This is a genomic window from Pseudoruegeria sp. SK021 (assembly GCF_002119405.1).
In the GTDB taxonomy this organism is placed as follows: domain Bacteria; phylum Pseudomonadota; class Alphaproteobacteria; order Rhodobacterales; family Rhodobacteraceae; genus Meridianimarinicoccus.
The window spans coordinates 1-55,928 of the sequence record NZ_MTBG01000023.1; the positions used below are offsets into that span (position 1 = coordinate 1).

The window sequence follows — 55,928 nt, forward strand, 5'->3', positions numbered from 1 at the left end:
ATGTTTCAGGATAGGGGGCGCTGTGGTCCAAAGGCATATCCTGTCCCAGATAAAGGCGCCCGGTCATATATTGCGCCACCAAGAAACGCACCAGAACCCCGATCAGCGCTGAGACCGGGACCGCGACCAACATCCCGACAAAGCCGAACAGCGCGCCAAAAATCGACAGCGCCAGCAACAGCCAGACCGGATGCAGGCCGACGCTTTTCCCAACCAGATTGGGGGTCAGCACGTTGCCTTCGATCACTTGGCCCAGAAAGAAGATGCCCGCGATGACGCCGATCATCAGCGGATCGCCCCAAAACTGAAACAGCGCCAGTCCGATGGCCAGAACGCCACCGACCAACGCACCGACATAGGGAATGAACGAAACCGCTCCGGCCAGAAAGCCAACGAACAGGCCGAAATTCAGCCCCGCCAGCATCAGCGCCACCGCATAAAACGTGCCTTGAATAAAACACACCATGCCTTGTCCCCGGATGAACCCGGCTAGGGTCTGATCCATTTCCTTTGCCAGCCGCCGGATGGTCACGGCATGATCGCGCGGCAGCAGGTCGTCGACCCGGGCCACCATGCGATCCCAATCGACCAACATGTAAAACGACACCACAGGGACGATGATCAAGAGGACCATAATGTTAACGATGGTCAGCGCCGAGGACATCACCCCTTGGAATACATCGCCGCCCTTGGTCTTCAACGCCTCGCCCAGCCCGGCCAGCGATTGGCTGACCACAGAATCCTCATAGGACCAGCTGGGGAACCGACCATTGACGTAGGTTTTGACGTTCTCAGCCAATTGTGGGGCCGAGTTGAACAGATCCACCGCCTGATTGATCAACGTGGGCAGGATCAACAGTGCCGAAAGCGCTGCCACGACGACGAAAAACACCGAAATGATCGCGGTCGCCACAATGCGCGACAGCCCCCTCCGTTCCAGCCAATCTGCGATCGGATCCAGCAAATAGGCGACGGCGCAGCCCAGAATGAAGGGCAAAAGCACATTGCCCAAAGCCCAGAGCGTGACCAGAACAACGACGGCCGCGATGCTCCAGTATTTCAATTGCTGTTGAGCGGGATGAGCCATGAGGGAATCCGGATTGTTGCTTGCAACATGTCCTATATTTACCAACACAATTCAACCGCTGGCGACGGTGCAGCCGCAGGGATTGATGTTCCGGTGCGGGGAGGTTGCGAAACGCGCCCGCGCGGCGTCACCCCGTCGATCTGTGCCGAAAGTCGACGGCTTCAGAGGGGGGCAGTTTGCCTGCTGTGGTGGCCCTCAAGCGCGCAGGGCCGAACGCCGCGGCGCGTGAACAGCAAAAACCCCCGCCCTGTTTCGGGGCGGGGGTGTGATCGGTCTGATGAAAGTCCGACGGTCGTCCGGCGCGTTAAACGAAGTCGAAATCACTGATCCCAAGATCGGTCGCGGTCACGCCAACAAGGGTGATCTGGTGCGCCGCATTGCCGACTTCATGAAGAACCGTATTGGCGCCGTCTTGGGTAATTCTGAGGTCCGACAGCGCGTTAATGGTGGAGTGGCCGGTGAAGTCCAGCCGGTCCGTGCCATCGGCATAATCCTTGACCACGTCCTTGCCGAACGCGTTCGACCACGCAAAGCTGTCCGCTCCAGCCCCGCCAAGATAGAAGTCGTCTCCGGCCTGACCTTCGAGGAAATCATTGCCGGTCGACCCGATCAGCGCGTCGTTTCCAGCGCCGCCGAACATCACGTCATTGCCCGTGCCGCCGTAGAAGATGTCGCCAGAGGCGCCGCCGGTCAGCGTGTCGTTGCCGGTTCCTCCGGCGATGGTGATTGCGGTGGCCATGCCGGTGGCGTCGATGACATCCGCGCCGTGAAGGCCATTGATCCGCTCCAATCCCAGCCAACTGCCGATGGAGATCGTCAAGCCGGTGGTGACGGTGATGACGGCCTTGTCTTGGCCGGCCCCCGCATTGCGGACCTCGTCGCCGGATTCGCCGATCAGGAAGACGTCATCCCCTGCGCCGCCGAAGAACAGATCGTTGCCTGAATTGCCGAGCAACGTGTCGTTTCCAGCGCCACCAATCAGCGTGTCGTTGCCTTCGCCACCGATCAAGACGTCGTTGCCGAGACCACCGGTCAACTTGTCGTTGCCGCCATCACCGAACAACAGCAGATCGCTGGTCTGGCTCGACCCATCGACCACGTCATTTCCGGTATAGCCGTTGACGCGCTCGACGCCGCTCCAGCCGGTCATGTTCAGGTTGACCCCAGAGGCGTCGTTGAACTGGGCCTTGTCATAGCCAACCGTGCCGGTATCGGTCACAATATCAGACCCAGAGACGATGAACTCGTCCGCATTTTCGCCGCCGTCCATCAGGTTGGCGCCGAACGAGCCAATTAGCAGGTCGTTGCCGTCGCCGCCGAGCAGGGTGTCATTGCCCGATCCGCCGACCAACAAGTCATCTGCATAGCTGCCGTCGAGGTAATCGTCGCCCGCGTTCCCGTACAACACATCGAAGCCACCATTGCCATAGAGGCTATCGTTGCCGTTGCCGCCGTTGATCGTGTCGTCGCCGGGGCCGCCGCTCATCTTGTCGTGGCCTGAGGGATCGTTGAACATGTCGTCGCCGACTGTGCCGGTCAAAGTGCTGTTGCCAGCCCCGCCCGTGACGGTAATGCCGGGGTTGGCAATCTCGATCGCCAGCGTTTTCAGCGAGACATTGCCTGCGGCATCTGTGGCCCGTACGGTGATCGTGCGCTCGCCCTTGCCGCTATAGGCCGTTGCCAACGTGGCCTGCTGAAGGTTGCCCGTACCCGTTCCGGCCGCGACATAGCCGCCGCCATCGCCCCAGTTGATCGCGAGTGACGCGCCTGCTTCTGCGGTGAAGGCGATGGTCGGGGTGGTGTCCAAGGTCGCGTTGTCGGTGTTCGAAATGCCGGTGTCGCTGGCGTCGGTCAGGTCAATCTGAGTCAGCGACGGCGCACGGGTGTCCAGCGTCACAGTCATGGATTGGGTCGTCGACAAGCCGCCGGCATCGGTGGCGCGCACTTGAATGGTCTTGGTCCCCGTGGTGCCATAAGCCCCGGACAACGTCAGTTGCTGAAGCAACCCGGTGGCCGTTCCCGCGTTGATGAACCCGGCGCCATTGCCCCAGTTCACGGCCAGCTTCGAGCCCGCCGTGACTGCAAATTCGATGGTCGGGGTCGTATCCGACGTCACGCTGTCCCCAGCCGTGCCAGTGTCGCTCGCGTTGGACAACGCCACGTATCTGGGTGCCAGATCGAAAACGCTGACGCCATCATCCCGGAAACCGGCGGTGAGAAGGTAGGTGTTGCCGTCCACGGTCACGGCGGTTTCGGAATAGATGTATTCCATCGCGACCGAGCTGTTGTCGTCCAGATTTGCAATATTGGTCAAACTGCCATTCGCGGCGACGGAAAACACGCTGACGCCGTTATCGGTAATGCCGCCCGCAAACAGCAACGTTTGGCCGTTCGCCGTGATCGTGCTGAGCGAACTGACCGCATCCAAATTCATCGTGCTGGTATCCGAGACGTTGAACACGTTCGTCAGGATGCCGTTGGAATTGATGGAAAACACGCTGATGCCGTCATCAAGGGTTCCGGCGGCGAACAGATAGGTTTTGCCGCCAATGACGGTCGTTGTCAGCGCACTGGCCCCGGCCAGATGCGTGGTCGCGGTGTCGAATACGTTCTGTATCGAGGTCAGGCCCGCGCCATTGACTGAAAATGCGCTGATGCCGTGGTCGTCGCCTCCGGCGCCGTAAAGATAGGTTTTGGCGCCGATCGTGGCGGTGACCAACGCTTGGACTCCGTCCAGCGCCCGTGCGCCGGTGTCGAAAACGGTCGCGACGCTGCCGAGGCTGCCGCCCGATCCGATCTTGAACATGCTGATCCCGTTATCGTCGGAGCCAGCGGTGAACAGATAGGTTGAAGATCCAATGGTTGTCGAAGTGAGGGCGCGCACATCTTCTAGCGCGAGGCCAGCCGTGTCGCTCACATTGCCGACAGTGGTCAGGCGGCCGTTATTGGCGACCGAAAATACACTGAGCCCATTGTCCGAGCTGCCTGCTGCGAACAGATAGGTTGCAGTGCCAACTTTGGTGACATGAAGGTCTTCGATCTGACTAAGATTCAGCGTCGCTGTGTCCGTAATGTTGAAGACACTCGTCAATGCACCGGATGCGCCAAGGGAAAACACGCTGATGCCGCCGTCGTAATATCCGCCGGCGAACACATAGGTGGTGGATCCGACAACCGCGGTGGTCAGACTCTCGGCACCGTCCAGCTGCAAGACATCATTGTCAGATACGGTTTGGATCAGTTCATAATTGTAAAGAAAGGTCGGCTTGGCCAAGCGCGGCGCGTAGGATGCCATGGCCGCTGGCGCGAAGGCGGGGGCCAGACCACCGGGCAGTACAAAGCTGTCTGGATTATGATCTCCGACAATGCCGTCCGTTCCGACCACCGTCCGATTGACAGCGTCTGACAGTGCGGCAATCAGGGCGATTCCCTCAGGGCCGGCAGCAACTTCGCACGCCGTCAGGGCAACCGTGGCATTCGGGGCCAGCGCCGCTCCGATCCGTGCCAGAACATCCGCCTGACCCGGAAGGCTGGCAGTGGTCAGTGCCGTCATCCCAAGAAACAGGGCGCCGGGCTGACCATGGGCGACGATGTGCACTGCCGCATAAGGCGTATCGGCGGTTTCCAGCGCGGCTGCGATCGCATCAAGCGGGCAAGTGCCGGTGGACAACTGCAAAACAGTATGGCCCGAGGCCAACCCTTGGGTGAGGGTGGCGGCTTGGGGAACATTTGCGTCCAGAACCACCAGCGCGGATGCGCCGCTGGGCTGTGTTGCGTCACGCTCAGTGTGTGATGCAGACGCGTCCGGGCTCAGAACAGAGATCGACATTGGTACCATTGGTCATGCGGCCTTTGCAGCTGGGTCGCGTCATGAGATGTAAGGGATCATCTACGCAACAGAGTTAAACGTCCAGACGCTTAGATGAGCGCCTGAGGTCTTGCAACAGGCCGTTAGATAAATGACCGTTTTGTGGCAAAATGTGATCGACCGGCACCGCGCAAGCCGCTGTATGATGCAGCCGCGCGGCCCGGACTTCGTGGGGTTCTGGCGCGGGCCGCGGTCCGATCAGGGTCCCGCACCCCTGCGCTTTAGTTCCGATGCCGCATCCGGCGACGGCTTACCAGTGGCCGGTATTTTCCATGCTGGCCCATGGTTCTTGCACCGGCAAACGATCGCCCATCTGAAGCAGTTCGATCGAGATATTGTCGGGCGAGCGTACGAACGCCATGTGGCCATCACGGGGCGGGCGATTGATGATCACACCGTTGTCTTGCAGATGCTGACACATGTCGTAGATGTTCTCGACCTCATAGGCCAAATGCCCGAAATTGCGGCCGTCCGCAGGCAGGGCATCATCCCCATCCCAGTTATGGGTCAGTTCGACAGGGCATTCGGATTGACCGGGAGGGGCCAGAAAGATCAGCGAAAAGCGGCCGGCCTCGTGATCGACACGGCGCGTTTCTTCTAATCCCAGAAGGCGATAGAATGCCATCGATGCCTCAAGGTCTTTGACGCGAACCATGGTGTGCAGGTATTTGATCTTCATGTGGGGCGCTCCATTCACTGACTCAATCGGGGCTTTGCCGATGTAAGCTGGGTCTATCATTGGGGCGGATCGGTGAGAACCGGGAAGTTACGCGGGGTGTCGGGCTTGGACGCGAAGACGGAGGTTGGCCCTTTTGCGTTTCGGAGGCTATGGAAGGCGATAACGTCTGATTCCTGAACGCGAGTCCGCCTATGCAGTCGACCCAATACCAACTGGACGAGATCGCCGGCTTGTGTGCCAATCCGGTGCCGACCCTGCGCGCCGTCGGCCCCGGCATGGAGATGCGTTTTTCCACGGCGCATGAAGTGCTGGATCACGACTTCGTCAGGGTGGTCGATTAAATGGGCAACGACTCTGTGATCGTCCAAGCGGCCCGTGTGAATGCCGGTGCAGGCACCAAGAAGGCGCGCAACGATGCGGGCTTGATCCACTATCTGATGCGGCATTGGCAATCGACGCCGTTTGAAATGTGCGAAATGACGTTGCACGTGAAATTGGCGTCGCAATATCTCGTCAACAAGCAAGGACGTGGCACCGTTCTGGGGGGCGAGGACGCCGCCCGGGGGCTTGCGCCTTTGAAATCCAACGCCGACTGCCGCGATGATCACTTTGCGGCGATGCTCGGCCAAGGCGGCCATCAAGGTCTGGCCGGGGTGACTCTGCCTGACAACAATAAGGCCCGATGGTATCGGAAAACCTCAGGTAACCAGTTGACGGCGGAGTTTTACCTAGCCTTCTCAAGAATAAAGCGACTTTTCATAGAGGAAAATTCTACCCTCTTTTTGAGACGGATTGATCCAGTCCAGCAAACAAGAACCGGCGCGCTAAACCCTGTTTGACTTAAGGGCGAAGGGTGCCAGTTATCGAAAACCGCTATGGGCCAGTACGAGTAGGCTCTAATCGCATGGCAGTTCGATCCAAGTCTCGGCTCGGTGTCAGTGTTGAAAATGAAAGACGAGAACCAAAGTGCGACAGTATCACGAAGCATTGAATGTCATTTTACAGAATGGCGAAGACTCCTCGGATCGTACCGGTACGGGTACGTTGTCTTATTTCGGATTGCAGTCTCGTTACCGCCTTGCCGACGGGTTCCCGCTGGTTACCACTAAGAAGTTGCATCTGCGGTCCATTATTCACGAGCTGCTATGGTTTCTGTCCGGCGATACAAACATAAAGTATCTGAAAGAAAACGGCGTTTCGATTTGGGATGAATGGGCTGATGAGAACGGCGACCTAGGCCCGGTTTATGGGCATCAATGGCGCTCTTTCCCTGCGCTTGAACCGACAGATCAGCATCTGAATGGAGAGCCTTTGTTCAAAGGGCGTGAGGTCGATCAGATCGCCCAGCTTATTGATATGATCAAGACATCGGCTGACAGTCGCCGATTGATCGTTTCAGCTTGGAACCCTGGCGATGTGCCGCGCATGGCTTTGCCGCCATGTCATACGATGTGGCAAGTGCGCATTCTGAACAACAAACTGCACCTGCAACTCTATCAGCGATCGGCAGATATGTTTTTAGGGGTGCCGTTCAATATTGCCTCCTATGCCCTTCTTCAGGTGATGCTGGCCCATGTGACCGGCTACGAACCCGGCGATTTTGTTCATACTTTGGGCGACGCTCACATCTATTCAAACCACATGGATCAGGTGCGGTTACAGCTATCTCGAACACCCAAGCCGTTGCCCGAAATCAAAATTAAACGCGATGTGTCATCGATTTTCGATTTTCGCTACGAGGATTTTGAGGTCGTGGGTTATGATCCGGACCCGGCAATTCGTGCCCCCGTGGCGGTTTGACCGATGATTACTTTGATAGTCGCACGCGATGCAAACGGCGCCATCGGCCGCGAGGGCACCATTCCTTGGGATGTCCCTGAAGATTTGAAGTCGTTCCAGCGAGAAACGCTGGGGGGCGCGCTGATTATGGGACGCAATACTTGGGACAGTCTTCCTGTTAAGCCATTGGCAAGACGTTTGAATATCGTGGTGTCGTCGCGTCCGGACGCAGCGGACACCGTTGTGCCTTCGGTGGAGGCAGCTGTGAAACTGGCATCGGATCAAGGCTATAACCGAATTTATGGGATTGGCGGCGCCCGGATTTATCAAGAGATGGTCGCGATCGCAGACAGGCTGTTGATCTCAGAAATTGAAATCAAAGTTGAGGGGGCTGATACGTACTTTCCCAAAATCGACCTGAACAATTGGCGTATGGTCAGTGACAGGCCGTTGCGGATCATTGATCCGAAATGTCGCGTGCGTGAATTCATGCGGTGATTATATCGTGAAAATCTGAAACTGTTATTGCCGTTCCATCCTTCGGGAAGGCGTCTTTGATATCACCTACCCGGTCCCAACAAAACGTGTAGGTGCCGAGTTAGGAGATGTCTGCCCCCTGAGGTTACGGCGACACGCGCGGAACGATATGAAAGGTGAACCATGACTGCACTGACCCTTGTTGGGCTAAAAACCTGTGACACCTGCCGCAAAGCGCGTAAAGCGCTGACCGAGGCCGGGCACGACGTCACCTTTCAGGATGTCCGCGAGACGCCGCCGACCGTTGACGATCTTGCCGGGTGGCTAGAGGCATTTGGCAGTGATCTGGTGAACCGCAAATCTACCACTTGGCGCGGGTTGTCTGAGGCCGAGCGCGCCTGTCCGCCACTGGCCCAATTGCAGGCGCATCCGGCATTAATGAAACGTCCTGTCCTTGCGGCGGACGGCGCGCTTTATCTGGGATGGGGTCCTGAGACGCAGGCGGCCCTGCTGGGGTGACCGATTAACGCTGGCGCAGAACGAAACGATCGACAGAAATCGGACCGGCGCCACGGACGATCAAAACAATCAGAACAAACACCCAGAAGGTGCGTTGGTCCATGATCAACGCACCCGACGCGCTGTCGAACCAATGCCCGATCGTCGCGGCATCGGCGTTATGGCCCCAAATGTCGGTCAGGCTTTGTACTGTGATGAAGCCGATCATGCCGATGGCGGCAAGGCGGGTGAACAGGCCTATTACGATTAGCAACGGCAAGATGAACTCGGCCCAAGTGCCGAACAGCGCGATCAGATACTGCATCGTGCTCATCTGACTGACGTCGTAACTGGCCGCCTCCATCGCCTTGGGAAACATCTGCACATAGGCACCGGACGAGGGGAACAGGAAACCGAACAGGCCTGTGCCGAGCTTGGTCATGGCCGAGCTCCAGAAGTAACCGAGCAGCACGGCGGCAAAGACAAACCGGGCAAGGCTGGGCAACAGCCAAGAGCGCGTGGCCCGCTCTAGCAGGTCAAAGGCCCAGTTGTGGAAGCGAATAAGTGCGGTCATCAGCTTGGGCCTTTGGTCAGGGATGTCAGGGCGCCGCGAGCCAGCAAAAGGCCAAGGGCTGGGGTCAGGTCGAACAACGGGTCTGCATCGGTCGCAGCGGCAAGGGCCACGCCGAATGTTGCAGCATTTTTTAAAGATTGGATGAAGGCGGATTGGGCCGGATCAAGCAGATCCAGCATCGGATCGAACTCTGGCCGCGAAATCAGCACCGTTTGGGCGCCGGGTGTCGGGACCGGCGCGCCGGGTGTCATATTGCGCTGCCAGATGGCGTGGATGGGATAGGGCGATGTCCGCAGTGTGACCGCAGGCGCAAAGGTGAACCGGGTCGCCATAAGCGCGTCCTGCGACAGGTCTTGCAGGCAAGCCGGATCAAGCGGCGGCGCATCAGCGGCGTGATAGGCGCGGCGCAAGTCCAGTTCCAGCCGGGCGACATCGGCAAGATAGGCCAGATGCTGTGCTGGTGGGAATTGGGCCAGAAATTCGGGGAACTCTGCGCCATACAGCGCGAGGACCGGGCTTTGGGGGGGGTGCTGGCGTAGAAACAGCCCGGCCATGGCCTGAAAAAAGGCGTCCCCCACCAGTTTTCGGACCACTGGAAAGCCGGTCTCAAGCGCCTCTGTCAGGCTGACCACCACGTTGTTGCGATAGACATCAAAGCGTTTGCCCGCAGGGCGGCCATCTGGACCGGTCAAGCCAGCCGGAACCGCCGCAGCGGGATCAAGCAGGGCGGCGACAAATTCGGACTGTCCGGTCATTGGGGCACGGCTGGCGCGCTTGCGCAGAGGACACGGTTGGCTTGCAGGGCCTCGGCGGCCAGAATCGGCCATTCCGGTACGTCATTGTCCCATTCGATCAGGGTTGGCCGTCGTCCCGCCCGAGAAATGGTGTGGGCGTAGAGGGCCCATACCGGGTCAACCACCGGTTTGGCATGGCTGTCGATCAGCAGCGGCGCACCGGTATCGTCTTGATCCTCGTCATGACCGCCCAAGTGAATTTCACCCACATGCGCCAATGGAAAGGCATCGATATAGCTGACCGGATCAGTATTTTGGTTTGTGGCGGACACAAAGACGTTGTTCACGTCAAGCAAAAGCCCACAGCCGGTCCGCGCCACGATCTGCGCCAGAAAATCGACCTCGGTCATTTCGGATTCGGCAAAGGCCAAATAGCTGGAGGGGTTCTCAAGCAACATCTGCCGTCCGAGGGCGTCCTGAAGCTGGGTGATATGGCTGCACACGCGGGCCAAGGTCGTCTCGGTATAGGGCAGGGGAAGCAGGTCGTTCAAGAAGTGGGGCGTATGTGTCGACCACGCCAGATGCTCGGAAAAGGATGCCGGATTAAGCCAGCCCACAAGATGCTTCAACCGCGCCAAATGCGCTGCATCGAGGGGCGCATCGCCCCCGATCGACAAACCAACCCCATGCACTGAAATTGGAAATTGCTCGGCCAGACGGCGCAGTTGTGCCTGTGGTCGTCCGCCATCCCCCATGTAATTCTCGGCGTGAATTTCCAGCCAAGCAACAGGACCGGGGGCGGCGATCAGATCCGAGAAATGGTCGGCCTTATACCCGACACCAACCAGGTCGGGCAGGGCGGGGCGGCGTGAGCTGGCATCAAACATGGCGCATTCCTGATCTGTTGCCCATCGTGAAGACCGGCCCCGTTGGGGAAACAGCGGGGCCGGGGACGGCCGCTTATGTCGACGGCAGGTCGCGGTCGAGGGCGGTCAGAGACCCGTGACGGTCATCGCCATTGGCCATGGCAGGGAGTTCCATTTCCGTGCAGCTGCCTTTGGTGACGAGGGTCCATGCGTTGCCCTGATAGTCCACTTTCGAGGTGCCGGCGCAGGTGGTTCCGGGGCCTGCCGCACAATCGTTTTTACCGGCCAGCGACACGCCGAAGCATTTCTCTTGCTCCTGAGCGGCGGCTGGGGTTCCGGCAAAGCCGGAGACGGCGGCGGCGACGGCCCCAAGGATTGCGAAGGTTTTGATATTGGTCGACATGATCATTTCCTTATGGAAGTTGAAGGTCGTGAGTGCCGCATCATGGTGGCGACATCGTTATCCTAAACCTTCCCCAAGGTCACATGATACACACGGGGGCGTGAATAACCCCACTGTCATGGAATGTTACGTCAATGCTGCATCTGCATAAAATTTTTCGTTAGGAAACAATGCGATAAAAAAAGGCCCGCAGCAATGGCGGGCCTTGATGTTGCGATAGTTAGCCGATTGTTACAGCAAATCAGGCGCGCGGGCCTCTTTGGCAAGGTCCGCGACAATGGCTTCAAGGGTCTGCGTTGCAGTTTGTTTCATACCCAATCGCCGGACAGTGACGCTGCGCTCTTCCACTTCGCGACCGCCACAGGCAAGGATGACCGGCACTTTGCCAACGGAATGCTCACGCACCTTGTAGTTGATCTTTTCGTTGCGGGTGTCGGCCTCTGCGCGGATGCCTGCGGCCTTCAGCAGGGCCACAACTTCATGGACGTAGTCGTCCGCATCCGAAACAATCGCGGCCACCACAACCTGACGCGGCGCCAGCCAGAACGGCAGCTTGCCCGCGTGGCTTTCAATCAGAATGCCGATGAACCGCTCGAACGAGCCCAGCACAGCGCGGTGCAGCATGACCGGACGGGCCTTGGCGCCATCTGCGCCGATAAAGGTCGCATCAAGCCGTTCGGGAAGGTTCGGATCGACCTGCAGGGTGCCGCATTGCCAGTCCCGGCCGATGGCGTCGGTCAGAACGAATTCCAGCTTGGGACCATAGAAGGCGCCTTCGCCTTCGCTGATCTCATAGGCGTATCCGGCCGCTTTGCAGGCGTTGCCAAGGGCGTGTTCGGTCTGATCCCAGCTTTCGTCGGTACCGATGCGCTTTTCCGGGCGAGTCGACAGCTTGATCCGCCAATCGGTAAAGCCCAGATCGGCATAGATTCCGGCCAGAAATTCGATGAACTTCTTGGTTTCGGCTTCGATTTGCGCGTCGGTGCAGAAAATATGCGCATCGTCTTGGGTAAAGCCGCGCACCCGCATGATCCCGTGAAGCGCGCCCGAAGGTTCGTAGCGGTTGCACGATCCGAACTCGGCCATGCGCAACGGCAGGTCGCGATAGGATTTCAGCCCTTGGTTGAAGACCTGCACATGGCAGGGGCAGTTCATCGGCTTCAGCGCGTTGACGGATTTTTCGCGGGCATGTTCTTCATCCACTTCGACGATGAACATATGCTCTTGATAATTGTCCCAATGGCCTGATTTTTCCCACAAAACCCGGCTGACGACCTGCGGGGTGTTCACCTCGACATAGCCATCGGCGCGCTGTTTGCGGCGCATGTAATCTTGCAATTCGGTGTAGATGGTCCAGCCGTTCGGATGCCAGAAGATCTGGCCGGGGGCCTCTTCTTGCATGTGGAACAGGTCCATTTCGCGGCCCAACTTGCGGTGGTCGCGTAAGGCGGCCTCTTCCAGCATTGTCAGATGGGCTTTCAACTGGTCCCGGTTTTGGAAGGCGACACCGTAAATCCGTTGCAACATCGGGCGGTTGCTGTCGCCGCGCCAATACGCGCCGGCCACAGACATCAGTTTGAACGCGTCGGCGGGGACTTGGCCGGTATGCTGCAAATGCGGACCACGGCAGAGGTCCTGCCAGTCGCCATGCCAATACATCCGCAGCGGTTCAGACCCGGGGATCGCCGCAATCAGTTCGACCTTATAGGGCTCATTATTGGCCTCATAATGCGCGATGGCGCGGTCGCGTTCCCAGATTTCGGTGCGCACCGGATCCCTGAGATTGATGATCTCTTTCATCTTTTTCTCAATGGCGCCAAGGTCTTCTGGGGTGAACGGTTCGGCGCGGTCGAAGTCGTAATACCAGCCATTGGCGATCACCGGGCCGATGGTGACTTTGACGTTGGGCCACAGGTCTTGCACGGCGCGGGCCATGATATGGGCCAGATCATGGCGGACCAGTTCCAGCGCCGGACCGGCATCTTGCAACGTGTTGATGGCGATGCTGGCATCGGCGTCAATCGGCCATTGCAAATCCCAGTGCGCCCCATTGACGGTCGCGGAAATTGCCTTTTTAGACAGGGATTTAGAGATGCCTTCGGCCACTTCGGCCGGCGTGATGCCTGCGGGATACGCGCGCGCATTGCCATCGGGGAAAGTGAGAGTGACGTCTGCCATTGTGATGGCCTCCTCGTCAGTTTGGCGCCTACGAAACGCCCGGTTGCGGGTATGGTTCGGCGGCCTTTTTCGACGGGAGAGGGCGGGCTGTCAAGCCACCCGCTGTGCTGTGGCCTGCGGCGGATTTCCGGTGTCGGACAATCGTCGGACTTTTATCGGACTTTCGTCGGACCGGTATCGGTCCCCGATCATGGGGCAGGGCAGAAACGCCAACAGGCAGATCAATCTGATCTGCCTGTTACAGCGCTGTCGTCTGCTGCTGTGACGCGGAACCCGCGTCCGTGCTCTTCAGCATCGCTTTAGTTGCCATAAACGGCAGTGCGGGCGATTTTTTCGGCGTCGTCACGAACGAGGTTCAGGTCACGAGCGGTGGCTTCGGACATGTTGCGCAGTTCGGCGGCGGTGCGGTGGAATGCAGCGCGTTTTTGAGCAGCGGTGCGCAGAGAGTTAAAGAAGGACATGGTCATTTCCATTTGTTGGACGTTGGCTCTGTTGCCAACACGTCCTAAATGGACCCACGGTGGGGGCGGGACAACGTCCGTTTCGGTCAACCCGCCATGCGTTTGCTGCAACGCGGCAAAAGGGGCAGCTTTATTGCCCCAATGCTTGCCCCAGTGTTTCCGTCTCGCCCAGTGTCATCACATCCACCGGGGTCCATGCGTCGTCCGGATTGTAGAGGGTGATGTCGCGGGCGACCGTCAACGTGTCCTCGCCAAGATCGGCTTGCAGGATGATGCCGTTCTCGGCCACCATGAAGGTGTGAACGCCGGTGGCGTCATAATCGGCCGGGACCGCGAGGATTGCGTGACCGGCAAGCTGATGCCCGTTGATGATGTAATCCAGCGCGCCGCCCGGGGCCAAATCGCCTTGCCCATGCAGCACCCGGAAGTAATAGCCCATCAGGGGCTCGGGTTCATAATCGGCGCTGCCATCACTGTAGCCATCAAACGAAGCACGGGCCAATTGCGCCCCCACCGGACTGTCCGGAACGGCCCAGAACAGACCGTCGCGGGTGCCCGGTTCGGTCGACAGGATGGTGCTGGCAAATTCCAGCACGCCATCGCCGTTGTGGTCGCTCAGACGATAGTTGGCCTGCACATCCACATAGGCGGTCAGCAGGTCGATCACGTCCAATTCGTTCAGGCCGATGTCCCGGTCGGTGATTTCGTCCCGGCCCGCAACAACATCGAAATGCCAACTGCCGTCCTGTTTGACCAGCGGGACCGGGAACGGCCACGCATCCGCGCCAAGCAGCAGGGTCACGCTGTCGTCATCTTCGGGCTGAAAGCGATAGCCTTCGGCATACATGATTTGCAGAACTGCGCGGTTCTCGGCATCCTCAACGGGGTTGCCGGTGGTCAGCAGATCGCGGGCTTCGGGGCCGAACACGGTCAGCAGGGCCTCAACGTCATGGGTGTCCAAGGCGGTAACGAAGGCGTCTAGCGCATCTTGCGGCCCGGCATAGGTGGCCGGATCCGCCATTGCCGCGCTGGCCGAGATTGCAAGCGCGAGGCAAGACACCGATGCGCGCGGAAGGGTGCGAAGCTTGGTCATGATTGGGATCACCTTTTCAGCCTGCCGCCGCCACCGCCACCACGATTGCCGCCGCCTTTGTTGATCTTGCCGCGCTTTGAGGCTGCTTTGGCCTTAGCGCCGGAGGAGTTTTTCTTCAGGGCACTTGCCTTGGACCCGTTGCCCTTTTTGATCGATGGGGTCTTGGCCGCGGCGGGTTTTTTCAACTGGGCCGCCTTGGCGGCTGGGGCTGAATTGGCCGCTTTGGCGCGAGCGGGCTTGTCGGCGGTTTTGGCCAGAGCCTGCGCCCGGCCACCATCGCCACCGGGGCGGGTGATTTTGGCCCCGTCCAGTTTGCCGCCGCCCGCTGTCGGGCGGGAAATGTCGGCGGCGCCAGTATTGGTGCTGAGCCGGTCGCGCAACGCATCGCTTTGGGATTCGGGCTTTTTGATGGGCAAAGTGGTGGCACCGCCGTCACCGCGCTTGTCGGCGATCTTGTCGCGCGCACCTTGTGCTTTGTCCGGGTCGGGCTTCCAGCCGCCATCGGGCCCGCGGTCGGGGCGGTCTGGGCGGTCGGGTCGATCCGGGCGCAGCGTGTTGCCGTTGCCCTGGCCAATATTGACGTCGCCATCCACGTCGATGTCGATATTCGGGTCGCGGATGATCGGACCGCCACCCCAGCCGCCACAGTTGCGGCAACCCCAGTAATTATTCCAGTCGTCGTCATCGTCGAAGATATTGTCGATCACAGCATAGGTGCCAAAGCCGATGGCGCCGGCGATCAGGGCGTCGCTGAGGCCACTGTCGCTGCTTTGGGCATAGACTTCGGACGGGGCGTATTGCGGCACATAGACCGTGTTGGGATCGGTCGGGGTGATGACGACCTCGTCTTCTTCGACCGCGACGGTCTGGGCGTCGCCGCTGATCAGGGCACCGCTGTCGATCGCCTGATTGCGCATGACCTGAACCGCGGCCAGCACGTCCTCATCCTGCGCCAGCATGGCGTTGCCCATGGTTTCGGTCCAGTCGATGTGATCGGCCATATCCCCGATCACCTGCGGAAAGGCGGTGGCCAGCACGGCGACGGACGGGTCCCAGTCTTGGGCCTCGATATCGGTCTGAAGCGTGTCGGGATCGGCGTCGGCATTGTCGGCAAGGAACCGGTCGCTTTTGACCACTTCGAGGGGCTGGGTCGCCGCCACGAGGATCTGGATCAGCAGCGTGTCGGGATAGAGGGCGACCGGAGCGACAAGGGTTTGCAGTTCGGCATCGGTCAGCAGGGCGTCGTCATCGGCGGCTGCCGCATCGGCTGTGTCGGCATCTGCGGCATCGGGCGCGGCCTCGGGGGGCGCATCTTGCGGCGCATCCGCAGCCGGTTGCTCGGCTTCGGCCGCCGGTTCGGGTGCGTCCTGCGCATAAACGCTGGCAGCGGGCAGGCCTGCCAGCAGCAGCACCATGGCTGTGGCGCATGTAAGACACCGGGTGTGCATGGTGATCCTCCGATAAATCTGTCTGCGCCCATACGTTAACCGACCGCGGCGGCTTGGCAATCCTATTTTTGGGCGGGGGCGGGCGGAGATGAGATCGGCGTGTCGGGAATTAGGGCTTGCGTCTGCGGGGGTGGCTGGCGAGGTTGCGAGAAACGACCGAGGAGAAAGCAATGCGCGACCCACAGTATCTGGACACACCGCAGGGACGCAGGCTGGCGTATCATCGCAGTGGCGGACCCGGGCCGGGGGTGGTGTTTTTGGGCGGGTTCGTTTCGGACATGCAGGGCACCAAGGCGGTACATCTGGAACAATGGGCGCAAGAGCGGGGCCTGTCGTTTTTGCGGTTCGACTATTCCGGGCATGGCCAATCGTCCGGGGCGTTCGAGGATGGCAGCATTGGCGCATGGACCGAAGATGCGCTGGCGGCGATTGCGGCGCTGACCGAGGGGCCGCAAATCTTGGTTGGCTCCAGCATGGGGGGCTGGATCGCGCTGCGCTGTGCCCGGGCTGAACCGCTGCGGATTGCCGGGCTGGTGACCATCGCGGCGGCGCCGGATTTCACCGAAGACAGCATGTGGGCGCGCTTTACCCCAGAGCAGCGCGCGCGTCTGGAACAGGACGGGCGGATCGATCTGCCCAGCGACTATGGCGCGCCCTATTGCATCACCCAAAAGCTGATCGAGGACGGACGCGCCAGCATGGTGCTGCGCGATCCGCTGACCTTGGCTTTTCCGGTGCGGCTGTTGCATGGCACCGCCGATGCCGAGGTCGACCCAGCCGTGGCGCTGCGGCTGTTGGATCACGCGGTTGGGCATGACATCCGGCTGACCATGGTTAAGGATGCCGATCACCGGTTTTCCACCCCTGACTGTCTGGCCGTGATTGAGGCGGCGATTGATGAGGTGCTGGCGCGCGGAAAGGTGCAGCTATGATCCTGTCGCTATTGAAATGGTTGATTGGCGCGGTGGTCTTGGTTTGGGCTGCGGGGGCGGTGCTGAACTGGGTCGGGCCGACCGAGCCGGTGGACCTGACGACAACGGTGCCAGAGTTGCCGCCGACCGCCGAGCTGGACCAATGGCTGAGCACGCAGGAAGAGGCGGTGCCGAACCTGCGCGACGGCGCGGAAAAGCGGATCGTCTGGGCCGGGGATGTTGGCGAGCAAACGCCGCTGTCGCTGGTCTATCTGCATGGGTTCTCGGCCAGTTCTGAAGAGATCCGGCCCGTGCCCGATGAGGTGGCCGAACAACTGGGAGCGAACCTGTATTTCGCGCGGTTGACGGGCCATGGTGCGGACGGCGCGGCCATGGCGGCAGTCTCGGTCAATGCTTGGGCCAATGATGTGGCCGAGGCGGTGGCGATCGGGCGTGAGTTGGGCGAGCGGGTCATTCTGATGGGGACCTCGACCGGGGCGACCCTGGCGGTTCTGGCCGCCTCTGACCCAGAGATGGCAGCGGATCTAGAGGCCCTGGTGCTGTTGTCACCGAACTTTCGCGCCGCTGGGCTTGGGGGGCGCGTGATCGAATGGCCCTACGCCCGGATCTGGGGGCCGATGGTGGTGGGGGCCGAGCGGGCGTTTGAGCCGCGCAACGAGGCGCACGGCACCTACTGGACCACGCAGTACCCAACCACATCCCTCGCGACGCTTGGGGCATTGCAACATTATGTGCGCGGGCTGGATCTGGCCGAGATGACGGTGCCGGCCCTGTTCTTGGTGTCGACATCGGATCAGGTGGTGGATTCGCGCGCCGCACGCCGGGCGGCTGCGGCTTGGGGGGCGCGCAGTGTGCTGACGCCGGTGGTCATGGCCCCCGAGGATGATCCCGCTGGCCATGTGCTGGCCGGCGATGCCTTAAGTCCGGGCAAGACCGCCCGGGTGGTGGCCGGAATTGTGGCTTGGATTCGGCAACTGTAACGGCGACCGTGGCAGGGACTGCGGCCCTGTCGCGAGCGGCGCCATTGGTGCGGCCCGGGCAGGGCCGTCCCGGGGTGCGACACGCTCAATGTTCACGTGAATTTGATCTTTTTTGACTGTTTTGTGCAGGTGTATCGCCGTTTTTGTTATAGGGTGATAACATTGCTGTATTGGTTTCAGCAAAATTTGTCCGAATTAAGTTAAAGCAGGTTTCAGGTTGAAAAAACGGGTCAGCTCCATTGATGTGGCGGCATTGGCGGGGGTCAGTCAGTCGGCCGTCAGCCGGGTTTTCACGCAAGGGGCATCTGTCAGTGCAGAGATGCGGGACAAGGTGCAGCGGGCGGCGCGGGAGCTTGGCTATCGTCCGAACAAGCTGGCCCGCAGTCTGATTGAAGGCCGAACCCGCATTATCGGCTTGATCCTGACCGATCTGGACAACCCATTCTATGCCGACCTTTTGGAAGAGGTGTCGGACGCGTTGCGGGCGCGCGGCTTTGGCCTGATGGTGCAGTTGCCGCGCAAGGTCGAGGAACTTGAGGCGGCGGTGGCGGAATTCCACAGCTATCGGGTGATGGGCATTCTGTCTCTGTCGGCGATGTTCTCGGGCGAGCTTGACACAGCGTGCCGCGAGTTGGGGATACCAGCGGTGATGTTGTGCACCGGCCGAGAGCAAGTGCCGATCAGTCAGGTGGTGACCGACAACCGGGGGGCAGGGGCGGAAATCGCGCAGTATCTTCTGGAGGGGGGCCATCAGCGGATTGCGCATCTGTCGGGAAAATCGCCGCGCCTGAGTACCTATGAGCGGGCCATCGGCTTCCGCGAGGGGTTGCGGGCCGGTGGTGCCGAGATTTTTGCCGAAGAATCCGGCGGCAACACCTATGAGACGATGGTGGCGGCGACGCTGAAATTGTTTGCGGGTGCGGAGAGGCCGGACGCGGTGTTTGCCTCGACCGATCAGATGGCCTTGGCGATGATGGAAACCCTGCAAAATGACCTGCATCTGCGGGTGCCCGAGGATGTGTCCATCATTGGCTTTGATGATGTGCGGGCGGCAAGTTGGGGCAACCATGCCCTGACGACGTGGCGGCAGCCGGTGCAGGCTATCGTGGCGGCGGGGATCGATCTGTTGCTGCGCCTGCGCGAGGACCCGGCGCAACCCCCGGTCAGCATTGTCATCAAGGGCAAGTTGATTGAGCGTGGCTCGGCCCGCAGACCGCAGCACCGCCAAAGCGGTGCCGCCTGATTGGTGGCCTGACCGCGCGGGGCCACGGCCCGCAGCGGTTGGCGCCGTCGCCCGCTTAGGCGGAGTGCAGCTGCGTGACGTTGCTGGTGCTGTTGGCGTCGATGAATTCAAGCACCAGTGGCCGGATATTGTTGCGCCAGCTTTTGCCAGCAAAGATGCCGTAATGCCCGGCGCCCGGTTCCAGATGGCTGGCCTTTTTGCTGTCGGGCAGGCCGGTCAGCAGATCGAGCGCGGCCAGACATTGACCCGGTGCGCTGATGTCGTCTTTTTCGCCTTCGACGATTTTGACGGCCACATTGGTGATCTTGCCGAAATCAAGCTGATGCCCATCGACCACGAAGCGGTTTTCGGCAATTTCGAGGTTTTTGAAGATTCGCTCGACGGTGGAGAGGTAGAATTCCGCCGGCATATCCATGACCGCCAGATACTCATCATAGAATCGGTTGTGATGATCGGTGTCCGATGCTTCGCCTTTGGCGACGCGGAGAATCTGGTTGAAGAAGGCTTCGCCGTGCCGGTCGGGGTTCATGGAGATGAACGAGCTGAGCTGAAGCAGGCCGGGATAGACCAATCGTCCGGCGCCCTTGTGGCAGAAGCCGACGCGCTGAATGGCGATTTCTTCGAGTTGGCCCATGGTGATGCGGCGGCCAAAATCGGTGACATCGGTGGCGGCGGCATCGGGATTAACCGGCCCACCGATCAAGGTCAGCGATGCCGGCTGCGCGGCCGGGTTTTTCTCGGCCAGCAGGGCGGTGGCGGCAAGGGTCAGCGGCACCGGCTGGCACACCGCGATTACATGGACGTTAGGACCAAGGTGTTCAATGAAGTCAGCCACATAGCGGGTGTAATCTTCGACGTCAAACTTGCCGTCCGACACCGGAATGTCGCGCGCATTGTGCCAGTCGGTGACAAAGATGTCGGCGTCTGGAAGTAGGCTGGCGACGGTGCTGCGCAGCAAGGTCGCATAATGGCCGGACATCGGCGCGACAACCAAGATTTGGCGGGGCATGGTTTCGCGGCCCTGAACATCGAATTTAACAAGGTCGCCAAAGGGTTGCTTAACGACCGGGTAGGTGGTGACGACGTGGTCGCTGCCATCTTTGCCCAGAACACTGTGGATGCCCCAGTCCGGTTTGGCGGTCATCCGGGAGAAACTGCGTTCCATCACCGTGCCCCACGCGGCCATCATGTTGAAAGCCGGGGTTGGCAGAAGGCTGGTTGCTGGGTAGGATCCAAAAGCGCGTGCAGAGGCGCCAAGCCATTGGTTGGTATTGCGAACGGTTTCCATCAAATCGTAGGTGGCCATGAAACGCATTGTACTCTCCAGATGTGCCGGTCCGCTGAACGCGGCTCGACAGCTTTGGTCCTCCATCACGACAGTAATGTGTGTACCATTAATAAATCTATTTAAGGGGGGAGGCGGGACATGACAACCGATCAAAAAACCACGGCGACTGATTTGCAACGCCTGAACGAGAACATTTCTCGGGTTGAGGCGCTGTCGCAGCGGCTGGTTGCGGCGATGGCGACGAAAAAGCAAATCGATCCCGGACTGCATGCGCCGAGCCATGAGGTCTATTTCAAAGCGGCGTCGGCTTATATGAACACCATGGTCCAGAATCCGGCCAAGGTGATGGAGCATCAGGTCAGTTACTGGGGCAAGATGCTGAAGCATTATGTGGATGCGCAGCATGTTCTGACTTCGGGGAAGCTGGCGGCACCACAGGATCCGACCCCCAAGGATCGCCGGTTTTCCAACCCGATGTGGGACACCCACCCCTATTTCAATTACGTCAAGCAGAACTATCTGCTGACCTCGCAGGCCATCGGTGAGGCGCTGGACGATCTGGACGGGCTGGAAAAGGATGATCGCAAGCGGGTGCAGTATTTCACCCAGCAGATCATCGATATGTTCGCGCCAAATAATTTTTTGGCCACCAATCCCGACGCGCTGGAGCGTGCGGTCGAAACCAATGGCCAATCGCTGGTCGACGGGCTGGAGAATCTGGTCAAGGACATCGAAGAAAACAGCGGCGAGCTGGTGGTGACCTTGGCCGACAAGTCCGCGTTCACGGTGGGCGAGAATCTGGCGATGACGCCGGGATCGGTGGTGTATCGCAACCGGATGTTCGAACTGATCCAGTACACACCCACGACCGAGACCGTGGATCAGGTGCCGCTGGTCGTCTTTCCGCCGTGGATCAACAAATTCTACGTTCTGGATATGAAAGAGCAGAACAGCTTTATCAAATGGGTGGTGGATCAGGGGATCACGCTGTTCGTGGTGTCTTGGGTCAACCCCGATACCAGCTATGCCGGGGTCGGCATGGATGAGTATTTGGACGAGGGCTATGTCGAGGCGATCACGCAGGTGAAAGCGATCACCGGGCAACCGCAGGTCAATGCAGTGGGTTATTGCATCGGCGGCACGACCCTGAGCCTTGCCGCGGCGGTTCTGGACAAGCGCGGGGACAAATCACTGAAATCGGTCACCCTGTTCACCACCCTGACCGACTTTAGCGATCAGGGCGAAATGTCGGTGTTTCTGGACAATGATTTCGTTGACGGGATTGAACGGGAAGCGGTCGAGACCGGGATGCTGAGTTCCTTTATTATGGCGCGGACATTTTCCTATCTGCGGTCGAATGATCTGATCTATGGCCCGGCGATCAAGAGCTACATGATGGGGCAGGCGCCGCCGGCCTTTGATCTGCTGTATTGGAACGGCGACAGCACCAACTTGCCGGGTAAGATGGCGGTCGAATATCTGCGCGGGCTGTGCCAGCAGAACCGCTTTGCCACCACCGGCTTTTCGATTGGCGGCGAAAGTGTCACCCTGAAGGATGTGAAGGTGCCGGTCTGCGCCATTGCATGCGAGACCGACCACATCGCGGCTTGGAAGGCCAGTTATGCCGGGCTGCGGCAGTTCGGCAGCCGGTCGAAGACCTTTTTGCTGTCGCAATCGGGGCATGTGGCGGGCATCGTCAATCCGCCATCCAAGAAGAAGTATGGTCACTATACCAAAACCGGGATGACGGTGGAGGCTGACGCATGGTTCGACGGCGCGACCCTGAATGAGGGGTCGTGGTGGCCGCGCTGGCGCGAGTGGCTGTCCAAGCGGGCGGGCAAGCAGGTTCCGGCGCGCGATCCGGGTTCTGACACCCATCCGGTGTTGGCGGCCGCGCCGGGGACCTATGTTCTGAACCAGCGCTCGACCTGATTTTGTTGGGAAAAGCCGCCTTGCCTGTCGTAGCGTCATTATTTTTGCTGCGCTGCAGCAATTCCTCTTGAAATGCTGCAGCGCAGCGGGCATATTGTGGGCAAGGCGCAAACGCGGAATCATCCGCACCCCCCCAATCAGGAGACCTCCAAATGGTTGCTACCAAAACCAACGACATGACCAAAATGATGCAAGACATGATGGGGTCGTTCCCTGTCGATACCAAAGCTATGCAAGACGCGTTCAAGACCTCGGCGTCTTTGAACGAAAAAATGTCGAAAGTGGCTCTGGAAGCTGCTGAAAAGTCGACCGAGATTTCGTCGAAATGGGCCAAAGACGTTCTGGCGAAACTGACCGCCATGACTTCTGTCAAAGCTGATCCGTCCGAGTATGGCAAAGCCATTTCTGACTTCGCGTCGGCTCAGGCTGAAATCTCGTCCGAGACCATGGCTGCTTTCGCTGAAGTTGCGAAAAAAGTGCAGATGGAAACCGTTGAACTGATGATGGCCGCTGGCAAAGACATCAGCGAAGACGCGACTGCTGCTGTTAAGAAAGCAACCGCTGACGCGACTGCTGCTGCCAAAAAAGTGACCTCGACCGTCGCTGCGAAGTAAAACGCAGTCGCAGGCAATTTTCGCCTGCATGCGCACACGGAACCGCCCCGTCCCCTGGGGTGAGATCCGATGAAGAGCGGGCGTCATGCCCGCTCTTTCTTTTTGCTACCGGCTCGCCTACTCTGCAACGCAGCGGATCAACGCTGGAGGGATGCCTTTGTCCGACACCGAAAAACCACTGCTCGTAAAACGTTACGCAAGCCGGCGGTTGTACAACACCGAAACCAGCGATTACGTGACGTTGGAAGATATCGCGGGCTTCATCCGCGCTGGCCGCGAATTGAAAATCATCGATTTGAAAAGCGGCGATGACCTGACCCGCCAATACATGTTGCAGATCGTGGCCGAGCACGAAAGCAAGGGCGAAAGCGTCTTGCCCATCTCGGTCCTGACCGATCTGGTGCGCAGCTATACCAGCACGGCGCACAGCGTGGTGCCGCAGTTTCTGGCCTCGTCCTTTGACATGCTGCGCGACAGTCAGGCCAAGATGCTTGAGACCTTTCCGGGTCTGCCCGGCACTATGAGCCCGCTTTCGGGCTTTGAGGCGATGCAGCGCCAGCAGAAGGCATTTCTGGCCAAAATGATGCCGGGATGGCCGGGGGGTGAGGGCGATGCCACGCCTGCCGAACCCGAACCCGCAGCCGCTGCGCCGAATGAGATCGAGGACATCAAACGCGAGTTGTCAGAGCTGAAAGCGAAACTGGCGAAGCTGCAGGACTGATCGGCCCGACGGGCCAGAGGGGCGCAAGCCGCGGGCGGATATGATGGCGGGGCACAAGGACGGGGCGCAGGGCCGGATGACCCTTTGGGGCATTGAGGTGTTTGCGGCGATTGCCGAAACCGGATCGATTTCCGACGCGGCCCGGCGGGTTGGCGCCAGCGCCTCGACCGTCAGTCAACAGCTGAGCAATCTGGAAGCGGCCTTGGGGGCCGGGCTGCTGGACCGGGCGGCGCGGCCAATCCGCCTGACCCCTGCGGGCCGAATTTTTTTGCGGCGGGCGCGGGCGATCTTGGGCGAGGCCAGTTTGGCGCGCTCGGAGCTGGCGAACCGGGATTTGTCGCAATTGCAGCGTCTGCGCCTTGGCGTCATTGAAGATTTCGACGCCGATGTGACGCCGCGTTTGCTGACCGATATGGCCGGGCTGTTGCAGTCGTGCCAATTCTTGCTGGAAACCGGCGCCAGCCACCGGTTGTTCGATCAGCTTGAGACCCGGGTTCTGGATGTGATCGTCGCCGCCGATTCCGGCCCGCCCGCCGACTGGATGGAGCGCTATCCGCTGTTGCGCGAGCCGTTCGTTGCGGCGGTGCCGATCGGGCGGGGCGGGGCGGTGACCTTGGCCGATCTGGCGGACTTGCCCCTGATCCAGTACACCCAGCGACATCTGATGGGGCGCCAGATCGCGGCCCATCTGGCGCGGCACGCGGTCGAGGTGAAGCACCGCTTTGAGATGGACAGCTACCACGCCATTCTGGCGATGGTCGCCGAGCAAGTCGGCTGGACCATCCTGACGCCGCTGGGGTTTTTGCGGGCGCATCGCTTTAACGACCGGGTCACGATGGTGCCGCTGCCCCTGCCGCCGCTAAGCCGCAGCCTGTCGCTTTGTGCCCGGCGCGACAGTTTGGGGGCGATCCCCGGCGACATCGCCCTGCGCCTGCGTCTGATCCTGCAAGATATGGTGGTGGCCCCGGTGCTGGACCGGTTCGGCTGGCTTGACGGCGATCTGCAGGTGGTCAGCGCCGCCGCGGATCAGGTGCCGTAGGCGCGCTGCTCTTTCACCTCGGCGGCGGCCATGAGCAGAGCATCGGCTATCCCTTCGCAGTCGGCTTGGGTCAGGCGGGCGGGCAGGCGCACATCGCAGGCGCGCATCAGCATGGCGCGGGTTTGTGGCAAGTCCGGCAGATCGCCCAGAAATTGCCAATTCCAAAAGGCGCGGGCATTGTCGCGCGACAGGCCGAAAATCTGCACCGGGATCCCGCGCGCCTTGGCGGCGGCGATAAAGGCGGTGGCCTCAGCGTCACTCCAGCCTGCCAGTGAAAATTGGATCGAATCCGGCGCGCGCTGTTCTGGCCCGAGGGCGTCCGGCACCGTGAACCACGGTGCGGCCGCCAATCGCGCGGCGACCAGATCATGATTGGCGCGGCCATCGGCGACCCGGCGTGGCAGCACGTCCAGTTGCGGGCGGATCACGGCGGCAGAGAGGTTGTTCATCCGGGTGTTATAGAGGGGCAGGCGGTTCTGCCATGTCTCAAAGCTGGCTGCGACGGCTTTGTGGCTGCGCCAGTTATGCTCATAGGCGCCGGACATGATGATGGCTCGGGCCACCAGATCGGCGTCGTCGGTCACCAGAATCCCGCCTTCACCGGCATTCAGAAGCTTGTAGGACTGGAACGAAAAGCAACCGATCCGCCCCAGCGTGCCAATGTTGCGGCCATGCCACGTGGTGCCAAGGGAATGGGCGGCGTCTTCGATCACCGGCAGGTCGCGCTCGGCCGCCAAGGCCAGAATCGCATCCATGTCCGATGTGTGGCCGCGCATGTGGCTGATCAGGATGGCGCTGACGTCGTCGGTCAGTTTGGCGCGGAAATCGGCCATGTCGATCCGGTAATCGCTGCCGACCTCGACCAGCACCGGCGTACATCCGGCATGAACCACTGCCGAGGGCACCGCCGCAAAGGTAAAGGCGGGGATCAGAACCTTGGCCTTCTCCGGCAGGTCCAGCGCCTTGAGGGACAGGAATAAGGCTGACGAACACGAGGCCACGGCCAGCGCATAGGTCGATCCGATCAGCGCGGCAAATTCTTGTTCCAGCAGGGCGACCGGGGCATTGGCGCTGGTGTAGCGGAACAGATCGCCACTGCGGAGCAGGCGGTCAACCTCGACCCGGGCAGCTTCTGGGATCGGTTCGGCGTCATAAACATTGGGCGCGGCAGCGGTCATAGTTTCGGATTTCCTGAAAGAGATATTCAAGAAAACTGTAACCGATGCGCGGTAACAAGGCTATGACCGTTTGCGCCAATGCGGCGGGCGCGGTGCCAAATGTGATTTAAATCCCAAGCCGGTCGCGCAGGGCGAACCAGGTCATTGCCAGGGCCAGTAGCGGGCTGCGCAGGGCGGTGCCGCCGGGAAAGCCGGGGGTGGGCAGACGGGCCATCAGATCGAAGCGACCGGCGGTGCCGGCGATGGTTTCCGACAGAATCTCGCCCGCCAGAGTGGCCAGCGCGACACCATGGCCGGAATACCCCGATGCGGTCAGGATATTGGGGGCGAGAGCGGCAAAGCAGGGCAGGCGCGACCGGGTAATCGCCAAGGTGCCGCCCCACGCGTGATCAATGCGGACCCCGGCCAGTTGCGGATAGATGGCCAGCATCGGCTTGCGGACCACGGCCGCAATGTCGCCCGGAAAGCGGTAGCCGTAGCTTTCGCCACCGCCGAACAGCAGGCGGCCATCTGCGGATTTGCGCCAATAGTTCACCACGAACCGGTCGTCCGCCACGGCGATGTCCCCGGGCAGGATGTCAGGCGCACGGTCGGTCAGCGGTTCGGTGGCAAGGATGAAATTGTTGATCGGCATCACCCGGGCGGCCACCTCGGGGGCCAATCCGCCGAGATAGCCATTGCAGGCGAGGATCAAATAGTCGGCGGTGATCTGCCCCGTGGCGGTGGTCACTTGCGGGCGGGGACCGGCGGCAATGCCGATGACCTCGCTGCGTTCGTGCAAGACGGCTCCGGCGGCCTGCGCCGCTTGGGCCAGCCCAAGGGCAAAGCGCAGCGGGTGCAGGTGACCCGCGCCATGATCCAAAACACCACCGGCAAAGACCGGCGATCCGGTGGCGGCGGCGATGCCGTCGCGGTCCAACACCTCAAGCTGGCCATAGTCATAGCGGCGCGCCAGCGTATCGACGAGGGACAGAGCTTGTGGCAGCGCGCTGCTGTGGTGGTAGGCGTGGGCGACACCGGGGCGATAGGCGCAGTCGATGCCATGATCGGCAATCAGCTGGGCGACCTTTGCCTTGGCGTCCTCGCCGATCTGCCACAGGCGGGCGGCGTCGTCGGGACCAACGAGGGGCTCAAGCGCGTCTTGCTCAAGGCGTTGGCCCGATCCGACCTGACCGCCATTGCGCCCCGACGCACCAAACCCGATCCGCTGGGCTTCGACCAGCCGCACCTGATAGCCGCGCTGGGCCAGATGCAGGGCCGCTGACAGACCGGTGTAACCGCCGCCAACGATGCAGACATCGGTGCGAACCGCGCCGGTCAGCGGTGGGCAAGGCGGCAGCGGATCGGCGGTGGCGGCGTACCAACTGGGCGGATAGGCCCCGTCTTGGTCATTGGCATGCAGCAGGTTCATACGTTCAGCAACAGATGCTCGCGTTCCCACGGCGAGATCACGTGCAGAAACTCGGAATATTCGGTTTCCTTGACGATCTCATAGACCCGGGCGAATTCGCCGCCGAGGATCTCGCGCAGGCTTGCCGCTTCGCCGAACAGTTCCAGCGCATCATAAAGGCCGTTGGGGATTTCGGTATCGCCAGCATAGGCATCGCCCACGAACATCTCGGTCGGCTGCTTTTTCTCAATCAGGCCCAACAGACCGCAGGCCAGCGAGGCAGCGATGCCGAGATAGGGGTTGCAATCCATGCCCGCGATGCGGTTTTCAACGCGGCGGGCGTCGGGTTCCGAGATCGGCACCCGGATGCCGGTGGTGCGGTTGTCGCGGGCCCATTCCAGATTGATCGGCGCGGCGTGATCCTTGACGTAGCGGCGGTAGCTGTTGACGTACGGCGCAAGGATGGCCACGGCGCTGGGCAGGTGGTTCTGCATCCCGGCGATGAAGTGATAGAAAGCTTGGGTTTCCTCGCCCTCCGGGGACGAAAAGATGTTTCGCCCGGTGGCGCTGTCGACGACCGAATGGTGGATATGCATGGCCGAGCCCGGCTCGTCCTCGATCGGCTTGGCCATGAAGGTGGCAAAGCAGTCATGCCGGAAGGCGGCTTCGCGGATCAGGCGTTTGAAATAGAACACCTCATCGGCCAGCTTGACCGGATCGCCATGGCGCAGGTTGATTTCCAACTGACCAGCCCCGCCTTCTTGGGTGATGCCGTCAATCTCGAAGCCTTGGATTTCGGCGAATTCATAGATGTCGTCGATCACCGGGCCGTATTCATCGACGGCGGTCAGGGAATAGGCTTGGCGCGCGGCGGCGGGCCGTCCCGAGCGGCCCATCATCGGTTTGATCGACACGCCGGGATCGACATTGCGGGCGACGAGGAAAAATTCCATCTCGGGGGCGATGATCGGGGTCAGGCCGCGCTCTTTGAACAGGCTGACCACCCGTTTCAGGACGTTGCGCGGCGAGATCGCGATTGGCACGCCGCTGGGATCATAGGCGTCATGGATGATTTGAAGGGTTTTGTCCGCAGTCCAGGGCGCGGCGGTGGCGGTTTCGTAATCCGGGATCAGGGCCATGTCTGGCTCGGTGAACCCGGCCTCGCCGGCCGCTTCGGCCCAGCCCCCGGCAATGGTCTGAAAGAACAGCGAGTCGGGCAGGTAGAACTTGCTTTGGCGCGCGAATTTCGCCGCCGGTACCGCCTTACCCCGGGCAATGCCGGGCAGGTCGGAAATGATGCATTCCACCTCGTCCAGACGGTGCCCTTCCAGATATTTCTGAGCGGCGGTGGGAATGCGGTCAAGCCAGTCGGACATGGGTTACATCCCTGTTGAAAGTGTGACGGGCGTGGCCGGGGTGGTGGCGCAAGCGGTCGTCAGGAAATCCGCGATGAATGCGGCCGTGGCGCCGGTATCCAGTGGCAAATCGTAGGAACGTTCGGCGGCGGACATAATCCCGGGCGGATATTCCGGGTAATCAAAGCGCAGCAGGATATAGTCGCGGGCCACATCGGTGCCCAATTCGGGATGGGGCTGTAGGGTCAGGATGGTCTGGCCCATGGTGAAGCCCGCGATGGGACAGGCATCGTTGCGGGCAATTACCGTGGCTCCGGCGGGCAATGCGATCACCTGATCTTGGTGCCATGCGGTCAACGCCAACGGCCCCGCGCCGTCCACCTGATAAACCTGCCGCCCGACATTCCAGCCGCTGGGGGCTTTCACGACGGTGCCGCCAAGGGCTTGAGCGATGGCCTGATGGCCAAAGCAAATGCCCACCATCGGACGTTTCGCCGCCCATGCGGCGCGGATGAAATCCTCAAGCGGCGGGATAAAGGCGTGGTCCTCATAGACGCCATAGCGCGAGCCGGTCACCAGCCACGCATCGGCGGCGTCAACATTCTCCGGAAACGCCATATCCATGACCGACCAAGTGGAAAAACGCCAACCGCGCCCGCCCAGCAGACGCTGGAACATGTCGGAATAGCTGCCATAGGTGGCCGCCACTTCGGGCGGAACCGGGCCGCATTGCAGAATGCCTAGATGCATGGAAGCCTCACATGATGTCGCCCGACGCTAGTCTTAGGGCAGACGCAGCGCAAGCGGATCAAACGCGTTCGAACACCGACAGGATCTGGTCGTTGGCAGATAGCGCGTTGGTCTTGATCTGCTCTTGGCGTTTGACCATGGCCAGCATCTCGACCAGCCGGGGCCGGAAAACACGGGTCATCCGCGGCGAGGTCGCGAAGCGGTCGATGGCGTCGTCCCAACTGGTCGGGCATTTCAGGATGCGCTGGCCGTAGGCGTTGCCAAGAATCGGGTCGGGCGGCGACAGGCCGTCCTCAATGCCGATGATCGCGGTGCCAAGGATGGCGGCCATGACCAGATAGGGGTTGGTGTCGCCCCCGGCCGAGCGATGCTCAATCCGGCGCGCCGCCGGTGGGCCGCCGGGAATGCGGATCGCGGTGGTGCGGTTCTCATAGCCCCATGACGCCCCGATCGGCGCATGGTTTTCCGGCGTCATCCGCGCATAGCTATTGCCGTTCGGCGCAAAGATCAGGGTTGCGCCGGGCATGCCTGCGACACAGCCTGCCACCGCTTGTTTCATCACGGCAGAGCCGGTCATGTGCCCGTTGTCGAAGATGTTGCGTTTCTTGTCGTCCAGCACCGAGAAATGCACATGCAACCCGTTGCCGGCATCGGCATCGAAGGGCTTGGCCATGAAGCTGGCGGCCATGCCGTGCTTGCGGGCGATGCCGCGCACCAGCGATTTGAACAGCCAGGTGTCATCGGCCACCCGCATGGCGGGGCCATGATCGAGGTTGATCTCGAACTGTCCCAGTCCCGATTCCGAAATGGCGGCTTGGGCTTGAATGCCCATCGCTTCGGCCCCGTCATACAGATCGTCGAAGAAATGCGCGAAACTGTCCAGCGCCGTGACCGAGTTGATCGCCTGTCCGGTCAGGGGCCGCCCGGTCATCGGCGACCGCACGGTATCCAGCGCGCCGCCGCTGTCATCGACAAGGGTGAATTCCAGCTCGGTGGCGGCGATGACCTTCCAGCCCTGCTTGGAATATCGGCTGAGAACCCGGGCGAGGGCATGGCGCGGATCGGCGTCGAACGGTGCGCCATCGTCGGTATACATCCACATCGGCACCAATGTTGCGGGCTCGGGCAACCACGGCATCGGCACGGGCCCGCGTTCGGTACAGCGCAATTGCCCGTCCGCATCGCCCGAGGCATGGACCAGCGGGCTGTCTTCGATGTCGGCGCCCCACAGATCCAGCGTCAGCACCGACAGCGGCATGCGTTGACCGCTGTATTCCAACTGGGTGGCGTGGCGGGCCGGAAGACGTTTGCCGCGCATCTGACCGTTGAGATCGGCGCAGGCGGTGCGCAGGCTGGGAGTGGTAATGTCCATGGTCTGACCGGGGGCCTTTTCTTGCGGAGGAGGTGGCAGCGCGTTCGGTGCCCCTGCGGCCGAAGAACATCGGCCGCAGGGGCTGATGGATTAGCGGATCAATTGCGGCCGATAGCGAATGCGCGACCGGGCTGCGGGGGCCAGATGCCGGTTCAGCCGGCGGTTGACCTGCCCGAAAATGGTGATCACCACCAAGGTTAGCAGCACGAAATATCCGGCAACGATAGGATAGGCCACGAAGGGGTTAAAGGTCTTGTCGGCGAAATAGCTGGCGTAATACAGGGCGTCGCCTTGCTGTTTCCATGCCGGAAAGCCCGAGAAATAAACCAAGGTGGTGGCGTGGAACAGAAAGATCGCTTCGTTGGTATAGGCCGGCCATGCCAGCCGCAGCATGGTGGGCCAAGTTACCCGGCGAAACTTGGTCCAGCCGGTCAGGCCGTACGCATCTGCGGCCTCTAGATCGCCCTTGGGCACCGACCGCAGTGCGCCATAAAAAATCTCGCCGGAATAAGCGGCGGTGTTCAGAAACAACACCACCAACGCCCCGGCCCATGCCTTGGTCAGCCAGCTGGTCTGGGCGGTGAGATGGGTGAAGCCGAGATTGATGTCGATGCCGGATTTGGGCAGCAGCACGAAGGTTTCATAGGCCAAAAAGAACTGAATGAACAACGGCGAGCCGCGCAGCACGAAGATGAACCATTCCGACGGCTTGCGGATCAGCGCCACCGGGCTGGCCTTGCCCATGGCCACGGCGGTGGCCAGAACGAACCCAAAGATCAGCGCCAGAACCCCGAAATAGATGTTCCAGATCATCCCAGAGCCAATCAGGGTAAACTGCTGGCACAGGGTAAAATCCGACCGGGGCAACAGGCGCTCGCCGATCCCGATGGAACGCAGGCCATAGGCTTGGATGGTCTCAAAGCAGGTCATGCGGTGGCCTTTCGCTGGGCTTCTCCGGCCAAGGTGGCCTGCCCGTGGGACAGACGCCGCATGAGATGCTGGAAGACGGTGTCCGACACCTGCGTCAGACTGAGGTAGAACACCAGCAGACCAAGGAAGTAATACAGCCGCCAGTCCGGGTGCGGATAGCTGAAGGTACTGGTCTTGGCACCGCCCAGTTCGCGCGCCCAATAGACGATATCTTCGACCCCAAGAAGAAACAGCAGGGGCGTTGCCTTGACCAAAATTTGCCACAGGTTCGACAGGCCAGGCAGGGCATAGACCCACATTTGCGGCACGAGGATCCGCCAAAAGGTCTGGCGCTTGCTCATGCCATAGGCCGCGGCGGTCTCAATCTGGCCCACTGGCACAGCCGTCATCGCGCCTGACAGGACATTGGCAGCAAATGCGCCGAAGACGATGGCAAAGGCGATCATGGCCAACGCAAAGCCATACACCTCATGCGCCCATTGCGGCGCGTTCGACAGCGGCAGCTTAGCGGCGGTACAGACCACGAAATCGCTGCCCTGCCGGATCGGCGCGTCCCAGTCGGGGCATTTGACCTTGTGGCGTAGCCATTCCAGCCCCTGATCCATCGCAATGGGAACAAACAGGAAGAACACGATGTCCGGCACGCCCCGGACCATGGCGGTATAGGTTTTCCCGAGCCAGCGCAGCGGGGCGATGTCGGACCGGGCCGCCATTGCGCCGCCGAAGCCGAACAGCATGGCAAAGGGCGCTGTGATGGCGAGCAGCGCCAGAACGGTCAGGAATGAGCCGTAAAACGCCATGTGCTTGCCCGTTGTCAGATAACAGGCAAGCCATGGCAGTCCATCAAGCAGCGAAGGATCGGCGCAGCTTTCAAACATCGGGCGAACCCGCGATCAGGCCGGGCCGGTCCATCCGCATCAGTAGGTTGCCGTTTCCGGACCGAACCATTTGACCAACAGCGCGTTCAGGCTGCCGTCCTCTTTCATCGACGTGATTGCCGCCGACAACTTGTCTTGCAGCTCGCTATCCGATTGGCGCACGCCGACAGCAATGCCATCGCCGAGCAGGACATCGTCCCCGACGAAGATCAGATCGGATTCGGCGACGATGGTGACCAGAAAATCCTTGTCGGTGAAGGCCGCGTCGGCTTCGCCGTTCTTGACGGCGGCAATGGTTTCATCGGGGGTGGCGAATTCCAGCAGGGCGGCACCGGATTCGGCCACATAGCCGGCTTGTAGCGTGCCGGTCTGCGCCGCGATCACGGCCTCGGACAGATCAAGGTCATCGCTCAGCGCGGCATAGGCAGAGGCGGCTGGCGGGTAGTAATCTTGGGTAAAGGCAATCACTTCTTTACGCTCATCCGTGATCGACATGCCCGCGATGATGGCATCGTAATTGCCCGACACCAGGTTCGGGATGATGCTGTCCCAATCGTTGGTGACCCATTCGCAGGTCAGGTTGGCGCGGAGGCACAATTCGTCGCCCAGTTCGCGTTCCATCCCGTCAACGTCACCATTGTCGTTGATGAAGTTGTACGGAGGATAGGCGCCTTCGGTTCCCAAACGAACGGTGTCTTGGGCAAAGGCCGTCGCGGCGCTGAGGCTGAGGATCGCGGCAGTGAGGGTTAGAAAGGACTTCAATGGATGCTCCATTTTATAGCAGGGAATAACAAAGGGGTCAGGCGGGGACCGAGGCTGACAGAAATTGTTGCAGCCGGGCCGATTTCGGGGCCGAGAACAGCGTCACTGGCGGGCCTTCTTCTTCGATTAAGCCTTGATGCAAGAACACCACATGCGAGGACACATCCTGTGCCATCCGCATGTCATGGGTCACAATGATCATGGTGCGCCCTTCAGCGGCCAAATCTTTGATCACCTTGACCACTTCTTGTTCCAGTTCGGGATCAAGCGCCGAGGTCGGTTCGTCAAACAGCAGCGCCTTTGGCTCCATCGCCAATGCCCGGGCGATGGCGGCGCGCTGTTGTTGACCGCCGGATAATTGCGCCGGGTAGGCGTCGCATTTGTCGCCGATGCCGACCTTGTCCAGCAGGGCGCGGGCGCGGGCCTCGACCTCGGCCCGGTCTTGTTTCAGGACGGTGACCGGGGCCTCCATCACATTGCCAAGGATGGTCATATGCGCCCAGAGGTTGAACTGCTGGAACACCATGGACAGGTTGGTCCGCACCCGAAGGACCTGATGCTTGTCGGCAGGGCGGCGATCATGCTGCGTGCCCGCCCAGCGGATTGGGTCGCCGTCGAACAGAATGTCGCCCGATTGGCTGTGCTCAAGCAGGTTCGCGCATCGCAGAAGGGTCGATTTTCCCGACCCGGAGGAACCGATCAGCGACACCACATCGCCGCGATGGGCGGTCAACGACACGCCCTTCAAAACCTCCAAGCCGCCGTAGGCTTTGTGAAGGTCGCGAATCTCGATGACGGGCTTGGGTTGCAAGCGGGGGTTCCTTCCATGTGACGAAGTATTTACCAGTCACTGGGCGCAGGAATGCAAGACCCAACGCGGCGGAAATTGCGTTTTCTTAGGCAAAGGCCTAGGAAAGTGGCGGCAGAGCGGGCAGCCGCAGGTCCGACGCCGTGTCCGCGTCAGCGATTTCGAACAGGTGCAGACGCGCGCCAAGATCGGGGGGGCGGTGCGGTCCCGATGATGCGCAGCGTCCCGGTTTCGGTGGCCGTTTCGGGCCGGTCACAGATCGGCAGGTCGGCGGTCATCCGGCGGTCTTGGCTTGAACCTTCTGGCGGGCAAGGTTGCTGTCCTGATCCGACACGCCGAGGAAGCTAGAGACCATCCGCAGCAGGCTTTCCTCTTCCGGGTCGCGATCACCGTCGGCAAGGGCGACTTCCCAGAGGGCCTGAATGACGCCGATGCGGTCGTCGTATTCCACCGCATCCTTGATCGCGCGGGTGAATCGCACCGTGTCGGGCGCTTGGGCTTCCAGTTCTTCACCTTGGCTGCGCAGACCTGCGGCGGCAAAGGGCGACAGGCCATAGCGGGCGACGAGGATGCGGTCGATCCGGGTCATTTCGGCAAGGTCATAGGTGTCATCGGCCCGGGCCACCCGCACCAGAAGTGCGGTCAAGGCCAGTCGGGCATCCGCATCGGTCAGCGGGGCGGGATCGGGGGCCATCAGGCCTTTTAGGAAATCACCAAACATGCGGCCAAACCTAAGAGGATCGCGGCCCAAGGAAAAGCCAGAATCGACCGACGCGCTGCGGTTGCTGCAATCGGCCTGCGCTGCTACTCGGACACATAGTGCGGGCGGCATGTCTGGTGGCTTGCGCAGTGGTCCGTGACAAGGGAGGCGGAAGTGTCGAAGTTTCTGTTCGTCGTGCCGAGGTTTCACACCAACCTGTTCTTTGCCACCAAGGCGCTGGTTCAGGCCGGGCACCAAGTCAAGGTCTTCGCCGCCAAGCGGGAGCCGACCGAGGATTACAGTTTTGTCACCCCGCAGGTGGTGGGCCGTGATAGTTCGCCGCGCGACCTGCGCCATGATCTGAAAGCGTTCGCCCCTGATCTGGTGATTTTGCGGACCGCGCGGCCGTTGTCGCGCTGGGTGGAAGGCGCCGGCCGGTTCGGGCGGTTGCCGATGCTGCGCTATGACCAAAAGGCGATGTCCGAACTGCCCGCCTTTCGGGATGTGCTGGAGCGGGCGGTGCAAGGCTTGCCGCAGTGGCGGGTGACGCCGAAACCGGCCCGGCATGGCGTGGCGAGCATCGATCCCCGCGCCCATTATCTGCCTTGGCCGGTTGCCCGTGACCCGGAGGTCCCTGTGCGGCAACGCCAGCCGGACGCGCCTTTGGCAGTGCTCTGTGTCGGCAAGCTGATGCAGCAGCGCAAGGGCCAGCATAAGCTGATCGCGGCGATGGCGGCGGGGCTGGCGGAGGGACGGATGACCCTGACGTTGGTCGGCTCGACCCTTGGGTCGGTGCGCGATGCCGACCCGGACCATCTGGACAGCTTGCGCCGGGCGGCAGCGGCGTCCCAAGGGCGGATTACGCTGAAAGAGAATCTGGACTTTGGCGATATGGGATCGGTCTATGGCCAGCACGATGTCTGTGTGCTGCCTGCGGCCCGCGAACAACTGGGCACCGCGCCGATCGAGGCGATGGCCTATGGCTGTGTGCCGGTGATTGGCGGGCGCTGCGGCAGCGCCGGGTATCTGACCGACGGGGTGGATGGCCATGTGGTGTCGATGGACCACCCCGAGGTGTTGACGGCGGTTCTTGATCGGCTGGCCAAGGATCCGGCGCAGCTATCGCAGATGTCAGCGGCGGCGCGGCACACGGCTGAGACAGAATTGGGACCGGCGCGGTTCGTCCAGCGGATGGAGCAACTTGTGGCCCGGCCAAAGGGCTGACGCCAAGCGCTCTTGGCATTTTGCTGGCATCCTGTAACAACGCGCTATGGCTATTGAAATCCCGTCTCAATCACTGCGCCCGGCGCGCCCTGTTGTTGGCATTCTGTGGATGCTGGTCACCGGCCTGTTGTTTGTCGGCGTGCAGGCGACGGTCAAGGCGATTGGGCCAGTCGTGCCCGCCGCAGAAGCGGCGTTTTTGCGGTATCTTCTGGGGCTGGTTCTGTTGGTGCCGATGCTGCCAGCTTTGCGGGCCGCGGTGATCGGGCGGCGCGACTGGCTGTGGTTCTGTCTGCGTGCTGCGGCGCAGTTGGTCGGTGTGATCTTCTGGTTCTACGCCATGACCCAGATCTCATTGGCCGAAGTCACCGCGATGAATTATCTGGCGCCGATCTATGTGACCCTTGGGGCGGCGCTATTTCTGGGTGAGGGCTTTGCGCTGCGCCGGTTATTGGCTGTCGTGGCGGCATTGGTAGGGGCGCTGATCATTCTCAGGCCCGGCTTTCGCGAGATCGGATTGGGGCATCTGGCGATGCTGGTTACCGGCTTGTGCTTTGGGGTGTCTTATCTGATTGCAAAGTCGCTGTCCGAACGGCACGGGCCCGAGGTCATCGTTGGGCTGTTGTCGATTATGGTGGCGATCGGTCTTGCGCCATTCGCCCTTGCCGATTGGGTGACGCCGTCGCTTGGAGCTTTGGCTGGGTATTTTCTGGTGGCCGTCTTTGCCACTGGTGGGCATTACGCCATGACACTGGCCTTTCGGGCTGCACCGGTGACGGTGACCCAGCCGGTGGTGTTCTTGCAACTGGTCTGGGCGGTATTGATGGGCGCAGTGTTCTTTGCCGAGCCAGTGGATGGGTACGTGGTGCTTGGCGGCGGCATGATTATCGCCGCAATCAGCTTTATCACGTGGCGCGAGGCACGGCTGAAACGCCGGACCGTGACCCCAACGCCAATGCAGACCAAGTCCTGATCCTTTTTAGCGGGATTTCGGGGTGAGCCATGACAGGGCGAGCGACAGGCTGACACAGCCGGTAAACAGCCACAAACCCCACGCGGTTTCGATCCGGCCCACACCCACGCCCTTTGCGACCACGATATAGAGCGCGATCAAAAAGATGTCCGCCATGGCAAGGCGGCCAAAGGCTTTCACGACAGGCAGCGCCTTGGGACTGAGATAGCCGAACTGGATGCCCGCAAGGCTGAGGATTTTGCCATAGGGGGCGACGATTGCCAGAAATGCGACCAGAAGCGCCAGCGCCGGGTCGCTGCCCCACAGGCTGCGCAGACCGGACAGGACCGAGATTTCGGACATGCCGAAGACCGGTAGCAATCCAGCCCGCATCAGCGGCGCCGCCCATGCCACCGGAAAGGCGATCAACAGTCCAAGATTGACGGCGGCCAGAACCGGTCTCATCGCAGGCGGTGCCGCGCCCGACCCCTCATCCTAACGCACGGCTTCGATCGGGCCGGTGGCGCGACCATGGATGAATTGCTGCACATAGGGATCGTCGGTGGCGTCCATCTCGGCCACGGTGCCGGTCCATTTGATTACGCCCTCATGCAGCATCGCCACCTTATCGGCGATGGACCGCACGCTGGTCATGTCATGGGTGATCGTCATGGCGGTGACGCCCATTTCCACCACAATCTCGCGGATCAGATCGTTGATGACGCCGGCCATGATCGGGTCAAGTCCGGTGGTGGGTTCGTCGAAAAAGATGATTTCAGGATCGGCGGCAATGGCGCGGGCCAGCCCGACCCGTTTTTGCATCCCGCCGGACAGTTCGGCCGGAAACTGATCGCCAACCGATTCCCGCAGGCCAACCCGGCGCAGTTTTTCGATGGCAATGGCGCGGGCCTCGGCGCGGGGCTTTTTGCGGGGGCCGCGCAACAGGCGGAAGGCGACGTTTTCCCAGACCTTCATGCTGTCGAACAGGGCCGCGCCCTGAAACAGCATCCCGAAGCGTTCCAGAAAGGCGTCGCGGTCGCCCTTGGTGGCGTCCTTTCCGTCGACCAGAATGGTGCCGCTGTCCGGGGTGACCAGACCCAGCACGCTTTTCAGGGTGACCGATTTTCCGGTGCCTGACCCGCCGATGATCACCATGCTTTCGCCTTTGGCGATGGACAGATCAACACCGCACAACACCGCGTTGGAGCCGAAGGCTTTCTTGACGTTTTGCAGTTCAATCATGAGGAAAAGAACGCCTCTGTCAGAAGGTAGTTCGAGGCGAGGATCAGCACCGACGACGCCACCACAGCGGCTTTGACAGCCGCGCCGACACCCTGCGCACCGCGGCCCGAATTCATCCCGAAATAGCAGCCCATTAGCGCAATCAAAAAGCCAAACACGGCGCCCTTGACCAGACCCGAGCCCACATCCCAGACCTCAAGGAAATCGAAGGTGTTTTTCAGATAGGTGGCCTCATTAAAGCCCAGCCGCGAGGTGCCCACCAGAAAGCCGCCCATGATGCCGATGGCATCGCCCACTGCGACGAGGATCGGCACCGACAAGGTGGCGGCAAGGACCCGGGGGGCGGTGAGGTATTTCATCGGATTGGTCGAGAGGGTGACCAGCGCGTCGATCTGTTCGGTGACCTTCATGGTGCCGATTTCGGCGGCGACGGACGATGCCACCCGGGCCGCTACCATCAAGCCGCCTAATACCGGCCCAAGCTCACGGGTCATGCCGATGGCGACGATTTGGGGAACCACCGCTTCGGCGCTGAACCGCGCCCCGCCCGCGTAGATTTGCAAGGCGAGGGCCGCGCCAGTGAATACTGCTGTCATGCCGACCACCGGTAGGCTGAGCCAACCGATGGCAATGAGCGCGTGCCACAACTCGTGGGGATAGTAGGGCGGGGTTATCATGTGCCGCAGCGTTTGGGCGGTGAACATCGACACCCGTCCCAAAGTGGCGACCATGGCCATAGTCGCACGGCCAAGGGCGGCGACGGGGGAAAGCAGGATCACGCGGGTCCTCCGGTGTAAGTGCGGGCATAGCGTTGGCCGAGGGAGGTCAGGACCTCATAGCCAATGGTGCCGGCGATATCGGCGATGGCGTCGACGCCCTGATGGGGGCCGAGGATGTCCAGATAATTGGGATCGGCCCCAAGTGCGGTGATGTCGACGGTCAGCAGGTCCATGGAGACCCGGCCTGCCAATGGGCAAACCACATCCCCGGCATAGAGCGCGGCTTTGCTGGACAGAGCGCGGTGCAGGCCGTCAGCATATCCGGCGGCAATGGTGGCGATCCGGCGGGGGCGGTCTGCGACAAAGGTCGCGCCATAGCCGACGCTTTCGCCCGGCGTCACGGTGCGGCACTGGATCACCGGAATGGACAGGGTGACCACCGGGTGCGCGGTGGTCAGGGGCGCGCCGCCATACATGCCGATGCCGGCCCGGGTCATATCGAAGTGATAATCCGGTCCCAACAAAATGCCGCCCGTGGCGGCCAAGGACCGGCGCAGGCCCAAGCCGTCAGTCATGCTGCGGAAGGCGGCAAGCTGCGCGGCGTTCTGGGGATGTCCCACCTCATCCGCGCAGGCCAAATGCGACATGACCAGACAAGGTTTGGCGGCCACGGCAGCCCCGCGCAGATCGGCCCAGTCGGACGGCTCAAAGCCAAGCCGGTTCATGCCGGTGTCCAGTTGAATGCCGAACGGTGCGCCGGGCAGGGCACCAATATGGCGGATGAACTGTTCCGTCGAGTTCAGCATCGGGATCAGGTTGTGGCTGCGCAGCAGGTCGGTGTCGCCGTCCATATGGCCGGAAAACACCCCAATCGCCGGGCCGTCGCCAACTGCCGCGCGGATGGCTGCGCCCTCTTCGGCCACGGCCACAAAAAAGGTGCGAACGCCGAATGCGGCGAGTTGTGCCGCCACAGGGCCAGAGCCAAGGCCATAGCCGTCGGCTTTGACCACAGCGGCGGTTTCGGTGCTGTGGCCTGAGCACGCGTCAAGGGCGCGCCAATTGGCGGACAGGGCGGACAGGTCGATGGTCAGATGTGCAGTTCCCATGTATCGGGTTTTGACAGGCGGGGGGCAAAGGTCAATAGGACGCGGTGTCTTTTGGGGTGTCGGGGTCAATGGGCCAAGGGGCTGCGATGTGCGGCCCGGCGGACTGACCTGCGCTATCCGCAGTCACTGTTGACCAAAGTCTGGCGGCTTGCTGTTCTTTTCTTTCCCAACACAGTCGGATAAGCCCGCTGCACCGCGTGACACGATTGGCCCCGTGAGCCCACGGGATGGAGGCTGAAAATGGCGGAGATTCGCCTGTACAACACCGCAACCCGGACCCAAGAGGCGCTGACCCCGCTTCAGCCCGGCAATGTGCGAATGTATGTCTGCGGGCCCACGGTCTATGATCGGGCCCATTTGGGCAATGCGCGGCCTGTGGTGGTGTTCGATGTGCTGTTTCGCCTGCTGCGGCAAGCTTATGGGGCGGACCATGTCACCTATGTGCGCAATTTCACCGATGTGGATGACAAGATCAACGCCGCCGCGCTGGCCCGCAAAGAGGCCGGGGTGCCGGCGCCGCTGACTGATTTGATCCGGGAACGCTCGGACGAGACCATCGGCTGGTATCATGCGGATATGGATGCGCTGGGCGCGTTGCGTCCGACCAAGGCCCCGCGTGCCACCGATTATATCGCCCAGATGATCGCCTTGATCGATGACTTGATTACCCGGGGGCACGCTTACGTGGCCGAAGGCCATGTCCTGTTCTCGGTGGAAAGCGACAGCGCTTATGGGTCGCTGTCGGGCCGGTCTGTCGATGACATGATTGCGGGCGCACGGGTCGAGGTCGCCCCTTACAAGCGCAACCCGATGGATTTCGTGCTGTGGAAGCCGTCGAGCGACGACTTGCCGGGCTGGGACAGTCCGTGGGGCCGGGGGCGTCCGGGGTGGCATATTGAATGCTCGGCCATGGCGCGGGACCTGCTGGGCGAAAGCTTTGATATCCATGGTGGCGGCATCGACCTGACCTTTCCGCATCACGAGAACGAAATCGCCCAAAGCCGCTGCGCCCATCCCGACGGCGAATATGCCAAAATCTGGATGCACAACGAGATGTTGCAGGTCGAGGGCAAGAAAATGTCCAAATCCTTGGGCAATTTCTTTACCGTGCGCGATCTGCTGGATCAGAACATCCCGGGCGAGGTGATCCGCTTCGTGCTGCTCAGTACCCATTACCGCAAACCGATGGACTGGACGGAAAAGAAGGTCGCGGATGCGGTTCGGACATTGGACCGATGGTCCGAAGTCTTTGCCGCCTGCCCAGACTTGCTGGACGAAGCCCCGGTCGCCCTGTCGGGCGATGCCGAGGTCGTAACGGCCCTGTCGAGCGATCTGAACACCGCTGGCGCGCTGGCCGCGCTGCATGGCATGATCAAGCGCATCGATCAGATCGCCGTCGATGACGCCGGTCGCACGGCTGAATTGCGGGTGTTTTTGGCCAGTGTGTCCCTGTTGGGGATCGATCTGGCCAGCTATGCCAAACGGTTTCTGGCCGGTGAGCGGTTCTTGTCCGCCGAGGCACGGCTGGACGACACCGAAGACTGGGTGCGCATCAAGCTTCGGACGCTGCTGGAGGCGCGGGCAGAGGCCCGGGCTGCCAAAGACTATGCGCGGGCAGATTTTCTGCGCGACGCGATCATCTCGGCTGGTATCGTTGTGAAAGACACCGCGGACGGCTTCGATTTCGAACTGACGGACCAGTATGATCCGGCCAAACTGGAGGCGCTTACCCCATGACGCAATCTGACGATACCGCGCCGCAAAAGGATACCGATACGATGATCACCCCTGAACTTCGCACCCAGATCGACGCCCTGCTGATCGCACGCACCGAGGCCCGCGCGGCCGGTGACTACGCCCGGGCCGACGAGATCCGGCAAGCGATTGATGCCGCCGGGATCGAAGTCCAAGACAAAGAGGGCGCGGCGACGCAATGGACCGCCAAGCCCGATTTTGATCCTTCGAAGCTAGAGGGACTGGTGTGACCCAAGAGCGGCTCTATTTGTTCGACACCACCTTGCGTGATGGGCAACAGACCCAAGGGGTGCAATTCTCAACCCCGGAAAAGCTGCGCATCGCGGCGGTTCTGGACCGTTTGGGGGTGGATTACATTGAGGGCGGCTGGCCGGGGGCCAACCCGACCGACAGTGAATTTTTCGCGCATCCGCCCCAGACCCGGGCCATTCTGACCGCGTTCGGGATGACCAAGCGGGCCGGGCGCTCGGCTGCGAATGACGAGGTGCTGTCTGGCGTGTTGAACGCGCGGACGCCTGCGGTCTGTCTGGTCGGTAAGACCCATGATTTTCACGTGACCCGCGCCCTTGGCATCACGTTGGACGAAAATCTCGACAACATTGCCCAGTCCGTGGCGCATCTGGTGGCGCAGGGCCGTGAGGCACTGTTTGACGCCGAGCATTTCTTCGATGGCTACAAGGCCAATCCCGACTATGCCTTGCGGTGCCTGAAAGCGGCCTATGACGCCGGGGCGCGTTGGGTCGTGTTGTGCGACACCAACGGCGGCACGTTGCCATCCGAGATCGGCGCTGTCACCCGGGCGGTGATCGAAGCGGGCATTCCGGGTGATCATTTGGGCATCCACACCCATGACGATACCGGCAATGCGGCTGCAGGTACGCTGGCGGCGGTGGATGCGGGGGCGCGGCAGGTGCAAGGCACCTTGAACGGGTTGGGCGAGCGTTGCGGCAATGCCAATCTGATCACGTTGATCCCGACGTTGTTGCTGAAAGAGCCCTATGCCAGCCGGTACGAGACCGGTGTGACCCTTGAGGCGTTGGCGGGGATTACCCGCGCCTCACGGTTGCTGGACGATATTCTGAACCGGGTGCCGCGCAAGTCCTCGCCCTATGTGGGGGCTTCGGCCTTTGCCCATAAGGCCGGGCTGCATGCCAGCGCGATCCTGAAAGACCCGACGACCTATGAACATATAGAACCCGGCACCGTCGGCAATGCGCGGATCATTCCGATGTCCAATCAGGCCGGGCAGTCAAACCTGCGCCGCCGCCTGAGCGAAGCCGGATTGACGGTCGAGACCGGAAATCCGGCGTTGGCCCGCATCCTTGAGGTGGTCAAAGACCGCGAGGCGCAGGGCTATTCCTATGACACCGCACAGGCCAGTTTCGAACTGGTGGCCCGGCGTGAATTGGGGCTTTTGCCTGAGTTCTTCGAGGTGAAGCGCTATAAAGTGACAGTCGAACGGCGCAAGAACAAGTACAACCAGATGGTCAGCTTGTCCGAAGCCGTGGTCGTGGTCAAAATCGGCGATGAAAAAGTGATGTCGGTGTCCGAAAGCGTGGACAGTTCCGGTCATGACCGGGGGCCGGTCAATGCGCTGGCCAAGGCGCTGAACAAGGATCTGGGCCGCTTTCAGCCCTATATCGATGACATCCGTTTGGTGGATTTCAAGGTTCGCATCACCGATGGCGGCACCGAGGCGGTGACGCGGGTGGTGATCGACAGCGAAGACAGCACGGGCCAGCGCTGGTCGACCGTCGGCGTTTCGGCCAATATCGTCGATGCGTCGTTCGAGGCGCTGCTGGATGCGATGGTCTGGAAACTGGTTCGTGACGGGGCGCCGCCGGTGCACGCGGTCCGGCCCCTTGGCATTGCGGGTACCTCATGAGCTTGGATGCCTGTGCCGCGCTGGTGCAGCGGGGCGACCCGGATCGTTGGCTGAGCCTGATGTCCGCACCGCTGGCGGCGCGGCGGGTGCTGTTGCCGATCTATGCCTTCAATCTTGAAGTCGCGCGGGCGCCTTGGGTGACCGTCGAGCCGACGATCGCCGAAATGCGGTTGCAATGGTGGCGGGACGCACTGGAGGAAATCGCCCTCGGCGGCGCGGTGCGACGGCACGAAGTTGTGACGCCGTTGGCAGCAGTGATCGACGGCGAGGCCGCCCGCCTGCTGGATCGGCTAGTGATGGCCCGGCGGTGGGACATCTACCGCGATCCGTTCGAAGATAAGGATCATTTCGACACCTATCTGGCCCACACCGCAGGCGAGTTGATGTGGGTCGCGGCCCGGGCGCTTGGCGCGACTGACCCGGGGCCAGTGGCCGATATGGCCCGGGCCTCGGGGTTGGCGGCTTGGTTTCTGGCGATCCCGGAACTGGAAGCACGCGGGCGCCAGCCGTTGGTCGATGGTCGTCCTGAGGCGGTGAGGGAACTGGCCGAGGATGGCCTTGTCGCCTTGCGCCGCGCCCGCTGTGCTAGGGCGCAGGTTCCGGTGGCGGCACGCCCGGCATTGCGGGCCGGATGGCGGGCCGGGTATCTACTGTCGTCGGCGTGCAAAGACCCGCTTAGGGTCGTCAACGGCGCGTTGGCTGAAAGCGAAGCGCGCCGCCGGGCGTCGTTGATCTGGCATGCCTCATGGGGCAGCTATTAGGGCCGGTTTCGCCTTACTTGGCGGCGCTGCGCGGGCCACGGAAGCTGAGCCAGATCAAAGCGCCGCCAGCCAGCGTTAGGAACGGGATCATCGCGATGTTGACCGCGCTCCAGCCGGCGACAACGCTGCCGCTGGAACAGTTCATCAAGCCACCCGAGGCCAGCGACGCAACGGTGACGCAGCCAAAAACCACCAGATCGTTTAAGCCTTGGACCCGGCCACGTTCCTCAGGCCGGTGCGCCGAGGCCAGTAACGAGGTTGCGCCGATAAAGCCGAAATTCCAGCCGATACCGAGCAGGATCAGGGCGACGAAGAAATGCTCCAACTCGACACCGCTGAGGGCGACGGCCCCCGCGGCTGCGAGAATGGCCAGACCCAGCGCCATGATCCGGGTGGTGCCAAACCGCGCGATCAGGTGGCCGGTGAAGAACGAGGGAACTGTCATGGCCAGCACATGCGCCGTGACCACATCTGCGGCTGAGCCGTTCGAGAAGCCGCAGCCGACGACCGCCAGCGGGGTCGAGGTCATCACCAAGTTCATCAGCGCGTAGGAAACCATGCCGCAGATCATCGCAACCGCAATGGTCGGATCGCGCAGCAATTCGCGCCGGGTCCGGGCTTTGGCGGCGTCGGCGCTTGGCGGCAAGGGGGTGGGGATGTCGAGCAGGAAAAACAGGCTCATACCCACGAGGTTGATCGCCGCTGCCGCAAGGTATGAGCCGACGAAGGGCACCACCATGGCATCTGCGGTCAGCTTGACCAGTTGTGGGCCGATAATGGCGGCCACCAAGCCGCCTGCCAGAACATAGCTGATCGCTTTTGGCTGGAAGGCGTCGCTGGCGGTATCGGCGGCGGCAAAGCGGTAAAAGCCCTGCGCCGACATATAAATGCCGGTTAGGTAGCTGCCCAAAAGGAACAGCGGAAACGATCCGAGAACCAATCCCGCAGCCGCGATCAACGCCCCCAGCATCCCGCCAGTGGCACCAATGACAAAGCCGGTGCGGCGTCCCCAGCGCTGCATGACGGCACTTAGCCACGGGGCAGTGGTCATGGACCCGAAGACGATCATCGAGATCGGCAGGGTCGCAAGGCAGGGGTTGGGGGCCAGCATCTGTCCGGCCAGACCGCCCATCACGAAGATCAGGGGCATCTGGGCGCCGAGCAACGCCTGACAGGCCACCAGCACGGCGACATTGCGTTTCGCGCGGCGGGCATCGGGCGGGGGTATGTCACTGATCGCGGTCATGATTTGCTGTCTACGCCGGGTTCTGTTGCGTGGAAAGAGGCCGCAGTGGCGCAGTCGATCACATGGGCAAAAGACCCCATGACCCGTCGATCACGCAGACCCATGTCGGGCAGGGTTGCCCCGGTTGCGTCCCACGCGGAAAACAGCGGCGTCCCTTGGGCCAGCATTGTCGTGGCGTAGTGAAATTCATGGCCAGTCCAGTGTCCCTGCAACGGCCCCGCATCGCAGCGAAGGTGGCGGTAGCCTAAATGCAGTTTCCGGGCGGCAAAGCTGGTCTCAAGGTTCAGCAGTCCGGCCATTCGATGCCGGGTGCCGTTTGCGTCGATCAGCCCATGTCCTAGCGTCATATACCCGCCGCATTCGCCGTAGATGATGCTGCCGGCCGATGCGGCATGGCGCAGGCTCGACAAGAACCGCTCTGCTGCGGCCAACGGGCCGGCGTGAAGTTCGGGGTAGCCGCCGGGAAGAAAGACAAACTCGGCCGGGGGAACCGGGTCATTGGCGAGGGGTGAGAACGGCATCAGACTGGCACCCGCCGCCCGCCAATCGGCCAGAAGATGGGGATAGGCGAAGCCAAAGGCGGTGTCCTGCGCGATGGCGATGGTCTGGGCCGGGGGGGGCATCCGTGCGGCGGGGGCCGCTGCCGCAAGGGGGGCGGCTAGCGCGGTGATCTGGTCAAGGTCCAGATGCGCGGCGACCTGATCCGCCGCAAGATCAAGAAACCGGGCGATGTCCGGGCGTTCGGTGGCCTGTACCAGCCCCAGATGGCGCGACGGGGTGGCCAGATCGGGCAGGCGCGGCAAGGCCCCCAGAACCGGCAGGCCGAGGGGGGCAAGGGCGCGGCGCAGCATGGCGTCGTGGCGCGGGCTACCCACACGGTTCAGGATGACCCCTGCGATCTGGACTGTGGGATCAAACCGGGCGAACCCGGCGACCAGCGGCGCGACAGATTGCGCCATGCGGGCGGCATCGACAATCAGCAGCACAGGCAGGCGAAGGTGTCGCGCCAGATCCGCCGTCGCGCCGCGCCCATCGGGAGGCGCGCCATCAAACAGCCCCATCGCCCCTTCGATCACCAACAGGCCGGGACCGGCAGCAAGGGCAGACAGACGCGCGGGCGACATCGCCCAAGCGTCGAGGTTGAGGCAAGGGGCAGCGGACGCTGCTTCCAGAAAGCGGGGATCGATATAGTCTGGGCCGCTTTTGGCACCGCGCACGTCCAGACCGCGCCGCGCCAGCGCCCGCAGCAGCCCCAAGGTGACCGTGGTCTTGCCGCTGCCCGATGACGGCGCGGCAAGGATCAGGCCGCGGCCCACATCCGCCGGTTTCATGGCGTTTCAGCCGGGCGTCCACGCCCAAGGGGGTCGGGGTCGCGCGGGGCCAGTCCCGCAGCCAGACCTTGCCAATCCAGCGCTTGGCGCAGGGTCACTGCCCGTCCGACACAGATCACGGCGGGGGGCTCTATGCCCGAGGCGGCAATGTCGGCTTCGGCCCGGGCCAGCGTTGTCTCCAGCACAAACTGATCGGGGGTCGTGGCAGAGACCACCACCCCGACCGGATCGTTCGGATCCCGCCCGCCCGCAATCAGTTGTGCCGCGATCCGGCCAATATGCTTCATGCCCATATAGATCACGATGATCTGAGCGGCGCGGGCCAGCGCGGGCCAGTCCAGCGCGCTGGGGGTTTCGCCGGTCTGGTCATGCCCGGTGACGAAGGCGACGCTTTGATTGACGTCGCGATGTGTGACGGGAATGCCGGCATAGGCCAGCCCGCCGATGCCGGCGGTAATGCCGGGCACGATCCGAATCGGGACGCCTTGCTGGATCAGGGTCTGCGCCTCTTCGCCGCCGCGTCCAAAGACGAACGGATCGCCGCCCTTTAGGCGCAGGACACGCTTGCCTTCGCGGCTAAGCGCCACCAGCTTGAGGGAAATGTCGCGTTGTTGCGGCGAGGGCTTGCCGCCGCGTTTTCCAGCATAAATCCGCTCGGCGTCGGGCCGGGCCCATGTCAGCAGGTCGGTATTGACCAAGGCGTCGTGGACAATGACGTCGGCCTGCCGCAGGGCGTTCAATCCGTGCAAGGTCAGCAAGCCGGGATCACCGGGGCCAGCGCCGCAAAGCCAGACCCAACCGGGCAGCAGCTCGGGCCAGTCACAGTCAGGAAGCGTCGGAGCGGAGAGGGGGGCTGATTCGTCCATCCCCCTTCTATGCCGCCATTCCACCGCAGGAAAAAGTGCTGCTGCACGCGGGCGCGGGGCAGGGCCGTCATTGCGCGTGCCCGGGGCAGGTCTATAGTCGTGCCATGACAACCGCTGATCTTCCTGTGTTGCGCCGTGGCTGGACCACTGGCGCCTGTGCCACCGCCGCCGCCAAAGGTGCGCTGCTGCGGCTGTGGGGCGGGACGTTCCCGGCCGAGGTGGGTCTGATCTTGCCGCGCGGCGAGACCCCGGTCTGGCCATTGGTTGACATGGCCGCTGGGCCCGATTGGGCGGAATGCGGCGTGATTAAGGATGCCGGGGATGATCCGGACGTGACCCACGGGGCGCTGATCCGGGTCCGGGCGCGAGCGGCGGGAACCGGCGTCACCTTTCGCGCCGGTGACGGGGTCGGGACCGTGACCTTGCCGGGACTACCGGTCCCGGTGGGTGAGCCCGCGATCAACCCGGTGCCGCGCCGGATGATGACGGAGATGGTGGCCGAACTGGCACAGCGATTTGGCCGGGTGCCGGATATCGAACTGACGGTCAGCATCCCCGGGGGGGCTGCACTGGCGGAAAAGACATGGAACCCGCGGCTGGGGATCGAAGGTGGCCTGTCGATCTTGGGGACGACCGGAGTGGTTCGGCCCTTTTCCTGCGCGGCGTGGATCGCCTCGATCCATCGCGGGATTGACGTGGCGGTTGCCAATGGCTTGCCGCATGTGGCGGGCTGCACTGGCGCCACCAGTGAAACAGCGGTGCAGCGGCTGTATGGCTTGCCGGATCATGCCATGCTGGACATGGGGGATTTTGCGGGCGGGTTGATAAAATACTTGGCGCGTCACCCGGTGGCGCGACTGACCATTGGCGGCGGCTTTGCCAAGCTGACCAAGCTGGCGCAGGGGGCGCGGGATCTGCATTCTAAACGTGGTCAGGTGGATTTCGCCGCCTTGTCCGCGCTTTCGGTGGCGGCGGGGCTTCCCTCTGTTGCCGATGCAAACACAGCCATGGAAGCGTTGCAACGCGCTGGGCCGCCTCTTGCCGGGCTAGTGGCCAAGGAGGCGTGCCAAGCGGTGGGCGAACTGCTTCGGGATGCGCCGGTGACAGTAGACGTGGTGGTTGTTGACCGGGCTGGGGCCATTGTGGGGCGCGCGGGCGGATGACGACGGTGCTGTTACTGGCGGGCACTGCCGAGGCCCGGATGCTGGCCGCAGCGATGGCCGACATGCCAGGCGTGCGCGGGATCGCGTCGCTTGCGGGCGCCACACGGCACCCTGAGCCGCTGGCGCTGCCGACCCGGATCGGTGGCTTCGGCGGCGATGCGGGATTTGCCGCGTTTTTGGACGCGCAGGGCATTGATGCAGTGCTGGACGCGACGCACCCGTTCGCGGCCCGCATCTCGGCCCGCAGTTGGGCGATCTGCCGGGATCGCGGGCTACCCTATCTGCAAGTGCTGCGCCCGGCCTGGCATCCGGGACTGGGCGACCGTTGGACGATGATCGCGGACGAGGCCGAGGCGACACGCCACATTCGCCGCCCGGCCACGGTTTTTCTGGCCACGGGCCGGCAGACATTGGCGCATTTCGCGGCCCTGTCAGACTGCCGGTTGTACTGCCGCCAGATCGATGCGCCCGAGGTGCCGTTTCCTTTTGCCAATGGCGCGTTTCTGATCGGCCGGCCCCCGTTTTCGGTGCCGGATGAGGCGGCGTTGTTTTCACGGCTGAAGATTGACTGGCTGGTAGTCAAAAATGCTGGCGGTCAGCCCAGCCGTTCAAAGCTGGATGCGGCGCGGCAGATTGGCCTGCCGGTTCTGATGATCGCGCGTCCATCGGCGACCGGGGCACCAGAGGTGGAGACGGTGGCGGCGGCCTTACAGTGGCTCAGGCAGAGGTGATGACCGAACGGACCATCACGACACCGGCCTGTGTGGCCGAGGGGGCGGCGTATTTGGCCGTGATCGAGCCGCGGTTTGCGGCGGCCCTGCGCCTGACCGGTCCCTTGCCGTTGCGCCGCCGTCCCGACGGATTTGAGCAGCTTCTGAGTGCCATTATCAGCCAGCAGGTTTCGGTCGCATCGGCGGCGGCCATTTGGGGGCGGATGGGCGTGGCGCGGCTGACCGGACCGCGCAAGATCCAAGCGGCGAGCGACGATGACCTGCGGGCCTGTGGCCTATCCCGACAAAAGATCCGCTATGCGCGGGCGCTGGCCGAGGCTCGCCTTGATTATGCGGCCTTGCGCGAGGCGACCAGCGATCAGGTGATCGCAACGCTGGTTCAAGTGCCGGGGATCGGGCGCTGGACGGCCGAGGTGTATGCGATGCTGTCCCTTGGCCGGGCGGATGTGTTTTGCCCCGGGGACTTGGCCCTGCAAGAGGCCGCGCGGAGCCTGTTCGCCTTGGACGCACGCCCGACCGAGGCCGCCCTGCGCGCCCGGGCCGCGGCTTGGGCACCATGGCGGGCGGTTGCGGCCCGTCTGCTCTGGGCCTACTACCGGGTCGACAAGGAACGGGAAGGGATCAGATGACACGGGCACTGGATTCGCGCAGACGCGCCAGCTTTTCGGGGCAGACCGATTCTGTGGTTGTATTCTTGCACGGCTATGGCGCCGATGGGGCCGACCTGTTGGGGCTGGCCGATCAACTTGGCCCGCATTTGCCGGGAACGGTGTTTGTGGCCCCGAATGCCCCGGAAGTTTGCGTTGGCAACCCGATGGGCTTTCAATGGTTCCCGATCCCATGGATTGACGGGTCCAGCGAAGAAGAATCGATGACCGGAATGCAGGCGGCGGTGGCCGACCTGCAAGCCTATCTGGATGATATCATCGACGAAGAAGGGATCACGGCGGATCGTCTGATTTTGGTTGGCTTTTCCCAAGGAACGATGATGAGCCTGCACGTCGCCCCCAGACGGGACGATGAACTGGCCGGTGTGGTTGGATTTTCAGGCCGCCTTCTGGACCCTGAGTCGTTGGAAGACGAGGTGCAGTCGCGCCCCGAGATCCTGTTGGTGCATGGCGATCAGGATGAGGTGGTGCCGCCGCAATCCTTGCCTGAGGCGGCCAATGCGCTGACAGCAGCCGGATTTCAGGTCTATGTCCACGTCATGAAGGGCACGGGCCATGGCATTGCGCCGGACGGATTGGGACTGGCACTAGCCTTTATGCGCAATCGTCTTGGGCTGGACGAGGCCGAGTAAAGCGGCCCGGCATCCTCCCGGGTGTAAAATGCCCGAAAAGTGGTCATATTCGCGTCATATTCCCCCTCTATCCTACCTGTATGGCAGTCCCCGCATCGTGCGGGGGTTGTCAGGCGCAAAACGCCATATATAGTTTGAGATATTGCTGGGGCGGGTCGTCTCGCTCTGGGTCCATCACGGACACCAAGGGCAGGGAAGACGTTACGCATGAAAGCCGAATTCCGAACGAGTTTTGTCAGAGAGCCACATGGGCTGAAACACCATCCGGCACTGGTGTTGAATGCAGATTATCGGCCTTTATCGTATTATCCCCTCTCGCTTTGGCCGTGGCAGGAGGCGATCAAAGCGGCCTATCTGGATCGGGTCGACATTCTGGCCGAATATGATCAGTCCGTCCGCAGCCCGACCACCGAGATACGAATACCGTCGGTCGTCGTGCTAAGAGAATACGTTAAACCCCAAAAGCGCGTGGCCTTCACGCGCTTTAATCTTTTTTTGAGAGACGAGTTTTCCTGCCAATATTGCGGTGAGAAGGGGGATCTGACCTTTGATCACGTCATTCCCCGGGCGCGCGGCGGTGTGACCAGTTGGGAAAACGTCGTGGCAGCCTGCGGCACCTGCAACCTGCACAAAGGCTCGAAAAGCCTGCGGCAAGCTGGGGTCAGCCTACGCAAGCCGCCACGCCAACCATCGGCCGCGGAACTTCAGAACATGGGGCGGCGATTTCCACCGAACTTCCTGCACACCAGTTGGATTGATTTTCTGTACTGGGATCAGGAACTGGAAGAATAGCATTGCGGCGCGATGACGGTTGAAATGCACCCGTAAAAGTCACCCTACGGGCATTTCTGATGATCCATGTCTCGCATCGGATTTACAGAGATTTTCGGTGCCACTTGTGCTTGTTCAGATGGCTGATCTCGCGCTCGAAGGTCGGACGTGTGAATGCGCTGCAATCCCGCTTTTTAGCCTCAGAAAGGCAATATCTGCGCCGCCGAGACGCTGGAAACGGCCCTTCAGTCTCAATCCCACGCAGCTCGCTTTGTTGGACGCAGCCTCGCACAAGTTCTTCATTCTTTTGGGGAAGGTCACGTATCGGCAGGTGAAGTAGAGCGTCTGTAGTCAGCGGCGATCAGACTTGAAATTCCACTGGCGAAGGCCCGTCGACGATCATCATCGGACAGCCGCGGGAACACCGCTCTACGCGGCTGTCGATGCCGTAAAGCTGACGGATCAAGTCAGGCGTCAGCACTTCGAGGGTCGGCCCGGTCGCGATGATCCGGCCGCCGGCCAAGGCGATCGTCGTCGTGCAGGACCGCATAACCTGATTCAGATCGTGGACCGCCAGGACGACCACGGCCCCCGTTTCCGCCGCGTATTGCCGCAAAGCCTCGAGGATTTCGAACTGCCGATAGAGATCGAGCGCGGAGGTCGGTTCGTCCATCAGCACGACCTTGGGCCGGGTGACCAGCGTTTGGGCGATGGACACGGATTGCCGCTGTCCGCCCGATAGATCCGGTAATTGCTGTTCGGCCAAGTGGGCAATCCCAAAGCGGTGTAGCACATCGTCCACTGCCGTAAGCTCGCTTGGCGTCAGCCGCCATCCGCCTTTGCCCTGCTTCAACGCAAGGATGACGGACTCATAGACCGTCAGCGCCGCGGTCATGGCCGTATCTTGTGGCATATAGCGCAGATCGCTTTCCGTGGCGCCGGAAAGTCGAATGGCGCCAGCGCCGCGCAGTTGCCCGGCGATCCGCCGAAACAAGGTGGACTTCCCGGCGGCGTTCGCCCCCACCAGTGCCGTCAGCACCCCGCCTTCGATCCATGGGGACGAGGCGTCAGACAGGACCTCGCGTTGACCATAGCGCGCACCAAGCTGTTCCAGCGCCAGTTTTACCATGATTTTCGTCCCTTCGTGAGGATCAGCACCATGAAGAAGGGCACGCCCACCAATGCGGTAATCACGCCGATTGGCAGGACTGCGCCCGGCAGCAGCGCTTTGGAGAGGACCGAGGTGGCCGACAGGATCGCAGCCCCCGCCAACATCGCCCCGGGCAGGAAGAATCGCTGGTCCTCGCCAAGAAGCAACCGCGCTACATGCGGTCCGACGATGCCGATGAATCCAATGGTGCCGACGAAGGACACGGGCACGGCCGCCAAGAGCGAGACCAGGAATAGGGCTTCCAAACGAAGTCGCTTGACCGGTACGCCCATTGCGGCGGCGCGGGTTTCGCCCAGACGGATGGCGGTCAGTGCCCAAGCGCGACGGGCAAAGAGCGGCGCACAGATCGCCAGAATAACTGCCGTGACCGCAACTTTGCCCCAGGTGGCCTTGGTTAAACTGCCCATGGTCCAGAAGACCACGGCAGACAGCGCTTGTTCCGAGGCGAAGTACTGCAAAAGCGCCAGTGCCGCGTTGAAGGTAAAGACCAGCGCGATACCCAGAAGGACAATGGTTTCTACTGTTACGCCGCGCAAGGTCGAGAGGCCGAAGATCAGCAGGGCGGCGGCCATGGCCATGGCGAAGGCATTGACCGGCACCATTAGCCAGAGCGCCGCGGGAAACAGTGCCACCCCCAACACCATGGCCAATGCCGCGCCGAAACTGGCCGCCGCCGACAGGCCCAAGGTAAAGGGGCTGGCCAGCGGGTTGGCAAGGATGGTCTGCATCTGCGCCCCAGCCAGTGACAGGCTGGCCCCCACGGTAACGGCCAGAAGGGCCATCGGCATCCTGATATCCCAGATCACCACGCGCATCTGAAGGTCAGCTGCGCCCGGTGCAAGAATGGTCCGGAATACGTCAGATATGGCATAGCGTGCAGGGCCGAGCGACACATCGATGGCGACGGACAACACAAGAAGGCCAGCCAGCCCGGCCAGAACGACAAGTCGACGTGCGACCCGTCCACGATAGTTTCCTGCATGTAGGGCAGGTTCGGTTGCTACGCTTGACATGCGGCCCTCATGCAACGGGCGGGTTCTTGGCTGACCATCGACTTCAGTTGGTCTCGACGCTGTCCAAGGACACCCAATACCCGGGACGGTAATCGACGGGCAGGAACCGCGCGTGCAATTCTGCCAGTGTCGCCTCTGGGTCGAGGTCCATAAACAGGTCCGGATGGAGCCACTTGGCCAGTTGCTGAACCGCAACAAAGCTGTAGGGCGTGTTGTAGAACTGGTGCCAAATCGCATGGACTTGGCCCGTCTCCACTGCCTTGACGCCGGTGAATGCCGGACGCTCCATCAGAGCGGCAAGTTTACGGCGAGCTTCATTTGCGTCAGCGCCGGGACCCACTGGGACCCAGGCACCGCCGGGAACATAGGCTTCCCAATTGCCGCCAGTCGCGATGATCTGGTCTGGGTCAGATGCGATGATCTGCTCGGGATTGACCGTGCCAAAAGTGCCCGGGATGAACGGCGACGCCATGTTCTCGCCGCCCGCCAATTCGACAAAACGACCGAAGTTGGCATTGCCGAAAGACATGCAGCAATCCTCGGAATATCCCGCGGCACGTTCAACGAAAGTCAGCGGTCGGTCGAGATCGGTCTGCGCCTCAATCACGTCGATAACGCGGGCCATTTGTGCCGCGTAGAAGTCATTGAATTCTGCGGCACGATCGTCTTCGCCGAAGAGCGTTCCGATAATTTCCATTGACTGCGGCGTATGCTCAAACGGCTTTTCGCGGAAATCAACATAGACGATCGGAATGCCAACCTTGGCCAATTTTTCCTCGTATCCCGCCTCTTCCGTAGCCTGCTTGGCCTCGAGGTTCATCAGCATGACATCCGGGTTCAGCGCCACGGCCTGTTCGATGTCAAACGTGCCGTCCTTGAAGCCGCCAAACGTCGGGACGTCGGTGAGCTGGGGGAACTTCTCGACATAGGCGTCATAGCTTTCGGGCGAGGCTTGCTTCAGATCATCGCGCCAACCCACCACGCGCTCGAACGGGTTCTCCCCGTCGAGAACAGACGTGAAGAACACCTGCCGACCTTCGCCAAGGATCACCCGCTGAACCGGCGCATCAACTGTAACCTTGCGACCAGCAATATCGGTCAGGGTGATGGGGTCGGCTTGCACAAGGCTGGCGGCGATTAGGCTCAGCGCGGAGGCGCCGAGATAGGCACGAAGGGTCATTACAGGAACCTCGTTAAAATGAATGTACGGCTCCAGTAAGGAGACCTAGTATTTTAGTCAACATTAATATTGACAAAATTACTCGGGAATTTAATGACGACGAAAGTCATTCGGAGGGGCGTTATGCCTGCAACATTCAACACCAACCGCGATCTGCGCGATGATATCCAAGATTATTGGTCCGACCGTGCTGCGACCTTTGATAACGATCCCGGCCACAAGATCGCGGACGGTGATGAGATGGCGGCGTGGCGGACACTGTTCCAGCGTCATCTGGGGGCTGGAGATGGTCGACGCCTGCTTGATCTTGCGTCCGGCACCGGTGAGATTGCGCGGCTGTGCCAAGGCATGGGGTTCGAAGTGACCGGCCTCGATTGGTCCGAGCCCATGCTCGAAAGGGCGCGCGCCAAACTGCCCGGTGTCAGATTCCTGCAAGCGGATGCCGAATGGACCATGCTGCCCGACAACAGCATGGATGTAATCGTCACCCGCCATTTG

The 55,928-nt window shown here is 61.7% G+C and carries 56 protein-coding genes (1 of these 56 running past the window's edge); 24 read left to right on the top strand and 32 right to left on the bottom strand.

Going from position 1 to position 55,928, the window contains the following annotated elements:
* The 3 genes from BV911_RS13325 to BV911_RS13335 form a co-directional block, all read right to left on the bottom strand.
* The coding region (locus BV911_RS13325; protein ID WP_139840089.1) for an AI-2E family transporter at window positions 1-1,087 on the bottom strand (1,087 nt) is incomplete at its 3' end.
* Window positions 1,088-1,391: 304 nt separating this feature from the next.
* Entirely contained in the window at window positions 1,392-4,916 is a 3,525-nt protein-coding gene (locus tag BV911_RS13330) for a DUF4347 domain-containing protein (RefSeq protein ID WP_168184076.1), read from the bottom strand.
* A gap of 289 nt (window positions 4,917-5,205) precedes the next feature.
* Window positions 5,206-5,634, bottom strand: coding sequence for a VOC family protein (locus tag BV911_RS13335; RefSeq protein WP_086054120.1), 429 nt, complete (start codon window positions 5,632-5,634; stop codon window positions 5,206-5,208).
* 191 nt (window positions 5,635-5,825) lie between these two features.
* Here BV911_RS13335 and BV911_RS20015 point away from each other — a divergent pair, with 191 nt between their 5' ends.
* The 5 genes from BV911_RS20015 (at window position 5,826) to BV911_RS13355 (ending at window position 8,409) form a co-directional block, all read left to right on the top strand.
* Window positions 5,826-5,975 carry a hypothetical protein gene (locus tag BV911_RS20015; RefSeq protein ID WP_240512248.1) on the top strand — a complete coding sequence of 50 codons (150 nt, stop codon included), beginning with the start codon at window positions 5,826-5,828 and terminating at the stop codon, window positions 5,973-5,975.
* Window positions 5,976-6,473, top strand: coding sequence for an FAD-dependent thymidylate synthase (locus BV911_RS13340; protein ID WP_240512249.1), 498 nt, complete (start codon window positions 5,976-5,978; stop codon window positions 6,471-6,473).
* 127 nt (window positions 6,474-6,600) lie between these two features.
* Complete coding sequence (locus BV911_RS13345; RefSeq protein ID WP_086054121.1) at window positions 6,601-7,434, top strand: thymidylate synthase; 834 nt, start codon at window positions 6,601-6,603, stop codon at window positions 7,432-7,434.
* A 3-nt stretch (window positions 7,435-7,437) separates the two neighbouring features.
* Window positions 7,438-7,911, top strand: a complete 474-nt coding sequence (locus tag BV911_RS13350) for a dihydrofolate reductase (protein ID WP_086054122.1) — start codon at window positions 7,438-7,440, stop codon at window positions 7,909-7,911.
* Between the two features lie 162 nt (window positions 7,912-8,073).
* Window positions 8,074-8,409: an ArsC/Spx/MgsR family protein gene (locus BV911_RS13355; protein WP_086054123.1), complete on the top strand. Its 336-nt coding sequence runs from the start codon at window positions 8,074-8,076 to the stop codon at window positions 8,407-8,409.
* A 4-nt stretch (window positions 8,410-8,413) separates the two neighbouring features.
* Here BV911_RS13355 and BV911_RS13360 read toward each other — a convergent pair whose 3' ends face one another.
* From BV911_RS13360 to BV911_RS13390, 8 genes are all read right to left on the bottom strand, one after another.
* Window positions 8,414-8,962 (bottom strand): DoxX family protein, encoded by a 549-nt coding sequence (locus BV911_RS13360; RefSeq protein ID WP_086054124.1) that lies wholly within the window; start codon window positions 8,960-8,962, stop codon window positions 8,414-8,416.
* On the bottom strand, window positions 8,962-9,717 hold the full coding sequence (locus tag BV911_RS13365) for a DUF2063 domain-containing protein (RefSeq protein ID WP_086054125.1): 756 nt from the start codon (window positions 9,715-9,717) through the stop codon (window positions 8,962-8,964). The genes BV911_RS13360 and BV911_RS13365 overlap by 1 nt, the downstream gene beginning before the upstream one ends.
* Complete coding sequence (locus tag BV911_RS13370) at window positions 9,714-10,583, bottom strand: DUF692 domain-containing protein (RefSeq protein ID WP_086054126.1); 870 nt, start codon at window positions 10,581-10,583, stop codon at window positions 9,714-9,716. Before BV911_RS13370 ends, BV911_RS13365 begins: the two co-directional genes overlap by 4 nt.
* 73 nt (window positions 10,584-10,656) lie before the next feature.
* On the bottom strand, window positions 10,657-10,965 hold the full coding sequence (locus tag BV911_RS13375; RefSeq protein ID WP_086054169.1) for a DUF2282 domain-containing protein: 309 nt from the start codon (window positions 10,963-10,965) through the stop codon (window positions 10,657-10,659).
* A gap of 231 nt (window positions 10,966-11,196) precedes the next feature.
* Complete coding sequence (gene thrS / locus BV911_RS13380) at window positions 11,197-13,143, bottom strand: threonine--tRNA ligase (RefSeq protein ID WP_086054127.1); 1,947 nt, start codon at window positions 13,141-13,143, stop codon at window positions 11,197-11,199.
* Window positions 13,144-13,442: 299 nt separating this feature from the next.
* Window positions 13,443-13,616 (bottom strand): hypothetical protein, encoded by a 174-nt coding sequence (locus tag BV911_RS19190; protein ID WP_240512250.1) that lies wholly within the window; start codon window positions 13,614-13,616, stop codon window positions 13,443-13,445.
* A 118-nt stretch (window positions 13,617-13,734) separates the two neighbouring features.
* Window positions 13,735-14,697 carry a DUF2950 family protein gene (locus tag BV911_RS13385; RefSeq protein ID WP_086054128.1) on the bottom strand — a complete coding sequence of 321 codons (963 nt, stop codon included), beginning with the start codon at window positions 14,695-14,697 and terminating at the stop codon, window positions 13,735-13,737.
* An 8-nt stretch (window positions 14,698-14,705) separates the two neighbouring features.
* Window positions 14,706-16,145: a DUF3300 domain-containing protein gene (locus BV911_RS13390; protein ID WP_086054129.1), complete on the bottom strand. Its 1,440-nt coding sequence runs from the start codon at window positions 16,143-16,145 to the stop codon at window positions 14,706-14,708.
* Between the two features lie 170 nt (window positions 16,146-16,315).
* Between BV911_RS13390 and BV911_RS13395 the strand changes: the two genes are divergently transcribed.
* The 3 genes from BV911_RS13395 (at window position 16,316) to BV911_RS13405 (ending at window position 19,300) form a co-directional block, all read left to right on the top strand.
* Window positions 16,316-17,077 (top strand): alpha/beta fold hydrolase, encoded by a 762-nt coding sequence (locus BV911_RS13395; RefSeq protein ID WP_086054130.1) that lies wholly within the window; start codon window positions 16,316-16,318, stop codon window positions 17,075-17,077.
* Window positions 17,074-18,057 (top strand): carboxylesterase, encoded by a 984-nt coding sequence (locus tag BV911_RS13400; protein ID WP_086054131.1) that lies wholly within the window; start codon window positions 17,074-17,076, stop codon window positions 18,055-18,057. The genes BV911_RS13395 and BV911_RS13400 overlap by 4 nt, the downstream gene beginning before the upstream one ends.
* Before the next feature lie 217 nt (window positions 18,058-18,274).
* Window positions 18,275-19,300: a LacI family DNA-binding transcriptional regulator gene (locus tag BV911_RS13405; RefSeq protein ID WP_086054132.1), complete on the top strand. Its 1,026-nt coding sequence runs from the start codon at window positions 18,275-18,277 to the stop codon at window positions 19,298-19,300.
* Between the two features lie 55 nt (window positions 19,301-19,355).
* On the opposite strand, the gene phaZ is transcribed toward BV911_RS13405, so the two are convergent.
* Entirely contained in the window at window positions 19,356-20,615 is a 1,260-nt protein-coding gene (phaZ, locus tag BV911_RS13410) for a polyhydroxyalkanoate depolymerase (RefSeq protein WP_086054133.1), read from the bottom strand.
* A gap of 111 nt (window positions 20,616-20,726) precedes the next feature.
* On the opposite strand from phaZ, the gene phaC reads away from it, so the two are divergent.
* The 4 genes from phaC to BV911_RS13430 all read left to right on the top strand — a co-directional run bounded on the left by phaC (window position 20,727) and on the right by BV911_RS13430 (window position 24,894).
* Entirely contained in the window at window positions 20,727-22,520 is a 1,794-nt protein-coding gene (phaC, locus tag BV911_RS13415) for a class I poly(R)-hydroxyalkanoic acid synthase (protein ID WP_086054134.1), read from the top strand.
* 152 nt (window positions 22,521-22,672) lie between these two features.
* Window positions 22,673-23,134: a phasin family protein gene (locus tag BV911_RS13420; protein ID WP_086054135.1), complete on the top strand. Its 462-nt coding sequence runs from the start codon at window positions 22,673-22,675 to the stop codon at window positions 23,132-23,134.
* A 157-nt stretch (window positions 23,135-23,291) separates the two neighbouring features.
* The gene (gene phaR, locus BV911_RS13425; RefSeq protein ID WP_086054170.1) at window positions 23,292-23,855 is read left to right on the top strand and encodes a polyhydroxyalkanoate synthesis repressor PhaR; all 564 of its coding nucleotides are present in this window, start codon (window positions 23,292-23,294) and stop codon (window positions 23,853-23,855) included.
* A gap of 43 nt (window positions 23,856-23,898) precedes the next feature.
* Complete coding sequence (locus BV911_RS13430; protein WP_086054171.1) at window positions 23,899-24,894, top strand: LysR family transcriptional regulator; 996 nt, start codon at window positions 23,899-23,901, stop codon at window positions 24,892-24,894.
* Here BV911_RS13430 and BV911_RS13435 read toward each other — a convergent pair.
* The 10 genes from BV911_RS13435 to BV911_RS13480 form a co-directional block, all read right to left on the bottom strand.
* Window positions 24,882-26,072 (bottom strand): DegT/DnrJ/EryC1/StrS aminotransferase family protein, encoded by a 1,191-nt coding sequence (locus BV911_RS13435; RefSeq protein WP_086054136.1) that lies wholly within the window; start codon window positions 26,070-26,072, stop codon window positions 24,882-24,884. The two genes, BV911_RS13430 and BV911_RS13435, sit on opposite strands and share 13 nt — an antisense overlap.
* Before the next feature lie 106 nt (window positions 26,073-26,178).
* Window positions 26,179-27,483, bottom strand: coding sequence for an FAD-binding oxidoreductase (locus BV911_RS13440; protein WP_086054137.1), 1,305 nt, complete (start codon window positions 27,481-27,483; stop codon window positions 26,179-26,181).
* On the bottom strand, window positions 27,480-28,838 hold the full coding sequence (locus BV911_RS13445) for a glutamine synthetase family protein (RefSeq protein ID WP_086054138.1): 1,359 nt from the start codon (window positions 28,836-28,838) through the stop codon (window positions 27,480-27,482). Before BV911_RS13445 ends, BV911_RS13440 begins: the two co-directional genes overlap by 4 nt.
* Before the next feature lie 3 nt (window positions 28,839-28,841).
* On the bottom strand, window positions 28,842-29,567 hold the full coding sequence (locus BV911_RS13450) for a type 1 glutamine amidotransferase (protein WP_086054139.1): 726 nt from the start codon (window positions 29,565-29,567) through the stop codon (window positions 28,842-28,844).
* A gap of 58 nt (window positions 29,568-29,625) precedes the next feature.
* Window positions 29,626-30,939: a glutamine synthetase family protein gene (locus BV911_RS13455; protein ID WP_086054140.1), complete on the bottom strand. Its 1,314-nt coding sequence runs from the start codon at window positions 30,937-30,939 to the stop codon at window positions 29,626-29,628.
* Window positions 30,940-31,029: 90 nt separating this feature from the next.
* Window positions 31,030-31,869, bottom strand: coding sequence for an ABC transporter permease (locus BV911_RS13460; protein ID WP_086054141.1), 840 nt, complete (start codon window positions 31,867-31,869; stop codon window positions 31,030-31,032).
* Window positions 31,866-32,747 carry an ABC transporter permease gene (locus BV911_RS13465; protein WP_086054142.1) on the bottom strand — a complete coding sequence of 294 codons (882 nt, stop codon included), beginning with the start codon at window positions 32,745-32,747 and terminating at the stop codon, window positions 31,866-31,868. The genes BV911_RS13460 and BV911_RS13465 overlap by 4 nt, the downstream gene beginning before the upstream one ends.
* Before the next feature lie 39 nt (window positions 32,748-32,786).
* Window positions 32,787-33,509: a transporter substrate-binding domain-containing protein gene (locus tag BV911_RS13470; protein ID WP_371588185.1), complete on the bottom strand. Its 723-nt coding sequence runs from the start codon at window positions 33,507-33,509 to the stop codon at window positions 32,787-32,789.
* Between the two features lie 37 nt (window positions 33,510-33,546).
* Window positions 33,547-34,320: an ABC transporter ATP-binding protein gene (locus tag BV911_RS13475; RefSeq protein WP_086054144.1), complete on the bottom strand. Its 774-nt coding sequence runs from the start codon at window positions 34,318-34,320 to the stop codon at window positions 33,547-33,549.
* A 271-nt stretch (window positions 34,321-34,591) separates the two neighbouring features.
* On the bottom strand, window positions 34,592-35,038 hold the full coding sequence (locus BV911_RS13480; RefSeq protein ID WP_086054145.1) for a TerB family tellurite resistance protein: 447 nt from the start codon (window positions 35,036-35,038) through the stop codon (window positions 34,592-34,594).
* A 153-nt stretch (window positions 35,039-35,191) separates the two neighbouring features.
* Here BV911_RS13480 and BV911_RS13485 point away from each other — a divergent pair, with 153 nt between their 5' ends.
* Together BV911_RS13485 and BV911_RS13490 are read left to right on the top strand one after the other, a co-directional pair.
* Window positions 35,192-36,241 (top strand): glycosyltransferase family 4 protein, encoded by a 1,050-nt coding sequence (locus BV911_RS13485; protein ID WP_086054146.1) that lies wholly within the window; start codon window positions 35,192-35,194, stop codon window positions 36,239-36,241.
* A gap of 46 nt (window positions 36,242-36,287) precedes the next feature.
* A complete protein-coding gene (locus tag BV911_RS13490) occupies window positions 36,288-37,211 on the top strand; it encodes a DMT family transporter (RefSeq protein ID WP_086054147.1) in 924 nt (307 codons plus the stop codon).
* Window positions 37,212-37,217: 6 nt separating this feature from the next.
* On the opposite strand, the gene BV911_RS13495 is transcribed toward BV911_RS13490, so the two are convergent.
* Genes BV911_RS13495 through alr form a run of 4 tightly spaced genes read right to left on the bottom strand, consistent with a single transcriptional unit; the run spans window position 37,218 to window position 40,257 of the window.
* Window positions 37,218-37,655 (bottom strand): paraquat-inducible protein A, encoded by a 438-nt coding sequence (locus tag BV911_RS13495; RefSeq protein ID WP_086054148.1) that lies wholly within the window; start codon window positions 37,653-37,655, stop codon window positions 37,218-37,220.
* A 30-nt stretch (window positions 37,656-37,685) separates the two neighbouring features.
* The gene (locus BV911_RS13500; protein ID WP_086054149.1) at window positions 37,686-38,432 is read right to left on the bottom strand and encodes an ABC transporter ATP-binding protein; all 747 of its coding nucleotides are present in this window, start codon (window positions 38,430-38,432) and stop codon (window positions 37,686-37,688) included.
* Window positions 38,429-39,205 carry an ABC transporter permease gene (locus tag BV911_RS13505; RefSeq protein WP_168184078.1) on the bottom strand — a complete coding sequence of 259 codons (777 nt, stop codon included), beginning with the start codon at window positions 39,203-39,205 and terminating at the stop codon, window positions 38,429-38,431. The genes BV911_RS13500 and BV911_RS13505 overlap by 4 nt, the downstream gene beginning before the upstream one ends.
* A 2-nt stretch (window positions 39,206-39,207) precedes the next feature.
* A complete protein-coding gene (gene alr, locus BV911_RS13510) occupies window positions 39,208-40,257 on the bottom strand; it encodes an alanine racemase (protein WP_086054151.1) in 1,050 nt (349 codons plus the stop codon).
* A gap of 240 nt (window positions 40,258-40,497) precedes the next feature.
* Between alr and cysS the strand changes: the two genes are divergently transcribed.
* From cysS to BV911_RS13530, 4 genes are read left to right on the top strand one after another with little or no spacing between them, the layout of a single operon-like run.
* Complete coding sequence (cysS, locus tag BV911_RS13515; protein ID WP_086054152.1) at window positions 40,498-41,994, top strand: cysteine--tRNA ligase; 1,497 nt, start codon at window positions 40,498-40,500, stop codon at window positions 41,992-41,994.
* On the top strand, window positions 41,991-42,242 hold the full coding sequence (locus BV911_RS13520; RefSeq protein WP_086054153.1) for a hypothetical protein: 252 nt from the start codon (window positions 41,991-41,993) through the stop codon (window positions 42,240-42,242). The genes cysS and BV911_RS13520 overlap by 4 nt, the downstream gene beginning before the upstream one ends.
* Window positions 42,239-43,897 (top strand): citramalate synthase, encoded by a 1,659-nt coding sequence (cimA, locus tag BV911_RS13525; RefSeq protein WP_086054154.1) that lies wholly within the window; start codon window positions 42,239-42,241, stop codon window positions 43,895-43,897. Before BV911_RS13520 ends, cimA begins: the two co-directional genes overlap by 4 nt.
* Window positions 43,894-44,658, top strand: coding sequence for a squalene/phytoene synthase family protein (locus tag BV911_RS13530; protein ID WP_086054155.1), 765 nt, complete (start codon window positions 43,894-43,896; stop codon window positions 44,656-44,658). The genes cimA and BV911_RS13530 overlap by 4 nt, the downstream gene beginning before the upstream one ends.
* A 13-nt stretch (window positions 44,659-44,671) precedes the next feature.
* On the opposite strand, the gene BV911_RS13535 is transcribed toward BV911_RS13530, so the two are convergent.
* Genes BV911_RS13535 through cobA form a run of 3 tightly spaced genes read right to left on the bottom strand, consistent with a single transcriptional unit; the run spans window position 44,672 to window position 48,101 of the window.
* Window positions 44,672-45,904, bottom strand: a complete 1,233-nt coding sequence (locus tag BV911_RS13535) for an MFS transporter (RefSeq protein WP_086054156.1) — start codon at window positions 45,902-45,904, stop codon at window positions 44,672-44,674.
* On the bottom strand, window positions 45,901-47,235 hold the full coding sequence (locus BV911_RS13540) for a cobyrinate a,c-diamide synthase (protein WP_086054157.1): 1,335 nt from the start codon (window positions 47,233-47,235) through the stop codon (window positions 45,901-45,903). The genes BV911_RS13535 and BV911_RS13540 overlap by 4 nt, the downstream gene beginning before the upstream one ends.
* The gene (cobA, locus tag BV911_RS13545; RefSeq protein WP_086054158.1) at window positions 47,232-48,101 is read right to left on the bottom strand and encodes a uroporphyrinogen-III C-methyltransferase; all 870 of its coding nucleotides are present in this window, start codon (window positions 48,099-48,101) and stop codon (window positions 47,232-47,234) included. Before cobA ends, BV911_RS13540 begins: the two co-directional genes overlap by 4 nt.
* A gap of 104 nt (window positions 48,102-48,205) precedes the next feature.
* On the opposite strand from cobA, the gene BV911_RS13550 reads away from it, so the two are divergent.
* From BV911_RS13550 to BV911_RS13570, 5 genes are all read left to right on the top strand, one after another.
* Window positions 48,206-49,264 (top strand): cobalt-precorrin-5B (C(1))-methyltransferase, encoded by a 1,059-nt coding sequence (locus BV911_RS13550; protein WP_086054159.1) that lies wholly within the window; start codon window positions 48,206-48,208, stop codon window positions 49,262-49,264.
* Window positions 49,261-49,995, top strand: a complete 735-nt coding sequence (locus BV911_RS13555; RefSeq protein WP_086054160.1) for a cobalt-precorrin-6A reductase — start codon at window positions 49,261-49,263, stop codon at window positions 49,993-49,995. Before BV911_RS13550 ends, BV911_RS13555 begins: the two co-directional genes overlap by 4 nt.
* Window positions 49,995-50,624 (top strand): DNA-3-methyladenine glycosylase, encoded by a 630-nt coding sequence (locus tag BV911_RS13560; RefSeq protein WP_086054161.1) that lies wholly within the window; start codon window positions 49,995-49,997, stop codon window positions 50,622-50,624. The genes BV911_RS13555 and BV911_RS13560 overlap by 1 nt, the downstream gene beginning before the upstream one ends.
* The gene (locus BV911_RS13565; protein ID WP_086054162.1) at window positions 50,621-51,295 is read left to right on the top strand and encodes an alpha/beta hydrolase; all 675 of its coding nucleotides are present in this window, start codon (window positions 50,621-50,623) and stop codon (window positions 51,293-51,295) included. Before BV911_RS13560 ends, BV911_RS13565 begins: the two co-directional genes overlap by 4 nt.
* Window positions 51,296-51,502: 207 nt before the next feature.
* Window positions 51,503-52,087 carry an HNH endonuclease gene (locus BV911_RS13570; protein ID WP_086054163.1) on the top strand — a complete coding sequence of 195 codons (585 nt, stop codon included), beginning with the start codon at window positions 51,503-51,505 and terminating at the stop codon, window positions 52,085-52,087.
* A 340-nt stretch (window positions 52,088-52,427) separates the two neighbouring features.
* Here the strand turns inward: BV911_RS13570 and BV911_RS13580 are convergent, their stop codons facing one another.
* Genes BV911_RS13580 through BV911_RS13590 form a run of 3 tightly spaced genes read right to left on the bottom strand, consistent with a single transcriptional unit; the run spans window position 52,428 to window position 55,430 of the window.
* Window positions 52,428-53,195 (bottom strand): ABC transporter ATP-binding protein, encoded by a 768-nt coding sequence (locus tag BV911_RS13580; protein WP_086054165.1) that lies wholly within the window; start codon window positions 53,193-53,195, stop codon window positions 52,428-52,430.
* Complete coding sequence (locus BV911_RS13585) at window positions 53,189-54,250, bottom strand: iron ABC transporter permease (protein WP_086054166.1); 1,062 nt, start codon at window positions 54,248-54,250, stop codon at window positions 53,189-53,191. The genes BV911_RS13580 and BV911_RS13585 overlap by 7 nt, the downstream gene beginning before the upstream one ends.
* A 43-nt stretch (window positions 54,251-54,293) precedes the next feature.
* A complete protein-coding gene (locus BV911_RS13590) occupies window positions 54,294-55,430 on the bottom strand; it encodes an ABC transporter substrate-binding protein (RefSeq protein WP_086054167.1) in 1,137 nt (378 codons plus the stop codon).
* 123 nt (window positions 55,431-55,553) lie between these two features.
* Here BV911_RS13590 and BV911_RS13595 point away from each other — a divergent pair, with 123 nt between their 5' ends.
* Window positions 55,554-55,928 carry the 5' portion of a class I SAM-dependent methyltransferase gene (locus tag BV911_RS13595; protein ID WP_086054168.1) on the top strand. The gene runs 387 nt beyond the window's last position, so the window shows 375 of its 762 coding nt (coding positions 1-375); its start codon is at window positions 55,554-55,556; the stop codon falls past the right edge of the window.

What these genes read in the sequence shown, in the direction of transcription:
- BV911_RS13330 (WP_168184076.1), bottom strand. Translation starts at nt 4,916, where the DNA reads ATGTCGATCTCTGTTCTGAGCCCGGACGCGTCTGCATCACACACTGAG.
- BV911_RS13335 (WP_086054120.1), bottom strand. Translation starts at nt 5,634, where the DNA reads ATGAAGATCAAATACCTGCACACCATGGTTCGCGTCAAAGACCTTGAG.
- BV911_RS20015 (WP_240512248.1), top strand. Translation starts at nt 5,826, where the DNA reads ATGCAGTCGACCCAATACCAACTGGACGAGATCGCCGGCTTGTGTGCC.
- BV911_RS13340 (WP_240512249.1), top strand. Translation starts at nt 5,976, where the DNA reads ATGGGCAACGACTCTGTGATCGTCCAAGCGGCCCGTGTGAATGCCGGT.
- BV911_RS13350 (WP_086054122.1), top strand. Translation starts at nt 7,438, where the DNA reads ATGATTACTTTGATAGTCGCACGCGATGCAAACGGCGCCATCGGCCGC.
- BV911_RS13355 (WP_086054123.1), top strand. Translation starts at nt 8,074, where the DNA reads ATGACTGCACTGACCCTTGTTGGGCTAAAAACCTGTGACACCTGCCGC.
- BV911_RS13360 (WP_086054124.1), bottom strand. Translation starts at nt 8,962, where the DNA reads ATGACCGCACTTATTCGCTTCCACAACTGGGCCTTTGACCTGCTAGAG.
- BV911_RS13365 (WP_086054125.1), bottom strand. Translation starts at nt 9,717, where the DNA reads ATGACCGGACAGTCCGAATTTGTCGCCGCCCTGCTTGATCCCGCTGCG.
- BV911_RS13370 (WP_086054126.1), bottom strand. Translation starts at nt 10,583, where the DNA reads ATGTTTGATGCCAGCTCACGCCGCCCCGCCCTGCCCGACCTGGTTGGT.
- BV911_RS13375 (WP_086054169.1), bottom strand. Translation starts at nt 10,965, where the DNA reads ATGTCGACCAATATCAAAACCTTCGCAATCCTTGGGGCCGTCGCCGCC.
- thrS (WP_086054127.1), bottom strand. Translation starts at nt 13,143, where the DNA reads ATGGCAGACGTCACTCTCACTTTCCCCGATGGCAATGCGCGCGCGTAT.
- BV911_RS19190 (WP_240512250.1), bottom strand. Translation starts at nt 13,616, where the DNA reads ATGGAAATGACCATGTCCTTCTTTAACTCTCTGCGCACCGCTGCTCAA.
- BV911_RS13385 (WP_086054128.1), bottom strand. Translation starts at nt 14,697, where the DNA reads ATGACCAAGCTTCGCACCCTTCCGCGCGCATCGGTGTCTTGCCTCGCG.
- BV911_RS13390 (WP_086054129.1), bottom strand. Translation starts at nt 16,145, where the DNA reads ATGCACACCCGGTGTCTTACATGCGCCACAGCCATGGTGCTGCTGCTG.
- BV911_RS13395 (WP_086054130.1), top strand. Translation starts at nt 16,316, where the DNA reads ATGCGCGACCCACAGTATCTGGACACACCGCAGGGACGCAGGCTGGCG.
- BV911_RS13400 (WP_086054131.1), top strand. Translation starts at nt 17,074, where the DNA reads ATGATCCTGTCGCTATTGAAATGGTTGATTGGCGCGGTGGTCTTGGTT.
- phaZ (WP_086054133.1), bottom strand. Translation starts at nt 20,615, where the DNA reads ATGCGTTTCATGGCCACCTACGATTTGATGGAAACCGTTCGCAATACC.
- phaC (WP_086054134.1), top strand. Translation starts at nt 20,727, where the DNA reads ATGACAACCGATCAAAAAACCACGGCGACTGATTTGCAACGCCTGAAC.
- BV911_RS13420 (WP_086054135.1), top strand. Translation starts at nt 22,673, where the DNA reads ATGGTTGCTACCAAAACCAACGACATGACCAAAATGATGCAAGACATG.
- BV911_RS13430 (WP_086054171.1), top strand. Translation starts at nt 23,899, where the DNA reads ATGGCGGGGCACAAGGACGGGGCGCAGGGCCGGATGACCCTTTGGGGC.
- BV911_RS13435 (WP_086054136.1), bottom strand. Translation starts at nt 26,072, where the DNA reads ATGACCGCTGCCGCGCCCAATGTTTATGACGCCGAACCGATCCCAGAA.
- BV911_RS13440 (WP_086054137.1), bottom strand. Translation starts at nt 27,483, where the DNA reads ATGAACCTGCTGCATGCCAATGACCAAGACGGGGCCTATCCGCCCAGT.
- BV911_RS13445 (WP_086054138.1), bottom strand. Translation starts at nt 28,838, where the DNA reads ATGTCCGACTGGCTTGACCGCATTCCCACCGCCGCTCAGAAATATCTG.
- BV911_RS13450 (WP_086054139.1), bottom strand. Translation starts at nt 29,567, where the DNA reads ATGCATCTAGGCATTCTGCAATGCGGCCCGGTTCCGCCCGAAGTGGCG.
- BV911_RS13455 (WP_086054140.1), bottom strand. Translation starts at nt 30,939, where the DNA reads ATGGACATTACCACTCCCAGCCTGCGCACCGCCTGCGCCGATCTCAAC.
- BV911_RS13460 (WP_086054141.1), bottom strand. Translation starts at nt 31,869, where the DNA reads ATGACCTGCTTTGAGACCATCCAAGCCTATGGCCTGCGTTCCATCGGG.
- BV911_RS13465 (WP_086054142.1), bottom strand. Translation starts at nt 32,747, where the DNA reads ATGTTTGAAAGCTGCGCCGATCCTTCGCTGCTTGATGGACTGCCATGG.
- BV911_RS13480 (WP_086054145.1), bottom strand. Translation starts at nt 35,038, where the DNA reads ATGTTTGGTGATTTCCTAAAAGGCCTGATGGCCCCCGATCCCGCCCCG.
- BV911_RS13490 (WP_086054147.1), top strand. Translation starts at nt 36,288, where the DNA reads ATGGCTATTGAAATCCCGTCTCAATCACTGCGCCCGGCGCGCCCTGTT.
- BV911_RS13495 (WP_086054148.1), bottom strand. Translation starts at nt 37,655, where the DNA reads ATGAGACCGGTTCTGGCCGCCGTCAATCTTGGACTGTTGATCGCCTTT.
- BV911_RS13500 (WP_086054149.1), bottom strand. Translation starts at nt 38,432, where the DNA reads ATGATTGAACTGCAAAACGTCAAGAAAGCCTTCGGCTCCAACGCGGTG.
- alr (WP_086054151.1), bottom strand. Translation starts at nt 40,257, where the DNA reads ATGGGAACTGCACATCTGACCATCGACCTGTCCGCCCTGTCCGCCAAT.
- cysS (WP_086054152.1), top strand. Translation starts at nt 40,498, where the DNA reads ATGGCGGAGATTCGCCTGTACAACACCGCAACCCGGACCCAAGAGGCG.
- BV911_RS13520 (WP_086054153.1), top strand. Translation starts at nt 41,991, where the DNA reads ATGACGCAATCTGACGATACCGCGCCGCAAAAGGATACCGATACGATG.
- BV911_RS13530 (WP_086054155.1), top strand. Translation starts at nt 43,894, where the DNA reads ATGAGCTTGGATGCCTGTGCCGCGCTGGTGCAGCGGGGCGACCCGGAT.
- BV911_RS13535 (WP_086054156.1), bottom strand. Translation starts at nt 45,904, where the DNA reads ATGACCGCGATCAGTGACATACCCCCGCCCGATGCCCGCCGCGCGAAA.
- BV911_RS13540 (WP_086054157.1), bottom strand. Translation starts at nt 47,235, where the DNA reads ATGAAACCGGCGGATGTGGGCCGCGGCCTGATCCTTGCCGCGCCGTCA.
- cobA (WP_086054158.1), bottom strand. Translation starts at nt 48,101, where the DNA reads ATGGACGAATCAGCCCCCCTCTCCGCTCCGACGCTTCCTGACTGTGAC.
- BV911_RS13550 (WP_086054159.1), top strand. Translation starts at nt 48,206, where the DNA reads ATGACAACCGCTGATCTTCCTGTGTTGCGCCGTGGCTGGACCACTGGC.
- BV911_RS13555 (WP_086054160.1), top strand. Translation starts at nt 49,261, where the DNA reads ATGACGACGGTGCTGTTACTGGCGGGCACTGCCGAGGCCCGGATGCTG.
- BV911_RS13560 (WP_086054161.1), top strand. Translation starts at nt 49,995, where the DNA reads ATGACCGAACGGACCATCACGACACCGGCCTGTGTGGCCGAGGGGGCG.
- BV911_RS13565 (WP_086054162.1), top strand. Translation starts at nt 50,621, where the DNA reads ATGACACGGGCACTGGATTCGCGCAGACGCGCCAGCTTTTCGGGGCAG.
- BV911_RS13570 (WP_086054163.1), top strand. Translation starts at nt 51,503, where the DNA reads ATGAAAGCCGAATTCCGAACGAGTTTTGTCAGAGAGCCACATGGGCTG.
- BV911_RS13580 (WP_086054165.1), bottom strand. Translation starts at nt 53,195, where the DNA reads ATGGTAAAACTGGCGCTGGAACAGCTTGGTGCGCGCTATGGTCAACGC.
- BV911_RS13585 (WP_086054166.1), bottom strand. Translation starts at nt 54,250, where the DNA reads ATGTCAAGCGTAGCAACCGAACCTGCCCTACATGCAGGAAACTATCGT.
- BV911_RS13590 (WP_086054167.1), bottom strand. Translation starts at nt 55,430, where the DNA reads ATGACCCTTCGTGCCTATCTCGGCGCCTCCGCGCTGAGCCTAATCGCC.